The 57,671-nt window shown below is 58.4% G+C and carries 50 protein-coding genes and 1 pseudogene (1 of these 51 only partly in view); 30 read left to right on the plus strand and 21 right to left on the minus strand.

Annotated features, from left to right (window positions below):
• Positions 1 to 322: the 3' portion of a sodium/glutamate symporter gene (locus tag L6758_RS05975; RefSeq protein WP_237205126.1), read on the plus strand. Its footprint begins 1,145 nt before the window's first position; the window shows 322 of its 1,467 coding nt (coding positions 1,146–1,467); its start codon lies beyond the left edge, outside the window; the stop codon is at positions 320 to 322.
• Positions 323 to 402: 80 nt separating this feature from the next.
• On the opposite strand, the gene L6758_RS05980 is transcribed toward L6758_RS05975, so the two are convergent.
• A complete protein-coding gene (locus L6758_RS05980) occupies positions 403 to 1,374 on the minus strand; it encodes an amidohydrolase family protein (protein ID WP_237205127.1) in 972 nt (323 codons plus the stop codon).
• A gap of 215 nt (positions 1,375 to 1,589) precedes the next feature.
• Between L6758_RS05980 and L6758_RS05985 the strand changes: the two genes are divergently transcribed.
• On the plus strand, positions 1,590 to 2,576 hold the full coding sequence (locus L6758_RS05985) for a hypothetical protein (RefSeq protein ID WP_237205128.1): 987 nt from the start codon (positions 1,590 to 1,592) through the stop codon (positions 2,574 to 2,576).
• A 104-nt stretch (positions 2,577 to 2,680) separates the two neighbouring features.
• Here L6758_RS05985 and L6758_RS05990 read toward each other — a convergent pair whose 3' ends face one another.
• Together L6758_RS05990 and L6758_RS05995 are read right to left on the minus strand one after the other, a co-directional pair.
• Entirely contained in the window at positions 2,681 to 3,313 is a 633-nt protein-coding gene (locus tag L6758_RS05990; RefSeq protein WP_237197752.1) for a hypothetical protein, read from the minus strand.
• A gap of 244 nt (positions 3,314 to 3,557) precedes the next feature.
• Entirely contained in the window at positions 3,558 to 4,166 is a 609-nt protein-coding gene (locus tag L6758_RS05995; RefSeq protein ID WP_237205129.1) for a class I SAM-dependent methyltransferase, read from the minus strand.
• Between the two features lie 187 nt (positions 4,167 to 4,353).
• On the opposite strand from L6758_RS05995, the gene L6758_RS06000 reads away from it, so the two are divergent.
• The 3 genes from L6758_RS06000 (at position 4,354) to L6758_RS06010 (ending at position 7,037) form a co-directional block, all read left to right on the plus strand.
• Positions 4,354 to 5,544: an ATP-binding protein gene (locus L6758_RS06000; RefSeq protein WP_237205130.1), complete on the plus strand. Its 1,191-nt coding sequence runs from the start codon at positions 4,354 to 4,356 to the stop codon at positions 5,542 to 5,544.
• Positions 5,545 to 5,633: 89 nt separating this feature from the next.
• A complete protein-coding gene (locus L6758_RS06005) occupies positions 5,634 to 6,158 on the plus strand; it encodes a peptidylprolyl isomerase (protein ID WP_237197756.1) in 525 nt (174 codons plus the stop codon).
• A gap of 108 nt (positions 6,159 to 6,266) precedes the next feature.
• Positions 6,267 to 7,037, plus strand: a complete 771-nt coding sequence (locus L6758_RS06010; protein ID WP_237205131.1) for a rhomboid family intramembrane serine protease — start codon at positions 6,267 to 6,269, stop codon at positions 7,035 to 7,037.
• A gap of 249 nt (positions 7,038 to 7,286) precedes the next feature.
• On the opposite strand, the gene L6758_RS06015 is transcribed toward L6758_RS06010, so the two are convergent.
• Both L6758_RS06015 and L6758_RS06020 read right to left on the minus strand, forming a co-directional pair.
• On the minus strand, positions 7,287 to 7,889 hold the full coding sequence (locus L6758_RS06015; RefSeq protein WP_237218613.1) for a PepSY domain-containing protein: 603 nt from the start codon (positions 7,887 to 7,889) through the stop codon (positions 7,287 to 7,289).
• Positions 7,890 to 7,954: 65 nt separating this feature from the next.
• Positions 7,955 to 8,239 (minus strand): glutaredoxin domain-containing protein, encoded by a 285-nt coding sequence (locus tag L6758_RS06020; RefSeq protein ID WP_237187048.1) that lies wholly within the window; start codon positions 8,237 to 8,239, stop codon positions 7,955 to 7,957.
• A 48-nt stretch (positions 8,240 to 8,287) separates the two neighbouring features.
• Between L6758_RS06020 and L6758_RS06025 the strand changes: the two genes are divergently transcribed.
• Positions 8,288 to 9,052 carry an IS6-like element IS6100 family transposase gene (locus tag L6758_RS06025; RefSeq protein WP_001389365.1) on the plus strand — a complete coding sequence of 255 codons (765 nt, stop codon included), beginning with the start codon at positions 8,288 to 8,290 and terminating at the stop codon, positions 9,050 to 9,052.
• A gap of 269 nt (positions 9,053 to 9,321) precedes the next feature.
• On the opposite strand, the gene L6758_RS06030 is transcribed toward L6758_RS06025, so the two are convergent.
• The 3 genes from L6758_RS06030 to L6758_RS11005 all read right to left on the minus strand — a co-directional run bounded on the left by L6758_RS06030 (position 9,322) and on the right by L6758_RS11005 (position 11,672).
• Positions 9,322 to 9,552 (minus strand): CsbD family protein, encoded by a 231-nt coding sequence (locus tag L6758_RS06030; RefSeq protein WP_237198233.1) that lies wholly within the window; start codon positions 9,550 to 9,552, stop codon positions 9,322 to 9,324.
• Between the two features lie 162 nt (positions 9,553 to 9,714).
• Positions 9,715 to 11,088, minus strand: coding sequence for a galactokinase (locus L6758_RS06035; protein WP_237205133.1), 1,374 nt, complete (start codon positions 11,086 to 11,088; stop codon positions 9,715 to 9,717).
• Positions 11,089 to 11,129: 41 nt separating this feature from the next.
• On the minus strand, positions 11,130 to 11,672 hold the full coding sequence (locus tag L6758_RS11005; protein WP_272878593.1) for a TetR/AcrR family transcriptional regulator: 543 nt from the start codon (positions 11,670 to 11,672) through the stop codon (positions 11,130 to 11,132).
• An 81-nt stretch (positions 11,673 to 11,753) separates the two neighbouring features.
• Here L6758_RS11005 and L6758_RS06045 point away from each other — a divergent pair, with 81 nt between their 5' ends.
• From L6758_RS06045 to L6758_RS06065, 5 genes and pseudogenes are all read left to right on the plus strand, one after another.
• Positions 11,754 to 12,455 carry a hypothetical protein gene (locus L6758_RS06045; protein WP_237195992.1) on the plus strand — a complete coding sequence of 234 codons (702 nt, stop codon included), beginning with the start codon at positions 11,754 to 11,756 and terminating at the stop codon, positions 12,453 to 12,455.
• A 146-nt stretch (positions 12,456 to 12,601) separates the two neighbouring features.
• Positions 12,602 to 13,836 (plus strand): annotated as a pseudogene (bioB, locus tag L6758_RS06050) (biotin synthase BioB).
• A gap of 106 nt (positions 13,837 to 13,942) precedes the next feature.
• Positions 13,943 to 15,712 (plus strand): cation:proton antiporter, encoded by a 1,770-nt coding sequence (locus L6758_RS06055; RefSeq protein WP_237205134.1) that lies wholly within the window; start codon positions 13,943 to 13,945, stop codon positions 15,710 to 15,712.
• Between the two features lie 195 nt (positions 15,713 to 15,907).
• Positions 15,908 to 16,300, plus strand: coding sequence for a hypothetical protein (locus L6758_RS06060; RefSeq protein WP_237205135.1), 393 nt, complete (start codon positions 15,908 to 15,910; stop codon positions 16,298 to 16,300).
• Between the two features lie 19 nt (positions 16,301 to 16,319).
• Positions 16,320 to 16,556, plus strand: coding sequence for a hypothetical protein (locus tag L6758_RS06065; protein WP_237205136.1), 237 nt, complete (start codon positions 16,320 to 16,322; stop codon positions 16,554 to 16,556).
• An 86-nt stretch (positions 16,557 to 16,642) separates the two neighbouring features.
• Here the strand turns inward: L6758_RS06065 and L6758_RS06070 are convergent, their stop codons facing one another.
• From L6758_RS06070 to L6758_RS06080, 3 genes are all read right to left on the minus strand, one after another.
• Positions 16,643 to 17,152, minus strand: a complete 510-nt coding sequence (locus L6758_RS06070; protein ID WP_237205137.1) for a MarR family winged helix-turn-helix transcriptional regulator — start codon at positions 17,150 to 17,152, stop codon at positions 16,643 to 16,645.
• A gap of 267 nt (positions 17,153 to 17,419) precedes the next feature.
• Positions 17,420 to 18,196 carry a CE1759 family FMN reductase gene (locus tag L6758_RS06075; RefSeq protein ID WP_237205138.1) on the minus strand — a complete coding sequence of 259 codons (777 nt, stop codon included), beginning with the start codon at positions 18,194 to 18,196 and terminating at the stop codon, positions 17,420 to 17,422.
• A gap of 12 nt (positions 18,197 to 18,208) precedes the next feature.
• On the minus strand, positions 18,209 to 19,294 hold the full coding sequence (locus L6758_RS06080) for an LLM class flavin-dependent oxidoreductase (RefSeq protein ID WP_237196006.1): 1,086 nt from the start codon (positions 19,292 to 19,294) through the stop codon (positions 18,209 to 18,211).
• 210 nt (positions 19,295 to 19,504) lie between these two features.
• Between L6758_RS06080 and L6758_RS06085 the strand changes: the two genes are divergently transcribed.
• Entirely contained in the window at positions 19,505 to 20,830 is a 1,326-nt protein-coding gene (locus L6758_RS06085; protein WP_237205139.1) for a hypothetical protein, read from the plus strand.
• 211 nt (positions 20,831 to 21,041) lie between these two features.
• A complete protein-coding gene (locus L6758_RS06090; RefSeq protein ID WP_237205140.1) occupies positions 21,042 to 21,965 on the plus strand; it encodes a type IV toxin-antitoxin system AbiEi family antitoxin domain-containing protein in 924 nt (307 codons plus the stop codon).
• Positions 21,966 to 22,034: 69 nt separating this feature from the next.
• Here the strand turns inward: L6758_RS06090 and L6758_RS06095 are convergent, their stop codons facing one another.
• Positions 22,035 to 22,886 (minus strand): PRD domain-containing protein, encoded by an 852-nt coding sequence (locus L6758_RS06095; RefSeq protein WP_237205141.1) that lies wholly within the window; start codon positions 22,884 to 22,886, stop codon positions 22,035 to 22,037.
• A gap of 155 nt (positions 22,887 to 23,041) precedes the next feature.
• Between L6758_RS06095 and brnQ the strand changes: the two genes are divergently transcribed.
• From brnQ to L6758_RS06130, 7 genes are all read left to right on the plus strand, one after another.
• Positions 23,042 to 24,379: a branched-chain amino acid transport system II carrier protein gene (gene brnQ / locus L6758_RS06100; protein WP_237205142.1), complete on the plus strand. Its 1,338-nt coding sequence runs from the start codon at positions 23,042 to 23,044 to the stop codon at positions 24,377 to 24,379.
• A 469-nt stretch (positions 24,380 to 24,848) separates the two neighbouring features.
• Positions 24,849 to 25,595, plus strand: coding sequence for a response regulator transcription factor (locus L6758_RS06105; protein WP_237205143.1), 747 nt, complete (start codon positions 24,849 to 24,851; stop codon positions 25,593 to 25,595).
• A gap of 5 nt (positions 25,596 to 25,600) precedes the next feature.
• Positions 25,601 to 27,154, plus strand: coding sequence for a sensor histidine kinase (locus L6758_RS06110; protein ID WP_237205144.1), 1,554 nt, complete (start codon positions 25,601 to 25,603; stop codon positions 27,152 to 27,154).
• 9 nt (positions 27,155 to 27,163) lie between these two features.
• On the plus strand, positions 27,164 to 27,616 hold the full coding sequence (locus L6758_RS06115) for a CrcB family protein (protein WP_237205145.1): 453 nt from the start codon (positions 27,164 to 27,166) through the stop codon (positions 27,614 to 27,616).
• Positions 27,617 to 27,619: 3 nt separating this feature from the next.
• Positions 27,620 to 28,021 (plus strand): fluoride efflux transporter FluC, encoded by a 402-nt coding sequence (locus L6758_RS06120; protein WP_237205146.1) that lies wholly within the window; start codon positions 27,620 to 27,622, stop codon positions 28,019 to 28,021.
• Between the two features lie 79 nt (positions 28,022 to 28,100).
• Complete coding sequence (locus L6758_RS06125; protein ID WP_237205147.1) at positions 28,101 to 28,724, plus strand: VanZ family protein; 624 nt, start codon at positions 28,101 to 28,103, stop codon at positions 28,722 to 28,724.
• Positions 28,725 to 28,991: 267 nt separating this feature from the next.
• Entirely contained in the window at positions 28,992 to 29,954 is a 963-nt protein-coding gene (locus tag L6758_RS06130; RefSeq protein WP_237205148.1) for an MIP/aquaporin family protein, read from the plus strand.
• 85 nt (positions 29,955 to 30,039) lie between these two features.
• On the opposite strand, the gene L6758_RS06135 is transcribed toward L6758_RS06130, so the two are convergent.
• The 4 genes from L6758_RS06135 to L6758_RS06150 form a co-directional block, all read right to left on the minus strand.
• Complete coding sequence (locus L6758_RS06135; protein ID WP_237205149.1) at positions 30,040 to 31,365, minus strand: hypothetical protein; 1,326 nt, start codon at positions 31,363 to 31,365, stop codon at positions 30,040 to 30,042.
• A gap of 24 nt (positions 31,366 to 31,389) precedes the next feature.
• Positions 31,390 to 32,619 (minus strand): acetylornithine deacetylase, encoded by a 1,230-nt coding sequence (locus tag L6758_RS06140; protein WP_237205150.1) that lies wholly within the window; start codon positions 32,617 to 32,619, stop codon positions 31,390 to 31,392.
• Between the two features lie 39 nt (positions 32,620 to 32,658).
• Positions 32,659 to 33,180, minus strand: a complete 522-nt coding sequence (locus L6758_RS06145) for a flavin reductase family protein (protein ID WP_237205151.1) — start codon at positions 33,178 to 33,180, stop codon at positions 32,659 to 32,661.
• A gap of 279 nt (positions 33,181 to 33,459) precedes the next feature.
• The gene (locus L6758_RS06150; protein ID WP_237205152.1) at positions 33,460 to 35,127 is read right to left on the minus strand and encodes an alpha-keto acid decarboxylase family protein; all 1,668 of its coding nucleotides are present in this window, start codon (positions 35,125 to 35,127) and stop codon (positions 33,460 to 33,462) included.
• 295 nt (positions 35,128 to 35,422) lie between these two features.
• On the opposite strand from L6758_RS06150, the gene L6758_RS06155 reads away from it, so the two are divergent.
• From L6758_RS06155 to L6758_RS06175, 5 genes are all read left to right on the plus strand, one after another.
• Entirely contained in the window at positions 35,423 to 37,378 is a 1,956-nt protein-coding gene (locus L6758_RS06155) for a DUF6541 family protein (RefSeq protein ID WP_237205153.1), read from the plus strand.
• A 139-nt stretch (positions 37,379 to 37,517) separates the two neighbouring features.
• Entirely contained in the window at positions 37,518 to 38,255 is a 738-nt protein-coding gene (locus tag L6758_RS06160; protein WP_237196037.1) for a glycosyltransferase family 2 protein, read from the plus strand.
• A gap of 2 nt (positions 38,256 to 38,257) precedes the next feature.
• The gene (locus L6758_RS06165) at positions 38,258 to 38,683 is read left to right on the plus strand and encodes a DUF2304 domain-containing protein (RefSeq protein WP_237196038.1); all 426 of its coding nucleotides are present in this window, start codon (positions 38,258 to 38,260) and stop codon (positions 38,681 to 38,683) included.
• On the plus strand, positions 38,673 to 39,548 hold the full coding sequence (locus tag L6758_RS06170) for a glycosyltransferase family 2 protein (RefSeq protein WP_237196040.1): 876 nt from the start codon (positions 38,673 to 38,675) through the stop codon (positions 39,546 to 39,548). Before L6758_RS06165 ends, L6758_RS06170 begins: the two co-directional genes overlap by 11 nt.
• 108 nt (positions 39,549 to 39,656) lie before the next feature.
• Positions 39,657 to 40,979 carry a hypothetical protein gene (locus tag L6758_RS06175; RefSeq protein WP_237196042.1) on the plus strand — a complete coding sequence of 441 codons (1,323 nt, stop codon included), beginning with the start codon at positions 39,657 to 39,659 and terminating at the stop codon, positions 40,977 to 40,979.
• On the opposite strand, the gene L6758_RS06180 is transcribed toward L6758_RS06175, so the two are convergent.
• On the minus strand, positions 40,976 to 41,968 hold the full coding sequence (locus tag L6758_RS06180; protein ID WP_237196044.1) for a glycosyltransferase family 2 protein: 993 nt from the start codon (positions 41,966 to 41,968) through the stop codon (positions 40,976 to 40,978). The genes L6758_RS06175 and L6758_RS06180 overlap by 4 nt on opposite strands.
• A 295-nt stretch (positions 41,969 to 42,263) precedes the next feature.
• Here L6758_RS06180 and L6758_RS06185 point away from each other — a divergent pair, with 295 nt between their 5' ends.
• Positions 42,264 to 44,357, plus strand: a complete 2,094-nt coding sequence (locus tag L6758_RS06185; protein WP_237205154.1) for an acyltransferase family protein — start codon at positions 42,264 to 42,266, stop codon at positions 44,355 to 44,357.
• Positions 44,358 to 44,489: 132 nt separating this feature from the next.
• Positions 44,490 to 45,812: an MFS transporter gene (locus L6758_RS06190; protein ID WP_237205155.1), complete on the plus strand. Its 1,323-nt coding sequence runs from the start codon at positions 44,490 to 44,492 to the stop codon at positions 45,810 to 45,812.
• Positions 45,813 to 45,896: 84 nt separating this feature from the next.
• On the opposite strand, the gene L6758_RS06195 is transcribed toward L6758_RS06190, so the two are convergent.
• Positions 45,897 to 48,173 (minus strand): NAD-glutamate dehydrogenase domain-containing protein, encoded by a 2,277-nt coding sequence (locus L6758_RS06195; RefSeq protein ID WP_237205156.1) that lies wholly within the window; start codon positions 48,171 to 48,173, stop codon positions 45,897 to 45,899.
• 256 nt (positions 48,174 to 48,429) lie between these two features.
• On the opposite strand from L6758_RS06195, the gene L6758_RS06200 reads away from it, so the two are divergent.
• The 3 genes from L6758_RS06200 to L6758_RS06210 all read left to right on the plus strand — a co-directional run bounded on the left by L6758_RS06200 (position 48,430) and on the right by L6758_RS06210 (position 54,943).
• Positions 48,430 to 53,331 (plus strand): NAD-glutamate dehydrogenase, encoded by a 4,902-nt coding sequence (locus tag L6758_RS06200; protein ID WP_237205157.1) that lies wholly within the window; start codon positions 48,430 to 48,432, stop codon positions 53,329 to 53,331.
• Positions 53,332 to 53,549: 218 nt separating this feature from the next.
• Positions 53,550 to 53,741 (plus strand): helix-turn-helix transcriptional regulator, encoded by a 192-nt coding sequence (locus L6758_RS06205; protein WP_237196053.1) that lies wholly within the window; start codon positions 53,550 to 53,552, stop codon positions 53,739 to 53,741.
• Positions 53,738 to 54,943 carry a type II toxin-antitoxin system HipA family toxin gene (locus tag L6758_RS06210; protein ID WP_237196055.1) on the plus strand — a complete coding sequence of 402 codons (1,206 nt, stop codon included), beginning with the start codon at positions 53,738 to 53,740 and terminating at the stop codon, positions 54,941 to 54,943. Before L6758_RS06205 ends, L6758_RS06210 begins: the two co-directional genes overlap by 4 nt.
• Here the strand turns inward: L6758_RS06210 and L6758_RS06215 are convergent.
• From L6758_RS06215 to L6758_RS06225, 3 genes are all read right to left on the minus strand, one after another.
• Positions 54,940 to 55,401 carry a GyrI-like domain-containing protein gene (locus L6758_RS06215; RefSeq protein ID WP_237196057.1) on the minus strand — a complete coding sequence of 154 codons (462 nt, stop codon included), beginning with the start codon at positions 55,399 to 55,401 and terminating at the stop codon, positions 54,940 to 54,942. The two genes, L6758_RS06210 and L6758_RS06215, sit on opposite strands and share 4 nt — an antisense overlap.
• A gap of 36 nt (positions 55,402 to 55,437) precedes the next feature.
• The gene (locus L6758_RS06220) at positions 55,438 to 56,034 is read right to left on the minus strand and encodes an arsenic metallochaperone ArsD family protein (protein WP_237205158.1); all 597 of its coding nucleotides are present in this window, start codon (positions 56,032 to 56,034) and stop codon (positions 55,438 to 55,440) included.
• A gap of 129 nt (positions 56,035 to 56,163) precedes the next feature.
• Positions 56,164 to 57,633 carry a hypothetical protein gene (locus tag L6758_RS06225; protein WP_237218614.1) on the minus strand — a complete coding sequence of 490 codons (1,470 nt, stop codon included), beginning with the start codon at positions 57,631 to 57,633 and terminating at the stop codon, positions 56,164 to 56,166.
• Positions 57,634 to 57,671 lie beyond the last annotated feature (38 nt).

Consider the following 57,671-nt stretch of genomic DNA (forward strand, 5'->3'; position numbering starts at 1 on the left):
CGGCGACTTTGGCCAGTCTATGGGCGTCACCGCCACCGGCCTGATCCTGATGCGCGTGGTTGACCCCAAGGGCGAATCCCCTGCCTTCGAAGCCTTCGGCTACAAGCAGCTGGTCTTCGAACCCTTCTTCGGCGGTGGCCTGGTGACCGCCCTGGCCGTCCCCGTCATTTATCTGACCGGGATCTGGCCCCTCTTCTTCGTCATGCTCGCCATCTTCATTATCTCCATCGCGGTGGGACTCATCTTCCTGCGCCCCAAGGAGATGAAGGACCGCGAGCGCCACACCCAGCAGATGCAGCAGGTTAAGGCTAAGGACGCTTAAGCGCGGCAGGACGCGCGGGTGTGACCGGGTGCCCCCGCCGTCTGTCCCCGCTGGGGTAGGCGGCGGTGGGGCGGCGTCTTTTAGGAGAAGAACTTTTGGGCGTTGGTGGTGAGGACGGCATCAGTGTCTTCGGGGGAGAGGGCTATGGCTTGGTCTCCCAGGCGTAGGTTAGCGCCTTGCACGTATTCCACCGCGCGAGTGTACTGGGCGTCCTGAAAGTAGGGGTAGTCAGAGCCCATCATCAGCTGGCTCACTCCGTAGGCATCCGCTGCCAGTAGCAGGGATGGGCCGTGGAAGTTCGCGGTATCAAACCACATGCTGCGCAGCGTCTGTGCAGGGGAATGGTTGAAAGCATCCCAGTCGGTATAGTTATCTTCGATGCGCTGAGCCAAGAAGGGCAGGTCGCCCGCTAGGTGGGCGATGTGGAAACGAATCTTTGGGAAGCGGGCCGGGATATCTGCTTTGAGTAGGTGGAGCACCGCCACGGCGTCCTCAACCGGTGCTCCGTTGACCCAGACCAGGTCGTGCTCGGTGAGGAGCTCAGAGCCGACCCCGCCGCCGGTAGCGTGAACGTAGACCCTGGCACCCAGCTCATTGAGGCGTTCGTACAGCGGTGTTAGCGACTCGTCCGCGATTGAAAGTGACCCCTGAATGACGGTGGGAAGGCCCACTCCGATAAAGCCCTCGCGGTCAAAGTATTCATCGAGGACGATCAGTGACTCGGCTACGTGGGGGACAGGCAGCGCCAGGTAGGAACGGAACCTGCCCGGGTAGCTCTGCATGGTTTTTTCGTAGATGTCATTGACCAGGCGGGCTGCCGCCAGCGCGTCCTTAGCATCAGGGAGCATGGGCACCTGCGGGGTCACTGAGAGGATCTGTTCGGTGACCCCAGCCTCGTCCATCTGCTTCAGACGGGCAGCCATTTCTTCAGGCTCATCACTGGCCCGCATGTTCCGGGCAATCTGAGTGGTGGCGGGGTCTGCCCCGTGTGCCTCTAGAAAATCGAGGTAGCGGGCCGGGTAGAGGTGGGCGTGGGTATCAATGGTGTTCATATCATCCTTCTTGAGAGGTGTCTTACCTTTCAGTTTCTGACTCTACACCTCGTCCCGACGGCTCACTAAGGCTCTGCTAGGCTGAAACCACCATGACCCACCCGTACCCAGAACAGCCTGATAACGCCCCACCTGGGGGAAATGCGTCCGTTCAGACACCGCCTGGGCAAACCGTGCCAGCTCCGCCTGCGCCGGCTGAAGCCGCGCCCGCCAGCGTGCCTCCCCAGACGCCTGCTGCCGCCCCCGGCGTTGAGAATAAGTCCTACACCCGGCGTAATATTCTGATTCTGCTGGGTGTACTGGCCCTTCCCACGGTGCTAGTACTGGCGCTCGTGGCCTATTTCGCGGGATCCCGCAGCCACATGACGCTGGGAGGTGGGAGCATTTGGGATTCGTCGCTGCTGGCCGATGACGGCTCCTCAAACTCAGACGCCACCTGGCTCAGCGTTGCCAATACCGGCAGCATAGAGTCGGGGGCGCTCGCCGAGCACCTCGCCCAAGCGGTGCCGCAGCTCGGCGGCACCAGCGGAATCTTCCAGCGAGAATCCACCCACTCCACCTATATTCATCTGCCGAGCGGTGGCTCCATCAGCATCGACAGCCACGAGGAAATCCCCATCACCCTCTCAGCCGAGACCTGGCAGGAAATCCTCACGCGGGCGTCCGACGAGCGCATGGGGTCGGTGCGCATTTCCGCACGCGGGGCTGACGAATACGAAACCGAGGCTCCCTGGGTTGAGATCACATACTACCTCTACGGGGATAAGGGCTCAGACCAGCAGGCCCTCCTTGCAGATATGGCCAGCTGGGAGCCCCTGAACTGGCCAGACCTTGAGAGCGTCTCGTACGTGGAGGAAACCCAGATTGATACCGAGACGATACAGGTTTTCGTCTTCGGCCCGTTGAGCGAGACGCAGGTCTGGTCACACTCTGCTGCCCCAATTGCCCAGGCATTCGCGGCGTATACCGAAGGGCTAGAAGTCGTGAGCATCAACAAATACCGGGACTCCACCGACTACTTTGTGACCGCCCGCTTTGAGAGCTACACGGGAGATACGGACGCCGCCCGCCAGGCCATGGTCGAAGGCGTGCAGGGAACAGCGATTGGCAGCGCCTTTACCCTTGACCTGATGGACGCCACCACCTCGGCCTACTACTTCGAGGGCCGGTGGGACATCTACACATCAGAAACCTCAGAATAAGCCCCCTTACAGCAAAGGCCCCGGCCTCCCTGTGCGGGAGCCGGGGCCGGGCGTCCGCGCTCGCAATCAACGAGGGGCGGACGCGCGTGAGCAGCTAGTGAGGACTAGGCAGCGGGGGTCTTCCAGGGGTCCTCAACGGGGCGAGAAGCCTTGAAAGCGGCTGCACCAGCGACAGCGCCAGCAACCAGCAGACCAAAGACCAGCAGGCCCTTGTTGCCGCTCTTAGAAGCCTTCTTCTGCTCCTTGGCGTAACCCTTAGCGGCCTTAACAGCAGCCTTCTGAGCCTTCTTCAGCGCCTTCTTGTCGCCGGTGACCTTAGCAGCAACGGTCTCAACCTGGGTGGGGACCTCAGCGTCGGAGAGCTTATCTGCAACGGTGGTGGCAACGTCAGCAGCCTTAACGCGGGCGGTTGCTACAGCGTTTTCAACGGCGGGGGTGACGTCGTCGATGGTGTGCTGAATCTTATCGGCCAGGGTGGACTGAACCTTCTCCAGCTTCTTGGAGCTGTCCTTAGCGGCAGCCTGGGTTGCCTTTGAGATGCTCTTACCCTGCTTCTCAGCAGCCTTCTGTAGGGCTGAAACCTTCTTGCCGGTGAGCTTCTCGGCGCGAGCGGCCTTCTTCTCGGCCAGGGCGGTCAGCTTGTCAGCCTTCTTGCCGGTGTTCTTAGCGGCCTTTGAGAAGAACTTCTCTGCCTGCTTCTGAGCTTTCTTAGCCTTGCTCTTCTTGCACAGTGCCATGGGTGTTTCCTCCATGTGTGGGGCTGCCCCTCACCTAACTCGTGAGTTCGAGTAGAGCGCGGTGGCAAGCGACTTACATTTAGTATCAGCTTACTTTCTAAAACCTTAAAAGTGTTTTGCGGCGGCACAAAAACCCTCGTGTTTCTCTGCCCGCTAAAGTTAAGGGCTCCTGAAGGGTGGGCGGACGCCGGTGCGCACCTGCGCGAATGCGACGTGAATTCCCGAGCGGGCTTCGTCTTTAGGGCTAACGTTGTGCGATAAGAGTAAAGATATGCCAAAACTTCTCACCAGTGAAAGTTTTTCCATGGTGGGCTTTTTCATCGAAATGCAACACGGTGAAATCTTCTAATGAGTCCTCAACCCAGCTACGCTCTACCGTGGAGATAAGCGGTTGTTCGGCCCACGAATCACGCGGACCAAGAAGGTCGACTGCGAGGATACCGCCGGGAGCTACAGCATTGAGTATGCGTGACCACGCAGCAGGAAAATGCTCTGGTGGGCAAAAGGGAAGTGCGAAACCGGAGTAAATGAAATCAAAGCTGTGCTTATCAAAGACAAAATCTTGGGCAGTTGCTACAGAATGCGACCAGCGTTTTAGATAGTCGGGGTCTGCCTGCATGATGGTGCTCTGAATGAGGTTCTCACTGTGCGCGTCAGGCTCTACAGAATGAACCTCAAATCCGTGAGAGAGAAGTTTGGCAGTTTCTACTCCTGCGCCAGCACCCAGATCTAGAGCCCTACCCTTGCCTGGTGAATGGCAGTAGCTCAGCGCCTGTATAAGGAGAGGGCGGACAGGACGGCCTGCTTGCGCCTGATTGTACTTAGTCCAATGGTTTTCGTCGGAGGAAAGCATGTTTTGATAGTAGCCAGCGGAAATGTGGCATACAAGATATTACGTGAGCTGAATGTGGGATAAGTGCTGTTTTGCGGCCGATCTAGCTAGAAGGCTATGGCTGTAGGGCTACCCTGTTCTAAATCTTTCTAAGGCGTTCTAAAATATTTTTTAGAACGCCTTAGAAAGATTTAGAAAGCAGCGAACGATGAATCAAGACCTCAATCCCTTCACCCCCGGAGCAGGGCTCACACCGCCTGAGCTCACAGGTCGAGACCAAGAAATCATTGACTTCGACAGGCTCGTAGCCCGCAGCAAAATGCGCCTGACCGATAGAGGGCTTATGCTCTACGGTTTACGCGGAGTCGGTAAAACCGTCCTGCTTCGCAGACTAGAAACCCATGCAGAACGCTCCGGCTGGCTCACCCTCAGACTCGAAGGGAGCCTTACTTCCTCTGCCCAAAAACAGCTTCGTATCAAACTCGCACGAGATCTTGCCCAGCAGACCAGGGTAGTCACCCAAGGGCACACTGGAAATGCAATACAGCGAGCAATCGCCTCTATTGCCGAACTATCACTGACGCTGGGCTTTGCCCAAGCCCGCCTAGTGCTCAAACCTAAGACTGACGAACCTGCCTTCACCACCGGCGTCCTCGACATAGACTTCCCCGAAGCAATCTTGAACCTGGCAGAAGCCCTCAAAGAACTTCCCCAGCCTAAAGCTATCGGTTTTTTCATTGACGAAATCCAAGACCTCGACAGCGAACTGCTCGATATGCTCCTGACAACCCAGCATGAGGCGGGACAACGGGAACTACCTTTTTACATCATCGGGGCGGGTCTACCCTCAGTGCCCACCCGTCTAGGGGAAATCAAAACCTACGCTGAACGCCTCTTCAGCTACCGCGAAATAGGTGCTCTTACCCCGGATGCGACCCGGCGGGCTTTCATCGAACCTATCCGCAGGCCCGGCGGTCACATCGTAGCAAGCGCCCTCGAAAAAGCAACCGTAGCCTCGCAGGGCTACCCCTACTTCATTCAGCAGTACGGGCAGGCTATCTGGAACTCTGCCGCCCAACAGACCATCACCGACGACGATGTGCTTGCTGGCCTTGCCGTAGGGCGAAGCGAACTAGATAGCGGTTTTTACCTCACCCGCTGGCAGCGGACTACCGATGCAGAACAGGACTACCTGGTTTCTATGGCCCGCGTGATGAAAGGTCAGGCCGCCCGCACCGGAGAAATCGCAGAGACCCTGGGTAAGACAGCTAACGGAACCAGCGTGGTGCGTAAATCCCTCATCGAAAAAGGGCTGGTGTACTCGCCGGGTGTAGGCCAGCTGGCCTTTACAGTGCCGGGAATGCAGGACTTCGTGCTGAGACAGGCGGGGCAGGTATAGGCCGCCCGCCTGCGTCCGCCCCTTTCACTCACCGCAAAAGCTCAGGTCATATCTAGCGGCTGCCCACCTGCCCGTGCGAGAATAGGGGCATGACTGCAACTGCAAAAGCAACTATTCACACCAACCACGGTGACATCGTCGTTAACCTCTTCGGTAACCACGCACCGCTGACCGTCAAGAACTTCATCGGCCTGTCCGATGGCACTCAGGAATGGCGCCACCCCCGCACCGGCGAAGTACAGGAAGGCCCCCTCTACAAGGACGTCATCTTCCACCGCATCATCCGCGACTTCATGATCCAGGGTGGCGACCCCCTCGGTCAGGGTATCGGCGGCCCCGGCTACCAGTTCAAGGACGAAATCCACCCCGAACTGAGCTTCAACAAGCCCTACCTGCTGGCCATGGCTAACGCAGGCCCCGGCACCAACGGCTCCCAGTTCTTCATCACCACCGTTGAGACCCCCTGGCTCAACGGCCGCCACACCATCTTCGGTGAGGTTGTAGACGAGGACTCCAAGAAGGTCGTTGACGCCATTGAAGGTGTAGCAACCGGCGCTATGGACCGCCCCGTCGAGGACGTCGTCATCTCATCCATCGACATTGAGCAGCTCTAAGCTTTAGAAGCTACTGAGGTAAAGGCCCGCCCGCCCTGGGTGGGCCTTTACTCTACCCCCAGAAAAATTTTCGTGAGCGGCTGACGCCGCAGGTGAAAGGACGAGCCCGTGAGCGAGCAGGTCGGTAGGTACGGCTATTCCAGTGATGAGACTCCGGTATGCCCCCGCCACCCTGATCAGGTGACCTATGTGCGGTGCGGACGCTGCGGGCGGCTAGCCTGCGGGCAGTGCCAGGTGCCGCTTGAGGTGGGCATGATGTGCGTGGACTGCCTGGCAGAAGCGCAACGCTCGGCACCGCGTATCCGTTACGCTAAGGCCCGCCCCACTATTACATATGCTCTTATCGGTATAAATAGTGTGGTGTGGATTTTGCAGTTCTTCTTCGCTAGCATCACCACTTTCGGTATCTATAACCCCCTCTACGTGGAATACACGGGTCAGTGGTACCGTCTGCTGACCTCTGGGTTCTTGCACTCGCCCAGCAACGTCACCCACCTGCTCCTTAATATGTTCACCCTCTACCTCTTTGGGCAGGCCCTAGAGCCGCTCATGGGAAAGTGGAAGTTCCTTGCCACCTACCTGTTCTCAATTATTGGTGGCTCCGTGGCAGTGCACCTGCTGGCATCTGTTCTGGGCGGCATGGACGTGAGTACCCTGGGGGCTTCCGGCGGTGTCTTTGGTCTCTTCGGGGCTTTCTTTGCACTGTCTCGGGCGCGCCAGCAGAGCACCAGCGGCATCGTAATTCTGGTGGCCATCAACTTTGCTTTCGGCTTCCTCATGCCGGGTATCTCCTGGGAAGCCCACCTCGGCGGCCTAGTAACCGGTGCTCTGGTTGCTGCTGTTCTTGACCGGCTACCGAGCCGCCCGCGTAGGCCGTAAAAACAGAATAAAATTTGTGGGGGCCAACAATCCGGGGGGGCCCCCACTCTTTGTCCACAGGATTTATCCACAGCTGTTAATAACTACAGGGGTGTAATTCCACAGATGTTAAAAACCTGTGTACAGCACCAAAAAGCTTTAACTACCGCCTGTAATTACACCGGTGTAAGAGATTTCCCCAGTTTTATCCCCACCTGTGGATAACTTTCATCCGCAGGGTGTAGAAAACCTGTAATTTCAAAAAGGTGACTATTCAGCAGGCAATACTTCGCCCGTGAGGGCATCAATCTTGACCGAACCCACGTCGTTGCCGCCGGCGTCCTCAAAATCAACCTCCCACACCAGGGCGCCATTCTGATCGTCAAGATCAAGGTCGGTCGCAACCTGCCCGCCACGACCCTCAGCAGCGGTACGGACGGCGTCCGCAGCTAGAACCTGGGCCGCAGCCGCACGCGCTACATCATCAGCATCGTCGCTGGTCTCTTCATCGGCTATAGAACCATCGGCGAAGACGGTGAACTCATGCTTGACCCCGTCCACCACTATGTCAAGATCAAAGCTGTCTTGGGTATCGTCTTCCTCATCCGCCTGCACCACGATGCCACCGGGGCGGGCAGCCAAACCCTGCTCAAGCGCAGTAAGCAGGGCTCCCGTTTCGGCAGGGCCCTCAAGGGTAGGGGAGGGGCTGGCAGATGTAGTTGCCTGGCTGCTTGTGGCAGATGCGCTGGTAGCAGCTGCACTGGTGGTTGCTGCAGAGGTTTGAGGGGCGCTGGTCTCGGCGCTCCCTGAACCACACGCTGCAAGTACCAGCGCCGCTACTGCCGCTGAAGAAGTGAAAACAGTCTTTTTCATAGAAAACATCATGCGCTCATTCTTTCAAGCCAACATGAAACCAGGATTAAACGAGGCTTAAACCGCTACTTGCCTGAAGCTTCAATCAGCTCAGCTACGGTCTGCGGGGCGCTTGCAGCTGAGGCAACAAAAGACTGCTCAGCGGTGCGGACGGTCGGCACCACGGCATTACCGTCATTGACGCTCTTAACGTAGGCCTCGGCGTCCGCGTCCTCCCAGATATTCACCCAGAGGGCTCGCTCACCCATCTCGCCCAGGCCGGCGTCCAGGCGCTGGCAGAAAGGGCACCCCGGGCGCCAATAGATTGCGACGCCACCCTCGGCGACAAAGGTTTCGGGGCTCTGTTGCAAAAATCGTGAAGCTTGAGCATGCTTGGCGGAGATTGGACGGACGGAACGATGACGGATTTCAAGTGGCGCCATTTCCAGGGTGATGTGATCCTGTGGGCGGTGCGCTGGTATTGTCGCTATCCGATCAGCTATCGCGACCTTGAGGAAATGCTGGCGGAACGCGGCATTTCGGTCGACCATACGACGATCTATCGCTGGGTCCAGTGCTACGCCCCGGAGATGGAGAAGCGGCTGCGCTGGTTCTGGCGGCGTGGCTTTGATCCGAGCTGGCGCCTGGATGAAACCTACGTCAAGGTGCGGGGCAAGTGGACCTACCTGTACCGGGCAGTCGACAAGCGGGGCGACACGATCGATTTCTACCTGTCGCCGACCCGCAGCGCCAAGGCAGCGAAGCGGTTCCTGGGCAAGGCCCTGCGAGGCCTGAAGCACTGGGAAAAGCCTGCCACGCTCAATACCGACAAAGCGCCGAGCTATGGTGCAGCGATCACCGAATTGAAGCGCGAAGGAAAGCTGGACCGGGAGACGGCCCACCGGCAGGTGAAGTATCTCAATAACGTGATCGAGGCCGATCACGGAAAGCTCAAGATACTGATCAAGCCGGTGCGCGGTTTCAAATCGATCCCCACGGCCTATGCCACGATCAAGGGATTCGAAGTCATGCGAGCCCTGCGCAAAGGACAGGCTCGCCCCTGGTGCCTGCAGCCCGGCATCAGGGGCGAGGTGCGCCTTGTGGAGAGAGCTTTTGGCATTGGGCCCTCGGCGCTGACGGAGGCCATGGGCATGCTCAACCACCATTTCGCAGCAGCCGCCTGATCGGCGCAGAGCGACAGCCTACCTCTGACTGCCGCCAATCTTTGCAACAGAGCCGGTTTCGGCGGCAGCGTGGGTGGAAGATGTGCTCGGCATGCAATGCTCCTTTTGTGAAAAATATGGCCTAGTGCCCGATATAACGCACTACGAGGGCAGATATTCCCGCTGCGGCTACTTGGGCGGGGCACTCACACCCTGGCCTAGATACAAGTATCGCCGGGCCCCACGATTATCGTGAGAACCCGGCGATGTAGTGCCTCAATGGGGTGAGACTAGTCCTTCTTCAGGGAATCCTTGATGCCGCTGATGGCGTCCTTAGCCTTATCGACACCGTCTGAGATGGTCTGCTTGGCTTCATCGACCTTGTCCTTAGCCTGGGCCTGAACCTGGTCGGCCTTGCCCTCAGATTCGAGGCGGTCGTCGCCGGTCAGCTTGCCGCCGGCTTCCTTGGCCTTGCCAGCCAGGTTGTCGAGGCCGTTTTCAATCTTGTCTTCTGCAGCCATGGTGGCTCCTTTCATCTCTCGCTTGTGCGAGCCTGGAATACAGGGATAGTTCGTAGGCTTCCCTTATTGATAAGTTTACGCACTAGCCCTAGAAAAGGGAACCCAGTAAGCTGAGAAAATTCTGATGACGAGCCCTGAACTAGCCAGAAGGGAAAGATAAGTCTAGATATCCCGATCTGCTGGGAAGCCCGCTACCATCGGCAGGAACTCGGGATCGGCATAACCGTGCTGGGCATAGGCCAGGGCCACCTGCTCGGCCGCCGACTCCACCAGGTGCAGCGGCAGCAGGGCCATCACAGCCCCACCAAAACCGCCACCCACGATACGGGCTCCCAAAGCGCCAGCTGCCAGGCAGGTATCAACCGCCACATCAATTTCGGGGCGGGAAACACGCAGCTCATCGCGCATCGACACGAAGCTCTCGGTAAAGAGCCTGCCCAGCTCATCCCAGTCAACCTGCTCACCGGCGTCCTTACGGCCCAGAAGATAGGCAGCCCGCTCCACCAGGGTCATATCGTGCAGGGTATGGCGCACCCAGCCACGCGGAAATGTGCGAGGCTGACCGCTTTCCTCCAGGGCGCTTAAGGCGCGGTTGACGGTCTGATCCACCAAATCTAGGCGGCACTGCTTGGCCTCACGCCCGCTCATGCCAGCGCAGGTGAGATCCTCGGGCAGGGCATTGCGCAGGTAGTCCAGACCCATGGCCTCAGTAACCGCCTCGTTGGCCTCACGCCGTGCCGCAAACTCACCCCCCGCCAGCTCGTGCGGGGTATTCGTATTGATGACCAGCCAGCCCAAATCAGCGCTGGCCACATCAACGGTTAGCGGGTTGATAGAAAAATCGCGGAAGTCCACCACCAGAGCCTTGCCCGGCGACGAGCGCAGCGAAGCGGTCTGGTCAAGGCCGCCGGTGCGGGCCCCCGCCACCTCGTTCTCGGCGCGAATACAGACCTGGGCCAGGCGGGCACGCAGGGCGTCGTTAGCGGGGGAGAGGTCAGAGGGTAGAGCCTCAGTGCAGTCGCACCCCTGGCGCAGGGGGCAGGAAAGATCCAGCAGGGCCAGGGCTGTGGAGCACTCCAGGGCGGCAGAGGACGACAGGCCCCCGCCCACCGGCACCTGGGAGGTAATCAGCAGGTCAGCCCCAAAATTATGGGGTAGGGCGATATCTTTACCACCTTCCCGGTTCATGGCCCAGGCTACGCCCGCCACATAGGTGAACCAGCCCTTAAAGGTGCCCGGGGTGATCTCGCGAATCACGACCGTGCGGTCGTCCCCCGGCATCTGTAAGGACGCCGCCCGCAGTACCCCGTCGGTGCGCAACCTACCCGCCACATAGGTGCGGTAGGGCAGGGGCATAGGCATGCAGGAGCCGCCGAGGAAGTCGATGTACTCACCCAGCAGATTGAGACGACCGGGCGCTGACCACACCCCGTCGGGCTCCACCCCATACTTTTCAACAAAAGCAGCGCGGGCTGCCTCAACTTCGGCGCGGTGGTCTGGCAGGGTAGCCCAGGCGGGCTCAACACGGAGGGTCACGGTTTTTCTTCTTTTCGGTCGGTTGGATGTCGGGGGGGGGCTTAGGCGGTAAAACCCTTAATAAGGGCTGTGAGTGCGGCGGTGTAGGACGCCGGTGGTTCAGCTGGCGGGGTGCTACCTGCGAGTAGGGCTCGGGTCTGCTCCTGCTCAATGAGGCTCAGACAGGTATGCATGAAGATTTCAGCAGCTAGGGCCGGTTGCGGAGTGCCGGTGGCCAGGGCAAAGTCAGCTTCCAGGGCGTCCAGTAAGGTGAGCCGGTCGGGGGCGAGGGTGGCGGGGTGAAGAGCTAGGGCCAGGCGGATGACTTCGGAACATTCCTTAACTGGAATAAGTTGCCGGTAGGTGTTTTCCCCGGTGATGAGCAGGGTATCGGGGCTTGCTGGAGTGCTGGGCCTTTCTACCGTTGCCAGCATGCGGGAGGCCAGTGAGGCTAGAAGCTCCTGCTTATTCTTCACATGATAGTAGAGCGCACCGGGGGCCACGCCCAGCTCGGTAGCCAGCCGACGCATCGAAAGGTCGGCTAAGCCAAACTGGCGCAGCACATCAAAAGCGGTGTCAAGAATCTTCTCACGGGATAAAGCCACCCCCTCATTGTGACCTACTTTCGCTCCCGACAACAGCTGGCAGTGGGCGCTGTTCCCTCGAAGAGGAGTAGATTTGAACCCATGACCCTCAACTTTTCAGATCTTGCCGCCCGCCTGCGCGCAGGCGAAACTGCCTCACCTGCCGACCTTTACGACGTACTGACCGCCAGCCCTGCCGCCACCTTCGCTCTCATGGACCTGGCTGCAGAACTACGCGCTACCCACTTCGGCTCAACCATTACCGCCACCAACCTGCTGGGCGCACCCGCGCGGCAGGTGGCGTCCTCCCTCGTAGAGGTTGCAGCCCCGCTCGACGCCGACGCCCTGGCAGCTACCCTGGCTGACCTGGCCGCCGACCCCGCGGTGGAGCGTATCGACGTGGACTTTGTGGGCGTACCCGCCCTGGCCCCCATGGAAGCCCTGCGCGTGCTAGCTGCCGCCCGCCTGGCCGCACCCGCAAAGAGCCTGCACCTGGGGGAGAGTCGCGAAATGACTCTGCGTTCCCTGCAACCTTTGGCGGTGGGCGCCCTGGATTCGCTGGTGCTGACCGTAGACCCCGCCCAGCCCCGCCTGATTTTTGAGGACCTCAAGCTCATCGTGGGTGCCGGCCTCACCATTGCCGATGCGGGCGACCGCGACCTGGTAGCTGAGTATGTAGAGCACCTGCGTGCTGCCGGGGTGGAGGACGCGGACGCCTACGCCCAGGTTGCGCTGGAGGGCGCGGCGTCCGGTGGCGGCTGCGGTGGAAACTGTGCCTGTGGCTCTGGGGGCTGCGGCGCCTAGCGCTTTCCCCAAGGGGACCGCAAAACTTAAAAGGGACCGCAAAACGCGAGGTCCCTTTTAAGTTTTGCGGTCCCCTTGGTTGGTGGGGGCTATGTAGAGAAAAGTAATAATTTGAACACTGTTCAAAATCGGTGTTGACTGGTTCCATGATTGACTTCTCTGCCATCGCCGACCGCGCCCTGGCCGGTCAGCCCGCAAACCGCGATGAAGCGCTTGCCGCCCTGACCGCCAGCGACGCCGAAACCTTCGCCCTCGTCGACGCTGCCTCCCGCCTGCGCCGCCACTACTTCGGCAACACCGTCAAAGTAAACTACCTGGTCAACCTCAAATCCGGCCTCTGCCCCGAAGACTGCACCTACTGCTCCCAGCGCCTCGGATCCGAAGCTGAAGTGCTCAAATACTCCTGGATCAAAACCGACGAGGCCGTCAAACAAGCCGGCTACGGTATCGCGGGCGGGGCTTCCCGTGTCTGCATGGTTGCTTCTGGCAAGGGGCCTACCGACCGCGACGTCGAGCGCGTTGCCACCATGGTTGAAGACCTCAAAAAGAGCACCCCCAGGTGGAAGTCTGCGCCTGCCTGGGCATTCTCAAGGACGGCCAGGCCACCCGCCTGAAAGAAGCCGGGGTGGACGCCTACAACCATAACCTCAACACCAGCGAAGACCACTACGCCGACATCTGCACCACCCACACCTACCAGGACCGCTTGGACACCGTTGATAAGGCCCAGAGTGCCGGGCTCTCAGCCTGCTCCGGCCTGATTGTCGGTATGAAAGAAACCGACGAGCAGCTGGTTGATGCAATCTTTGCCCTACGCGACCTGGGCGGCGACTCCATCCCCGTCAACTTCCTCATGCCCTTTGAAGGCACTCCGCTAGCTGGCACCTGGGAGCTCACCCCCATGCGCTGTCTGCGTATCCTGGCAACCGTGCGCCTGGTCGCCCCCGAGAAAGAGCTCCGCATGGCGGGCGGACGCGAAATGCACCTGCGCACCCTGCAACCCCTAGCCCTGCACGTGGTTAACTCCCTCTTCCTGGGCGACTACTTGACCTCAACCGGCCAGTCAGCCCTTGAAGACCTCAAGATGATTCGGGACGGCGGGTTTGTCGTCCTTGGCGCCGAAGACCGTGACCTGGTCGCCGAACACGAAGACTACCTGCGCGCCCACGGCGTAGACCTCGCCCAAGAAGCTGCTGTTGCGCCCGCGCCCTGCGGGGCGTCCGGTGGCTGCGGTGGGTGCAGCTCCGGGGCCTGCGGGACTCACGCGCCAGCAGAAGAGATGGGCACGGCCGTCCGCCCCGCTGACCAGGGGGCTCCTGAAGTTCTTATACCCGAAATCCGCCGCCGCGGAGTAGGGACGGACGTCGCCCCCAACTTCTAGCCCCGGGAAAGGGCATCTCAAAACCACACATGAGGCACAGGGTCCCCCTAGATTGAGGTACTAGAGTTAAAAGCTGGTACATCAGGTCGGTGACGAAGGGGTGGGCGTGGAAGTCCTCATTGTGATTGTGATGCTGTTGCTGGCGACGGTGGTGCTGGTAAGTGTGGGGGATAGGCTGAATCTGCCCTGGCCCGTGCTGCTGACGCTGGTGACCGCCGTTGTCATCGTGATTCCGCAGATGCCCAGCCTGTACATTGAGCCCGAGATTATTCTGCCCATCTTCCTGCCGCCCCTGCTGTGGGCTATTGGCCAGCGCGTCTCGTGGGGCATGCTGCGCAGAAGCTGGCGCAGCGTCCTGATTTACTCCATTGCCCTGACCGCTGTCTCTGCTCTGGCGGTGGGGTGGGCTACCTGGATGATTGTGCCCGGCATCAGCATCGCCCTGGCGCTGGCTATCGGCGCGGCCGTCGCCCCGCCCGACCCCGTGGCAGTAGAAGCTGTGGCTGAGCCGGTAGGCATTCCCCGCCGCGTCATCTCGAATCTGCAGACCGAGGGTATCTTCAACGACGCCGTATCTCTGGTGCTCTTTCAAATCGCCCTCGCTGCCCTGACGGCTGGCACTGATCCCCAGCCCCTGTCTGCCCTCGGCAGTTTCGCCTATAGTGCTCTCGTTGCTGTGGCCCTGGGGCTAGCCCTGGGCTGGGGTGGTAGCCTGCTGCGCCGCAACCTTTCCGACACCGTGGCCCGCAGTGCGCTAACCCTGGTCATTCCCTTCGGCGTTTACATCATCGCCGAGGAGCTGCATGCCTCGGGTGTGGTAGCCGTGGTGATTGCGGCAATTCAGATGGCCAGCTACAGCGCCGATCTCACCGCCGAAGAGCGCCTGGCTAACACCGCCTTCTGGAACGTGCTTGAAATGCTCGTGACCGGCCTGGCCTTTGGCCTTATCGGCCTGCAGGCCGGCGAACTGCTCTACAGTGCAGACCGCAATGTGCTGACCATGGTGTGGCACGGCGTGCTGATTTCCGCGGTGGCGATTGGCACCCGCCTGGCCTGGCTCACCGTCATGTGGTTGTGGGGCCGCTGGCGGGGCTCCCGTCGCACCACTCCGCGCTCTTTTGCTGAGGTGCTGGTGATGACCTGGGCCGGTATGCGCGGCCTGGTCACCCTCGCCCTAGCGCTGAGCCTGCCCGAGATGGCTGACGGCCTGCGCACCGAGGCTGTCTTTATCGTGCTGACCGTCCTCTTCTTCACCATGGTCTTCCCCGGTCTGACCCTGCCCTGGCTGGTGCGTGCGCTGGGTGTGAGCGCCACGGCTGAAAAGGACGACCACGAGGAACAGGAGCTCTTGCAGATCGCCCAGAGGGCTATGTGGAAATCTATGTATCAAACCGTTGCTGAGAGCGGGGATCTGCAGTCCTTCGAGCAGCTCAAGCACGTGGTCACCAGCATGATGGACCGTATCGAGGAGGGTCAGAAGACCGGTGACTTCCAGGAGCGCTGGGCTGAACGCCAGCGTCAGCGCGAGTTCATGAACCTGGTGCGGCAGAAATCGGTGCTGGCCGCCCAGGCTGCGGTGCTCAGTGTACGCAACAAGTACGACTATGAAGTAGTGAGTAACGTGCTCTACCAGATTGACGTGCAGGTGCAGGCCCAGGACGCCATGGACCAGGGCTCCGGGGCACTCACCATGTCACTGCCTAAGTCCCTCATCAACGGCGAGCACAAGGTAGATCGCGAGAAGGCAGAGCAGCTCTTTAAGACTACCGAGATGCGCATTATCTCAGCCCAAAAGGAGCTAGATGATGAGGCACTGCGGGTGGCGACCCGTCAGCTGCCTGTCGTTGGTGATGCGGACGCCCGTGAGCGGGAGTGATTCCGGGCACCGGCTAGGTGATACTCAAGAAATTTGCAGAATCATCACCTACTATGGGTAAGTGCTTATTCCGCTGTAGGCCTATAGGGCCTCTGGCTTAATGCCCTGGTGATGGAGGGCAAAAAAAGAAGGGCACAACACTCGGCAGTATATTCTCAATAAAGAATATAAATTTTTTTCACAGAATCAGGATCAATGGACACCAAAGACCTCTCCCCGGCATACTTCACCTCCCTGGCAGCCCTTTTTGCAGGCGCTTTAATGGTGGGTGCGAGTTCCACCTGGGTTTCGGTGCTGGGCTGGGTCGTACTGCTGGCGGGTCTAGGCCTGAACATCTTTGCCACCCTGGTGATGGTGCAGCGCCTCAAAGGCGGGCCCCTGCCCGCTATGATTACCGGTGCGGACACAGATGCCCAGGTAGAGTATGAGGAAGAAGAGGTGCCCGGCGATACCTACCTCTATGAGCCCGAGGCCATTACCGAGTCCCAGCCCCTGGTAGCTGCCGCAACGCCCACTGCTAGTGCCGGTGATGTCGCTAGCGATGATCGTATCTTCCGCTCCCGCACCCCGCGCCCGCACGTCCGCTAGAACCACAGAAGAGGCCCCCATGGATACCCGTTTTCTTCTTTCCCCCGCTTATCTGGTGTCAGTTGCTGCCCTAATTGTTGGTGCAATCCTCAGCGGCACAGCCCTGATGGTCATTGGCTGGATCATCTTCATTATTGGCCTGGCCCTCAACGCCCTGGCTCTGGTGGTGCTGGCTAACCGCGAGCAGCTCTACAAGGCCCAGCGGGTTGGGGTTATTCCCAAGGCTAAAAAGCAGGGTTCGGCCGACCAGCAGTAAAAATCTAAAACTTTTTCTCTGCTTGCCAGCAGAGTATGCAAGAGGGGGCGGACGCTGATAAACGTCCGCCCCCTCTTGTATGCTATCTAGGCTCTCACGCGCTTGCGTTCGGGGTGGGTAACCTTGCCGAGAACCCCGCGCGAAAAGTGGGCTAGAGCCCGTGCGATGTCGGGGTCTAGGCCCTCAAAGACCGTGCGCTGGACTTCGCGGGTGTAGACCGGGGTGGCTTCTCTGAAGACCTGCCGCCCCTGCTGGGTGATGAGCACTCCCTTACCCCGTTTATCGCTGGGAATAGAGACCTTGGTGACCCAGCCGTGTTTCTCTAACACGTCAATTTGGTAGGTCAGCCGCGAGGGTGAGACATTGGTGGCGCGAGCTAAATCGCGCATGCGCACTACGCAATCTTTGTTGGTGGAATCTGTCTGTGGGGAATCTAAAATTGCTGCCAGAATCCTGTAGTCTGCCAGCTTAATCTTCACCTCTTCTTTGAGGCATCTATCGAGATGCAGGTTGAGGGTTTCTAATGTGTTGGTATAGATCTTCCACAGATTTTCCTGTTCTTTGGTGAAGCGAGCCGGGGTGGGGGCTGTTCCCATAGAACCTCCTCTCCTCTCTACCGGGTGGGTAGGTGTGGTTCAGGAGACTTTACTCAGAAAATCTCTATTCGGTGCTAGCCTAACGCGCAGTGTCACCTGTATGGAATATATGTGGGAAATATTAAGACGGGTTAACGGGTCTGTGGGCCTTCACCAGCTAGGACTCCCTTTTGATTGCGCGGCAAAGAGGGCGATGATTTAGACATCTTAAAGAACAGGCGGGAGGGCATATACCCTCCCGCCTATGCGGTGTGCTTATGACGAGGCCTAGGAACCCGGCATATTCCTTTTAAGTAATTCCTCGAAAGGGGTGACCGTCAGGGCTTCTAGCCCCGGTGCCTTGTAGGCTGGCGCAGCCGCCTTCCCGCCCCGATCTTCCTCAAGAATCCCAAAGAAGGAGCCGGCGTTGGCGTCCTGAACTGCCTGCTGCTTGGCTTCATCCGCCCCGCTTTCGCGGGTCTGCTGGGGCGCCTGCTGCGAACCCTGCCCGGCAGGTGCTGCTCCGAGCGTCCAGAGGACCAGCTGGGCGAACTCGGCTGCTGCCTTAGCAACTCGCGGAGCCAGGTTGGCATCGGAGCCAAAATCATCTGTAGCGGCAAAGACGCCTGAGGGGGCTACGGTTGCCTTGAGGTAGCTAAAGAGCGGACGCATGGCCGTCTCCAGCATGAGGGAATGGCGGGCGGTGCCGCCGGTGGCAGCAATCAGCACGGGCTTGCCTGCCAAAGAGCCGTCCTCTACCAGGTCCCAGAAGCTCTTAAAAAGCCCCGAGTAGCTGGCCTTGAAGACCGGGGTGACTGCGATAATCGCATCAGCATCGCGCACCTGATCCAGGGCGGTAGCCAGTGCCCCCAGTGGGAAGCCGGTGAGGTAGTGGTTGGTGATGTCCTTGGCTAAAGAGCGCAGGGAGATATGGGTGAAGTTTGCATCAACTCCGGCTTGGCTCAAGGCTTGCCCTGTTGCCTCGCTCAGGTTCTCACCCAGCAGGGCGGTGGTGGACGGCTCGCCCAAACCCGCTGTGACAACAACAATTGACGGGGTGCTCACGACTCTTCCTCCCTACTTGCCCTGCTCGGCCAGGTGGGCTGCGTAGCGGGGGTGGACGGGGGCCTCGGGCACACCGGCGGGGCGCAGCTTAGCGAACTCTTCGCGCAGGACGGGCACAACCTGCTCACCCAGCATGTCGATCTGGTTCAGAACTTCCTTGAGGGGTAGGCCTGCGTGGTCTACCAGGAAGAGCTGACGCTGGTAGTCACCGGCGTAGTCGCGGAATGAGAGGGTCTTCTCAATGACCTGCTGGGGGGAGCCCACAGTCAGCGGGGTCTGGTCGGCAAAATCTTCCAGGGAGGGGCCGCCTCCATAGACGGGAGCGTTGTCGAAGTAGGGGCGGAACTTGGTGACAGCGTCCTGGGAGTTCTTGCTCATGAAGACCTGCCCGCCCAGGCCCACAATGGCCTGCTCGGCGCTGCCGTGGCCGTAGTGTTCGTAGCGCTCGCGGTAGAGGTTGATCATCTGCTGGGTATGCTCTTTGTTCCAGAAGATGTTGTTGTGGAAGAAGCCGTCACCGTAGTAGGCTGCCTGCTCCGCGATTTCGGGGGTGCGGATGGAGCCGTGCCAGACGAAGGGCGCGGTGCCGTCTAGGGGCTGCGGGGTGACGGTAAAGGAGTTGAGGGGGGTTCGGAAGTTGCCGGACCAATTGACCACCTGCTCGCTCCAGAGCTTACGCAGCAGAGCGTAGTTTTCGATGGCAAGGTTGACACCCTGGCGGATGTCCTTGCCGAACCAGGGGTAGACGGGGCCTGTGTTGCCGCGGCCCAGCATGAGGTCCATGCGGCCGTCAGTCAGATGTTGCAGTGTGCCGTAGTCTTCGGCGATGCGCACGGGGTCGGTGGTGGTAATCAGGGTGGTGGAGGTGGAGAGCAGGATGTTCTTGGTCTGAGCTGCGATGTAGGCCAGGGTTGTGGTCGGTGAGGACGCAATAAAGGGCGGGTTGTGGTGCTGGCCGACGGCAAAGACATCCAGGCCAACCTCGTCAGCCTTCTTGGCGATTTCAACGATGGCCTTTTGGCGCTCGTATTCGCTGGGGGTCTTGCCGGTGGTGGGGTCCATGGTGACGTCGCCGACGGAGAAAATACCGAACTGCATGGTGGCTACCTTTCGAGGTGATGTGTTGTTTTGATGGTTTTAATCTACCCCTAAAAACTTTCCTTGTAAAGTAACTTGTGGTTGGTGTGTTGCGCCGGTGGGGGATGTAAAAATTTTCTATGTAAATTATCCTGACTTGTATTTTGTGTAAAAGAGAGTAGCGTGAGGGGTGTAAGAAGTACATTAATGAATTATATGAAGGGTTTAGTCATGGAAGCCATCTCAACCGCCCAGCAACTTACCGATGCCCTCTCAGCTGGCACAAGCGTCCTTGAAATCTCCGGCCGTATTATCGGCATGCCCTCCCTCAAACTCCCCGAAGGAGTTACCCTGCGCGGCACCACCGACGACGCCGAGCTGGCTTTCGGTGCCAAGGGGCTGCAACTCACCGCTAACAACACCGTCTCCCACCTCAAAATCTCAACCTCGGTTCAAGAACTCGCCATCTTCAACTCCGACGACGTGGAAGACTTCGGAACCCTACGCCTAGAAGATGTACGCACGGTAGGGCAGGTCTTCCTCACCGCCGCTGGCTCTAACCGGGCAGGCCGCTTTGAAGCTGACGGCGTGCACGTCATCGCTGCTGACCTGCGCGGGCGCACCCTGCGCCCCCATGCCTACGGTGTCGATGCCCTACAGGGCGGCTTCACCGCCTGGAACCTGCAGAAGGACGAGGATGTCGTTATCACCGCAGAACTGCTGAACATCTCCGCGGGAACCGAAGATACCCCCGTCCGCGGTTCTGGCGTGTTCGTGGGTGGTCAAGGCACCGAGGACGGCACCCCGGCAGGAGGCACCCTCGTTATCTCAGAGCTGACCACCGGTGATATCTATACCGATGGCGGTATCGCCCCCGGCACCCCCGACCTGATCTCTGGCGGTGTCTTCCTGATCTACGGCGGTATCGCTGAGAAGGTCGTCAATCGGGGTTCGACCACCACCTACGGGCAGAACGACATGGTGCTCGATAACTGGGGCCAAGCCACCGAATGGATCTCGGAGGGACGAGTCACCTCCCACGGGCCCTCCGGCATCGGCTTCGTCAACTTCGGTGGTATCGACACCCTCGATATCCGCCAGCCCATCCTTACCACCGGCAAGGGCGCTCGCGGCTTCAACCTCTACGACGGTTATCTCAAGCAAGCAATTTTCGACTCCATCGCTACCACCGGCGACGGGTCCATCGGCATTCAGGTCTCTAAGCCCCTACCGTCATTGACCGTCAAGCGCGACCTCACCACCGTCGGTGGCGAGGGTCTGAGCCTGGTACGGGGTGTGCAGGTCACCCTGCAGGCCATCGCCCTGTCCATCAAGGACGGCGGCGAGCTCGACTCCATCGAGGTTGGCGGCGAAATCTCAACCAGCGGCGACAATGTACCCGCCATTGAGTCTGCCGGCTCCGTCAAGGCTTTTGCTGCCACCGCCGTCCGCGCAACGGGAGCTGGGGCGGACGCCGTCCGCTACCGCGCAGGTTCCCTGCCCCTAGACGGGTTGGCTCTGTACGCCCGTGACGGGGAGCAGGCTACCGAACTCTAATCTGACCAGTACTGAGCACCCTATTCTTTCTCTCTTGACCCTAGAGATTATCTCGGGGTGAAGAGAGAAAGAATAGGGTGTTCTTTGTGACGACGTAGAGGCCGTCTCGTGTCTTCTTGTCCACAGGCATCTGACGAGCGAAAATAAGGGTTATCCACAGGCGCAAATAGGGTCACTTGAAGCGCCCGCGCCTTTTTGCCACAGTAGCGGCATGGAACTCACCCTCTCACACATCTGTTCAGCGATGCACACTCACCGCGATCTCAAAGACTCAGGCATGAGCAATAATCTCATCAGCGCAAAACACCGTAGAGGTGAGCTTATACGTCTGACCCGCGGGGTTTACCTCAAAGGCGACATCGCACGACACTGCACAGGCAGCGACCGGGCCAAAGCTGTGACGGTAGCCCTTCAGAAAACCCGCCCCACAGCCGTAGTGAGTCATCAGTCAGCCGCCCTTCTATGGGGTGCGCCGCTGATGGCCTTACCCCCTAAAGTGCACCTCTCCCTCTTGGGCATCAATAAGTCGGGGCACCCGCAGGCAATCCTGCATAGCCATAAGGTAAAAGAATGCTCCCTGGCTACTGATTTAGGCGGAGTCAGAGTCACGAACCCGCTCACAACCGTCATAGACTGCGGAAAAACTATGCCCCTGCAAGAGTCGCTAGCTATCGCAGATTTCTTTTTAAAACACGGGCATCTTGAACTCGACACTGCACAAGAAGAGCTTGAACGCTGTGCGGGGCGAGGATCTCAGAAATTACGTGTTGTGGCTGCGCTGATGAGCCCGCTGAGCGAATCTCCTCTGGAGTCTTTTGCCAGGCTTCGTCTCTATCAGGGAGGTGTCGAGCCGCCTATTCAACAGTTTGAAATTATTACCCCATCCGGGCGCCTGTACCGTGCTGATTTTGCCTGGCCTCACCTCAAGCTGCTTCTTGAGGTGGATGGTCTGCATAAGTATTACGGAGCCTACCGGGCAACCGATGAGCAGTTACGCAATGATGCGCTGAGGCAGCGGGAACTAGAACTGGCGGGGTGGACGGTTATTCGCGCCACCTGGGGTGATCTGGCGCAGCGCCCGGAACTGTTGATCTCAAGGTTGCGTCACCTTGGCGTCCGGGCAGCCAGCCAATGACCCTACTCTTTCTCTCATGACCCTAGAGATTATCTCGGGGTGAAGAGAAAAAGAATAGGGTGGACGGCGCTAGGAGGTGCCGTACTGGTCGCGGGCTAGGCGGGCAATGTGAATGGTCAGGTAGGTCAGCTCGTCGTCCGTCAGGTTCTGCTCCAGGTGCATCTCAAGCACCAGCTTCACCTTGACCGCCGCAGCAAAGGCGCGGGGGTGGGCGTCCTTCAGGCTTTCAAGGAGCATAGGGACGCTCGTGCCCGCGTCCGCAGTCTGGGCGGCACCCGCGCGCACAAAGAGATAGCGCAGATGCGTCACGAAGCGGGCAGCGCTCATGAGCGAGCGATCCACCGGGCCGCCAAAGCCAGCCCCAATCACCTCAAAAATTTGAGAGAGCACCTCAGTCATGCGGTAGGTGCCGCCCATATCCTCAGAGGCAAACTGCGAATTAACCAGGTGCATAGCTAGCGGAATTGCCTCAATCTCGGGCAGCTCAACACCCAAGCGCTCCTTGACCAGCTCCAGGGCGCGGCGCCCAAACCGAACCTCCTGCGGGTACAGCTGAGACACCTCAAGAGCCAGGGGGTAATCCACCGCCAGCCCCTCCCTGGCCCGCACCACCGCATAGCTGATATGGTCAGCCACCGGCACGATAAAGGAATGAGAAATCGTAATGCCCTCGGCCTTGACCAAGAACTCAAGCTCGGTTGCCAGGCCCAGAATCTCCGATGGAATCTTAGCCAGCACCCCCGCGAGAGTCTCATCGGGGGTACCGTGCTCCGGCACAAAAGTCTGCTCAATCAGGGTGGGATCAACCATATCGCCCTTGCGCCTACCAAAAGCCAAGCCGCGACCAATAACCACCATCTGCTCGCCCGTGTAGGCCTGGGCCAGGGCCACATTGTTGTTATAAATACGTGAAATGCGCAACGTGACCCCCTTTCAGCTCAGACATACAAACGTGCGAATATCCTTACCAGTCTACCGACCCGCGGTCCTTTACGACCCCTAGGCGCCCGCGCCGTTCCCAACAAAGGGGAGTAAACTGAACCCTTCCGTACATATAAAGAATTACCTCCATACTTATGAACTCAGCACCAGCCCCCGCACGACCTCTCACCAGCATCGTGGTCACAGCCCTCATGCTGTTCTCCATGTTCTTCGGCGCAGGCAACCTCATCTTCCCCGCTATGCTCGGGGCGGAAGCCGGCGAGAACTTCACCCCCGCCATTACCGGCTTTCTGGTCACCGGCGTCCTAATGCCTATTCTGGCAGTCGTGGCGCTCGCCGTCACCGGCCGCGACCTGCAAGATTTGGCGGCCCGTGGCGGAAAAATCTTCGCCCTCGTCTTCCCTCCCCTGGTCTACCTTTCCATCGGTGCCCTCTACGCCCTGCCACGTACTGCCACCGTCAGCTACGCCATGGCTGTGGACCCCTATATGTCGGCGGACGGCATGGTGCCCACCCTCATCTTCTCTGCCGTCTTCTTTGGTGTCTCCTACCTGCTGGCTATGAACCCCACCGGTATCGTCGACACCCTGGGCAAGTACCTGACCCCCGCCCTGGTGATCCTGCTGGGTGTGCTGGTCGTGATGAGCTTTATTACCCTGCGCACTCCCTCGGCTGCACCGACTGAAGACTACGCCACGGGTGCTTTTGCCACCGGCTTCGTCAACGGCTACATGACCATGGATTCCCTGGCAGCTCTTGCCTTCGGCATCATCGTGATTGCCTCCCTGCGTGAAAAAGGGGTGACCGGACGCAGCGAGATGCTCCGCAGCGTCGCCTTGGCCGGCGGTATTGCCGGCGTGTTGCTGGGTGCGGTCTACCTGGGGCTGGGCTATATTGGCGAGCATATCGCGGACGGCCAGGGATACAAGGACGGCGCAGCCCTGCTCACCGACGCCGCAGCCCAGACCATGGGCGGCCCCGGTGCCGTCGTATTCGGCCTCATTGTGCTGCTAGCCTGCCTGACCACCTCGGTGGGTCTCATCGGCGCAACCAGCTCCTTCTTCAACAAGCTGGTGCCCTCGGTCTCCTACCGCACCTGGGCTATCATCTTCACCCTCATCGCCTTTGTGCTGGCCTCCTTTGGCCTAGAAGGCTTGATGAGCTTTGCCATTCCCATTATCACTACCCTCTACCCGCCAGCCTTGACCCTGGTCGTCCTCACCCTGCTTGAAGCTGCCCTGCGCGCTCCCTGGATGAACCTGACCCACCGTCTTGCCCTGCTGGTCTCTGTCATCTGGGCTCTGCTCATGACCCTCAACGCCCAGGGCCTTGGTTCAAACGTGATCGAGCCCCTCATCGGCTGGGCTCCCGCCCACGCCTACGACCTGGGCTGGTTCGTACCCACTCTGGTTGCCGCCCTGATGGGTGCGGCTATCGACCTGGTGCAGCACCGCCGGGCGTCCGCCCGCTAGCTCCGTAGCGCTCCCTAGAAGGTAAAAAGAAAGGGTCTTGCTCCGCATCTGCGGAACAAGACCCTTTGCTATAGAGAGGCTCGCGCTGAGGGGAACCACAACCATCAACGCGAGCCCGTCTAACGAGTTGCGAGGTGGTTCATTCAACTCAAACTTAGAAAGCCTCTAGGCAACCCGTCATAAAGTTTCTTCAAAAATAAACAATTGACAGCCTGTTCAGAACTCTACCCGATGAAGTCCAGGAAATAAACCCGCGGTGCTCGTAAAGGCAGGTCTTTGTGAAACATTACATCTCTGTGTCATCCTCCTGACACTAAATGTTCTCTCACCTGCTCATACAAGACAGGCCCACCCCTCGGTTTGCTCCCGCTCACACTCGCATAAGAATCACCTGTGAAAACAACCCCCAAACCCCTCAAATAGCGGTCAGAGCCTCCCAGAACGCCCGCATTTGGCTACCCTTAGAAGTATGAGCAGCACAGCAACCGACATCGCCAAAAACCTCCCAACCCTCGAACACCCCGACGGGTCGCCCATCCGCGCCCTCGTGGTAGACGATGAGCGCATGCTCGAAGAGCTGGTCAGCGTGGCACTCAAAATGATTGGCTGGGAGGTCAAATCAGCGGGCGAGGGCCCCGCAGCCCTGGCTATCGCCCGCGACTGGCGCCCCGACGTCCTCGTGCTCGACATCATGATGCCCGGCTTCGACGGCGTTGAGCTGCTCTCCCGCATCCGCAAGCTCTACCCCGAGGTGCCCTGCCTCTTCCTCACCGCCAAGGACTCCGTGGACGACCGCATCGTCGGCCTAGCCGCCGGTGCTGACGACTACGTCACCAAGCCCTTCTCCATGGAAGAAGTCATGATCCGCCTGCACCGCCTGGTGCAACGCTCCGGCGTAGCAGCAGCCAATGACGCTGAACTCGTAGTCGGCGACCTGGTGCTCAACCAGGACACCCGCGAAGTTACCCGCGGCGGCGAAGAAATCCAGCTCACCGCAACCCAATTCGATCTGCTGCGCTACCTCATGGAAAACGCTAAGCGCGTGGTCTCTAAGGCCCAGATTCTCGATAATGTCTGGAACTACGACTTCGGCGGCCAGGCCAACATTGTGGAACTCTACATCTCCTACCTGCGCAAAAAGATTGACGCGGGCCGTGAGCCCATGATTCATACCGTGCGCGGCGCAGGCTACGTCATTAAACCCGCCAACCAGTAGGGCCCATGGCAGCACCTTCACAGCCTGCGGGCAGCCCTGCGCCCGCTTCAGGGCAGGAGCAGGCCCAGGACGCAGCCCCCACCGGGCTGCGCACCACCCCCCACCTGCGCACCAAGCTCATCGCCATTCTGGTGACCATGCTGGGTATCGCCTGCCTCATTATTGGCGTTTCGAGCTACATCGCCCTCTCTAGCTCTCTCATGGACCGGGCTTACGGGCAGCTCGACGAAGCTGCCCACCGAGCGGTTTCTTTCAAACCCGGCGGTCCCGCCGGGCAAAACGGTAACACTGAGGTAGACGGCTGCCAGCAGTTCAATGGCCGCACCACCCTCGACGCCCCCGGCCAGGGCCCCGGCACCCTGAGCCTGTGCACCGCCAACGGCCAGACCGTGGTGGCTGGTCTACTTGACTCGGTTGGCTCCACCCAGACCCTGAGTGACGCCGACCAGCAGACCCTGCTGGCGCTTTCCACCTCTGACGGAACCGTTGAAGTAGACCTTGAGGTGGGTGAATACCTGGTTGTCATGCAGGATAACCCGGTCAGCGAGGGCGTCATCGTCACCGGCGTACCCCTGGCAGAAACCCACCGTACCCTGGCTGTGCTGGTAGCTGTGATCGCTGCAGGCTCGGTTGCCGTGATGATTGGTGCCGGTGTGCTGGGCTCCTGGATTATCCGCCGCACCATGCAACCCCTTGAGCGGGTCTCGCAGGTCGCAGCGGGTGTCGCCCACATGGACCTGGCTCTTGAAACCCTGCCCGAGGCAACCCGTGTGCAGCCCGCGGACGCCCACCCCGGCGACGAGGTAGGAGCGGTCGGGTATGCCCTCAACCAGCTCCTAGACAACGTGCAGTCTGCCCTTGAAGCGCGCTCGCGCACCGAGGAGCAGATGCGGGTCTTCGTGGCGGACGCCTCCCACGAGCTGCGGACGCCCCTGGCGGCTATCAGGGGGTATGCCGATATGATTCGCTGGACCGAAACCCTCACCGACCAGGGTAAGACGTCGCTAGAGCGCGTGAACTCGCAGACCGAGCGCATGTCGCGCCTGGTCGAAGACCTGCTTCTGCTGGCTCGTCTCGACGAAGGCCGTGAGCCCGAGATGACCGAGGTGGACCTGACTGAACTGCTGGTAGAAAACGTCATGGACCTGCAGGTGGCAGCCCCTTCTCACATCTGGCAGCTCAACCTGCCCGAGGACGTGGTGGAGGTGCGCGGCGACCGCTCCCAGCTGCAGCAGGTGCTGTTGAACCTGCTCTCGAACGCCCGGAAGCACACGGACGAGGGCACCACGGTGACCGCCTCCCTGTCGATTTCTGCCAGCGGCCGTGAGGCCATCATGAGTGTGAGCGATAACGGCCCCGGTATTGACCCCGAGTTCAAGAGCAAGATTTTCGACCGCTTTACGCGGGCGGACGCTGCCCGCTCCGGCTCCGATGGCACCACCGGCCTGGGTCTTCCCATTGCCAAGGCCATTGTGGAAGCCCACGGGGGTTCTATCGATGTGGTCTCCCGCCCGGGTCGTACCGAGTTTACGGTGCGTCTACCCCTGCTGGCGGCGTAGGATGGGGGAATGACCCCTACATTTCGCGCAACCTGGCTCGTCTTTCTGGGTGGTGGAGCAGGTGCCCTGGTGCGGGCCCTGCTCCTGGCTGCCTTTCCCGTCTCTGGCACCCTACCCGTGACCGTGCTGGTGGTGAACTGGGTAGGGGCCTTCCTACTGGCTCTCTTGACGGGTGCCCTGCTTGCCGCTGCCCCGGGAGGGGTCTTATCGGCTCGTGCTGAAGAGCTCCGTCTTACGCTGGGCACCGGCTTTCTGGGTGGCTTCACCACCTACTCCACCTTCGCCCTCGCCCTGGCTCAGCTGACCCTGGACGGGCACTGGGGAGTGGCTGCCACCTACGCCCTGCTCTCGCTGGTTGGCGGCTACCTGCTGGCCTGGGCTGGTTGGCAGCTCGGGGGCAGATGGGGGAGGCACGGACGCCCGCCCCACGCCGGCAGGTCAGCTCGTGGAGCGGGGGAGTAGGGCATGGTCTACCTTTTGGTCTTTATCGCCGGTGGCGCAGGCGCTGCCCTGCGCCTGTGGGTTGATGCCTGGGTTAAGGCCCTTTTGTTAAGGCTCTGGCAAGTATCTATGCCGTTTGGAACATTCTTTATTAATGTCACGGGGTCTTTTCTTTTGGGCTGCCTTACCGGACTTCTTGCTGCCCATACTGAGCCTATTCCCGGTGCGGAAACTTTTGTAATTGCAGAAAATCTCACCCTCATTCTGGGAGTGGGCTTTTTAGGCGGCTACACCACCTTCTCCACCGCTCTGCTCGAAACCCTACGAGCCCCCGGTAAGCTGGCCACCGGCGTCCTTGCCCTCGGCCAATTACTTGCCGCAACCGCTGCCGCTGCGGCCGGGCTGACTCTGGGATTGTCTGCCTAGGCTCGTCCTGTTTTCTCTGTAAAGACCCAGCTAAGGCCGGTACACTCAATCACTCAGATTCTTGTTGATATATAAGGCTATGCGGTACTACTTCTACTTCTCGATTCCCGTGCTCCAGCAGGCGCTTTCCCTCTGGGCCCTGCTCATGGTGTTTATCGTGCCCGCCCTCTGGTGGTTTGGCCGCCACCTGCCTGCCCGCAGGCTCCTGCGCCGCATAGCTGCCACGGGCGTCCTGGTGCTTTACGCTACCGGGGTCATCGCCTACACCTTCCTACCCCTGCCCGATAACGACGTCTTTGTCTGCCCCGATGGCTGGGGCAGCACCTATCCCCGCTTTTCTTTGGGCTGGAGCATGGAGTTCGCCGTCGCCGCCAACGACAGCCTGCTCGGCGCCCTTTTCTCCACCTACGTGCTGCAGATGCTGCTGAACGTGCTGCTCTTTGTGCCCTTTGGCCTGCTGGCCCGCTGGCGCTGGGGGGCTAGTTTTCGCACCGTGCTCTTTGCTGCCTTTGGCACTTCGCTCGCGATCGAGCTGACCCAGCTGACCGGTATCTGGGGTTACTACGACTGCGCTATCCGAACCTTTGACGCCGAAGACATCTTCAACAACACCCTGGGTGCCGTACTGGGCTGGGGTGCCCTTGCCGCCTGGCAGTATCGTCATACCCTGCCCGGGCAGCTCCGCCGCCTTTTCGGGCGCTAGTGGGGCACAGGCGTCCGCCCCTAGAATCCCCGCGGACGCCCGCCCAACAGCCTCCCTGTCTTAGTGGGTGAACGCGCCGGTGGGGGCTTGGTCACAGCTCTTGGAAAAGAGGGCGATAAACCGCTTAAGTGTTAGAGCACTTTTACTCCTAAGCCTTGCCGCCAAAAACCCAATCATTCACACTTAAACCCAAGTGAAGCAAACTATGGGCTGAAGGGTCCGGCACCTGCCGGGGCATACTGGCCCCCGACACTTGCGGAGAAACACGTGAACACTATCAGCCCCTACCTGGCCGAATTCCTGGGCACCATGATTATGGTAACCATCGGCTGCGGCGTCATTGCCACCGTCGAACTACGCCGCTCCAAGGGCCACGGCGACAACTTCTTTACCATCGCCTTCGGCTGGGGCTTTGCCGTCACCTTCGGTGTCTACGCCTCCCACGCCTACTCCGGCGGCCACCTCAACCCCGCCGTCTCTATCGGCCTGGCCGCCTACGGGGAGTTCGACTGGGCCATGGTGCCCGGCTACATCATCGCCCAGGTCGCCGGTGCTATGGTGGGTGCGGGTTTCGTCTTCCTCAACTACCTGCCCCACTGGAAAGCCACCGCAGACCGTAAAATCAAGCTCGGCGTCTTTGCCACCGTGCCCGCCATTCACAACTACTTCACCAACGCCCTCTCCGAAATTATCGGCACCTTCCTGCTGGTCTTCTCAGCCCTCTATGTGGGCGTGAACTTCACCCCCATCCTTGAGGGTTCAGAGCTGGCGCTCAACCTGAATCACGTGCTCAAGCCCCTGGCCTTTGGTTTCTTGGTCACCGTGCTCGTGATTGGCCTGGGTGGCCAGACCGGCTTTGCCCTTAACCCTGCCCGCGACTTTGGCCCCCGCCTCATGCACGCCCTGCTGCCTATTCACGGTAAGGGAAGCTCCCGCTGGTACTACGCCTGGGTGCCGGTCTGCGCCCCTATCTCAGGTGGCCTGATGGGTGGATCCTTCTTCAAGCTCTACTACGACGGCCAGTTCTCACTCTTCCAGGTAGTGGGTGTTGTACTGGCTGTGGCTGTACTCGGGTTCGGTCTGTGGGCTAACAAGCACATGTACCGCTCCAAGTCAGCTGAGGTCCTGCCCCAGAGCGAGGACACCGAGGCGACCGCTGCGTCCGCTGCCGCCACCTATGTGCCCACCGGCCAGCTACCGGTCGTGCAGAAGCGGGCCTTCTGGGAGTAGTCTCCCACTCGGCGCTGTGCAGATTTCTTGGGCTGTGTGCAGGGTTTTCTCTGCACACAGCCCAAAAAGTCTGCACCGACCCTATCTAGGCGCGGTCTTGCAGCTCACTCCAGGGCTGGGTGCGGCTCACCAGATAGAGTTTGACGGTGTAGCCCGCACCCAGTTCGCTGGTGAGGGTCTCGCGCAGTCTCTCCCCCAGCTGCCGCCAGGCCCGGGTTGTGGGGTTGGTGGGGTCTTCCGGGTCCATTTCCAGGTCTTCCCAGAGGCTGGCCCAATTGCCCAGCAACTGCCGGGTGGACGGGGCCAGCTCAAGACCCTCGGCCAGACCTTTTCCGTCGGCGTACCAGAGGGGGAAGAACTCTCCCCAGTCATTGGCAAGGGCCAGGTGCACGGTCTCTGAATGCGGCCCGATACGCCACTGGGTCACCGGGGGTAGGCCGGGCTCTTCGTAGAGATCCCTGTGAATCGCCCGCACCAGAGGTTCTAGGGAAGAGGCGGCGCGGACGTCCGCTACCTCGTACTTGCCCCCGGTAAAGGGGAGGTTTTCCTGGGCCCCTACCAGCGGGGAGCCGTAGACAATATCCCAGTTGCCGCTGCGCTGAACATAAAGGGTCATGCTGTTGAGCCAACTCAGCTTCAGCACCCAGCAATCGGTATCGGTGCTGGCCGCACGACGCAGGGTGGCGGGCCTGTAGCCCTGTTGTGCCTGGGAGTAGTCCCTGTAGAACCCTTCGGGCCACAGGCTCTCAGGCCGTGCCCTGCTGGCGGTTGCTGCCAGGTCCCGCACATTGTCACAGGAGGGGCGGACGGGTACGAACCCCCACCAGCGCAGCGGAGATGCGGGCAGGGCTAGGGTTAGATCGACCTCTGATACCGTCTGGGTGGCAGAGGTGAGATAGGGCAGGTTGCTACAGCGGGTCACCACCCCGGGTGTGAGCCGGGGCCAGGTTGCCGGGTAGGGCTGGTTGCCCAGTTCCCGGTCAATGAGGGCGCGGACGCCCCGACAAAAGCCAGTAAGGAGCTCCAGCTCCTCGGTGAGTTCATCACCCGTAACGGCAGGCTGAAAGGTGCCCGGGCTGGTTTCGGTGAGGACGGGAAGCCCCTCCCCACCGAGTAGGGGAGCCGACGAGGCGGTAATCTGCCAGGTACCGGCGTCCGCGTACTCTCCGTGCCCAGCGCGATAGAGGGCGCTGACCTGCACCCCCGCCACGGTGTCGGGGCGGTAGGTGACGGTAATCTTCCCCCGGCCGGGCGGCTGGGGCAGGTGCTGTTCCACCTCTCCCTGGAGATAGACCAGGAGGGAGGGTTCACCCGCCCGCTCAAGGCTGACGGGAACCGTCAGAATACCGGCCAGGGCCGGGTGCAGGCCTGGCGCCGACGGGTAGGGAATAAAGTGATATGAGGCACTCATAGAGCCCAGTTTAGATACCCGGCCCTATTCCTGGCTAGCCCACTCCAGTACCTTGAGCATGAAGCGGTCGCAGGCCTTAATCTGGGCCAGTTCAATCCACTCATTGGGGGTGTGGGCCTGGGCGATATCGCCGGGACCGCACACCACAGCCTGCACCCCGCCATAGAGGGCGAACTGGCCAGCCTCAGTACCGTAGGTAACCTTCTGGGCCTCCACAGAACCGGGGCGCCCCGCCCACTCATTGGCCAGGGCAATAATCTCAGCACCGTCAGCGGTACCCAGGGCAGGGACGGCAGCCAGAAGCTCATGGGTAATACCCACAGCGTCAACAAACTCGCCGGGTGCAGCGCCAGCCAGGGCCTCAGCGTCCGCCGCCCGTGCCTTCAAGGCAGGAAGAAGATCATCGGCAATCTTGGCCTCAATCTGGGTAACGACCTCGTCGGTCGTCATCTGGGGAACCGTGCGGAAGTCATACTCCAGCACCACGTGCTCACCCACAATGTTGTACTGAATACCACCGCGGGCAAAGTTCACCCCGCCGGTGGAATAGGGCACCACAAACCCCTCATCAAAGGGACCTTCAGCCCGCCAGGTACCGGCCAGCTGCTCAAAGAAAGTAATAAACTCCGCCGCCTGCGCCAGGGCGTTAACCCCGTGAGGGCCCAGGGAGGCATGCTTGGCAATACCCTTGAAAGTCACCCGGCCGCGGTGGGCACCCTTATGGGCAGAAATAACCTGCATCATGGACGGCTCACCAATCACCGCAAAATCAGGGTTAATACCGCGGGCCTTAAAATCTTTGACCATAGCAGGCGCACCCACACAGCCAATTTCCTCGTCATAAGAAAAAGCGAAATGAACAGGCCTAGCCAGCTCGGCCTCAAGCAACTGGGGCAGCAGCCACATCGCCGACCCGATAAAAGACTTCATATCCGACGCCCCGCGCCCGTAAAGCTTGCCGTCCTTCACCAGGGGCGTGAAAGGGTCGGTGACCGTCCAGGCCTGGCCCTTAACCGGCACCACGTCCGTATGCCCCGACAGCACCACGCCGCCGTCCGTACCACCGTCAGCGGCGGGCACGGTCACAAACAGGTTGGCGCGCTCGCCATCCTCGCTGTAGGTGTAGTGCGGGGTCAGGCCGTGAGCCTCAAACTCAGCCGCCAACAGGTCGAGCACGGGGCGGTTGCTGGTCTGGCTGATGGACTGCGCGGCAATAAGCTTTTCAATCCAGGGAAGAGATGCAGGGAGTGTCATAGCACCAGTCTAAAACCCCGGGTCTGCCGGGGCGCTAGATTACAGGGCCGAGTGGTCACCCAGACCGTGGAAACGGCGGGCGTGGTAAACGGTGGGGGCTGCGTTGGCGTCGTGGCGGATGAAGTCGGTGACCTCAGCGGTAAAGACCACGGCAGGGCCCGCGTCGAGGGTACCCAGGGGGCGGACGCGCAGCACCCGGCTTACCCCGTGCAGCAGGGGTTCGCCGGTGGGTAGGCGGTCCCAGGTGGAGGTATCGCCAAACTTATCGGCTTTGCTGACCGAGAAGAGCTTGGCAATCTCGATGTTATCGGCACCAATCAGGTGAATCAGGAAGGAATCCGCGTCGATGATGCGGGCAGCCGAACCGGTGCGGTCCTTGAAAGAAAAAGACACGATGGGAGGCTCAGCAGAAACCGACGACAGGGACGAGATGGTCAGGCCACCCGGCAGCCCGTCGGAGCCCTCAGCGGTGATGATGGCAACGCCGGCTGCCTGGGCGCCGAAAGCCTCGCAGAAAAGTTCGGTGGCGGTCTTCTCGCTGATATTTACCTGGGTGGTCATGGTCGGTTTTCCTTTGTGCGGCTGCTTGGGGACTACAGCGCCGGGAGCGCTTGGTCTTCAGCCTAGGACTTCAGGTGCACCAAACCCTAGCCTTTCTCACATATTGCCCCTATGAGTAGAACTGTGACACTGTTACGTGCGCGGGCTGTAACAAAGAGTAGAAGCCGTAGCAGGTTGAGGAGGGCAGGCGTTCGTTGCCTAGCCCAGGTATAAGCCGGACGCACCCGCCCCGCCTTCGTATCTGAAGGTGGGGCGGGCGCGTCCTTGCGGGATCTTGCTCTACTTCTTCTTGTTGAGCTGGGCTGCCTGGGCGCCGAACTTCTCAAGCAGCTCGGGCATATCCATGGGTGCGGTGACCACCTCAATGAAAACCAGCTTGTCACGGTTCTCCTTAGCCACTCGGCAGGCCTCGTCGAACTCGCGAACCGTAGTAGCGCGTAGCGTGACGGTGTTAGAGTCGGTGCCACCGAAGGCCGCAGGAATCTTCGACCAGTCGTAGGCGGTGATGTCGTTGTACTCAGCCTCCACGCCGTGAATCGACCGCTCGATGGTGTAGCCATCGTTGTTAATCAAGAAGACCACCGGGTTCACGCCCTCGCGGATAATGGTGCCAATCTCCTGAATCGTCAGCTGGGCTGAGCCGTCACCCACCATCAGCACGCCACGGGAATCGGTATCGGCCATAGCCGCACCCAGCAGGGCCGGAATGGAGTAGCCGATAGAACCCCACAGGGGCATGCCGATAAAGCGGGAGTTGCGCGGGAACTTGCGGGTTGCCATGCCGAAGAAAGAGGTGCCCATATCGACCACAACGGTGTTCTTCTCGTCCAGGTTTGATGAGAGAACCCGCCACAGGACGTCCTGGGTCAGGGCTTCGTCGGTGATCTCAGGTAGGGGCTCGTCGGTGGTGGGCGCCTCAAAGGGGGTGCCCTTCAGGCCGAGCTCTAGGGACACCTCTTTAACGATGTTCAGGGCGCTGGCCATGGTGAGCGGGGCATAGTGGCGACCGGCGATGCTGGTGCTCTCAGCACCGATGTTAATAACCCGCCCAAAGTCTATCTGATGTGAGTATATGCCGGTTGTGGTATCTGTAAATTCCACGCCGGCGCAGACCAACACCTCTGCATCTTCTACTACCGCACGGGTATGTTCAGCCGACAGGCCACCCACGTAGATACCCGCAAAGTTGGGCTTGGTTTCGTTCAGCACAGCCTTGCCCCACATGAGGGACGCGAAGGGGAACTTGGTCTCGGTCACCAGGGCGCGGACGTCCTGCACCGCCCCCAGACGCTCAGCCATGATATCTGCCAGCACCGTCACGCTCTTGCCGCGCATGAAGTCGGTGACGGCGTCCTTGAAAAGGGCCTCAATATCGGGCGAGGAAACGTGGCTATCCACATCGAGCGGACGCGACGGGGGAGTGGCCGGCATGGTCGATACATCAACCGGCAGCATCAGGTAGCCGGGCTTACGGTGGATGACGGCGGTGCGGATGACGCGGTCGATATCGGTCGCAGCGGTCGCCGGGTGTAGAGCCGCAACGGCGGCAGATACCTCGGATGCCATACGCATAAAATGCTTGAAATCCCCATCGCCCAGGGTGTGGTGCATGCGCAGGTGGGAATTCTGGGCCGACAGGCTGGGTGCACCCACAATGTGAATCACGGGCACATTCTCAGCGTAGGATCCGGCTGTCGCGTTAATGGCTGATAGCTCACCCACGCCGTAGGTGGTCACCAGGGCACCCAGGCCTTTGACGCGGGCGTAGCCGTCCGCCGCGTACCCGGCGTTGAGCTCATTCGCGTTGCCCACCCAATCCAGCTTCTCGTGCGCCAGCACATCGTCGAGGAAGAAGAGATTAAAGTCCCCGGGCACACCGAAAACCTTGTCTACGCCCAGCTCAGCCAGACGGTCGAGAATATAGTTACCCACGGTATAGGTCATCATTGACTCCTTGGTATTAAACACAGCAGGTTATGTGACCTGCAACATTCATAACTAGTGTAGTGGGCTTCGCCCGCCCCACCATTGGGCGCCGAGCGCCTGAGTCTTAGCCTGGCGTGCAGAATCACATGTGAAAACCTTACGCAGGTCGATAACTCAGGTGGGATAGGTGCACATTACTAGACTAGACTCATGGTGGTAGAGATATCTTTTATGGGAAAGCCTAATGAACGTGGTGAGATTGGCGTATCTCGTATGTAGTTTTAGGTAATAACAGCAATTTGGAGGGCGGGGAGTCATGCAGTGGGTCGAAGTTGTACCTTGGGTGGTCTTCGGGTTGGGGGTAACTTTGGTGCCCGGTTACTGTGTGGCATGGATACTTCGCTTTGGTCCAGCGCTGCGAGTTGCTTTGGCCCCCGTATTTTCATTCGGGCTTCTAGGAATAGCTGCTGCTATTTTGGGTGCTCTTTCTGCTCGATGGAGTGTGACAAGCTATCTACTCGTATCTGTGGCAGTTATCGTAGCTTTATGTATTTTCCGATTAGTTTTAGGGGTAAGCCACAGTGGAAAGGAAATTGGCCATAAGGGGTCATTGCTGAATACCTTTGTGTATCCACTTGTAGGTTTTCTTATTTCATCTTTTCTCTTAATTACCCAGCTAATAAAAATTATTGGATACCCAGAAGCATTCTCACAGAGCTATGACAATATTTTTCACCTGAATGCAATTAGATGGATATTCGACTCAGGAGATGCTTCATCTTTTCATCTAGGTGGGATGATAACTCCCGACGGATCACCGTCATTTTATCCCGCATCGTGGCATGGGCTTGCAGCATTAATATTTAGTTTCTTTGGGGGGAGTCCTACTGTTTCAGCTAATGTTGTCACTATTGTTATTGTAGGATTTTTGTGGCCGTTATCTATGTGGGCACTTGCGGCTGTATTGATACCTGAGCGACCCCTGTTTATTGCGGCAACAGTTATGACTTCAGGTGTAGTTATCTCTTACCCAGGGCTGATGCTGAAGTGGGGAATATTGTATCCGAACATGCTTGGATACGCGATTCTTCCGGGATTTTTAGCAGTTCTTATTTTATGTGTGCAGTCTGTGGAGAATCTCCAATATGGAAACCTTGTCTTCCTGATTCCGTCAGTTATTTTGTCTGGAGTTGCTCTTGGATTTGCACATCCTAATGCAGTTACCGCGGCTGCGGTATTTATGATTCCCGTTATCTGTGCGATATTTGTGAGGGGATTTTCTCTTAATGAAATGAGCGGTCGGATAAATATTGCTTTTTCTGCTGTATCCTTCATTGCCTGTCTGGTAATCTGGTGGAAGGTTCGACCGGATAGTGCAAATAGTACCTGGGGTCCGACCTTGACGGACGGTCATGCGGTTGGTGAATTTTTAACAAACTCATATAATCAAAACTCTTCTCAGTGGTTGCTGTTTGTATTGACTGTTATAGGTATTGTCAATATATTTCGAAGCAAGAAAATGAGAACTATTGCTGTCTCTTGGGTCTTGATTGGTTTTCTGTACGTAGTTGTATCTTCTTGGGATGCAGATAACTCTTTGCGCATGTTGCTTACAGGGCCCTGGTATAACGATAAATACCGTATTGCTGCGCTAAGCTCTATTCCTGTCTCAATTATAGGCGGCTACGGTTTTTATGTTGTCATCGATAGTTTTGCTCGAAAAATTACAAGAATATTTAAATCTAAGTCGCGGCGAGGCGTAGTGAGTGTATCGTTTGTTCTGCTTGTTATAGGTGGGTGGGCGCTTGGTAGTTCAGAGAGCTTGAATAACGCCAATATTAGTGCTCATCGAGAGTTTACTGTTCTGCCTGACTCGTTGCTTCTAACGTCTGATGAGCTGAAAGTTCTGGATGTATTGCCAGATTATGTTCAGCCCGGTGAAGAAGTCTTAGTCGATCCCTGGGAGGGGGCTGCTTTGGCTTATGCGTTTGATGATATTCCTGTGACTTTGCGTCACTCCTTAAGCTCCTATGCAGAACCGTATGATGCCCTGTACTTGCATCTGAATGATTTATCAAACAACCCGGAGGTATGCCAGGAGGTCCATGAATCAGGGGTCTACTGGTACTTAGATTTTGAAGATACTCTAGCAATTGGCGAGCATTGGCAAGAGGCATACGTGGGGCTTGTAGATGTTATAGAGACCGATTATGTGCAAGCTGTGTATACCTCGGGAAATGTCGGTCTTTACCGGATTGTGGGTTGTGACTAGATAACTCTAAACTGCTTACCGGTAGCGGTGGATTTTATATCTAACTCCATCGAACTAGACCTTCGATACCTAGCTGTTAGACTGAGAAGACTCTTCAGATAACGGTACTTGAGCATTGTGACAGGAGCACGGGCTTTTCATGAGCGATAACACTTCATCGGTGTCACGTCCTAGCGTGCTGGTGATTATGCCTGCCTGGAACGAGGAAGAAGCCATTGGAGCTACGATTGCTGATCTTCGGGCTAAAGCCCCCTGGGTTGATTTGGTAGTTATCAATGATGGTTCAAAAGACAGTACTGCCCGAGTAGCCCGCCAAGCTGGTGCCTTCGTTATTGATTTGCCCTACAATATGGGCGTTGGTGCTGCTATGCGAACGGGGTATCGATACGCTCGCCGTATGGACTACGATATCGCAATGCAGATGGATTCAGATGGTCAGCACCCACCCGAGTTTATCGATACCCTCATTGAAGGTCTGAGCCGGGCCGATATTGTCATTGGTTCCCGCTTTGCCGCCTCTGACTCCTACAAAGTGCGGGGTCCTCGTAAATGGGCTATGAGCCTGCTATCTTTCCTCTTTACCCGTATCTCAGGTGAGAAATTTACTGATGTTACCAGTGGGTTCCGTGCAGTAAACCGCAGGGGTATTCAGCAGTACTGTGAATTTTTCCCTGCCGAGTATCTAGGCGACACTATTGACTCGACTGTTATGGCTATTCGTTCTGGCTGCAAGGTCATTCAGGTGCCGGTAGAAATGAGAGAGCGACAAGGTGGTACGCCCTCGTCAGGGCCTCTGAAGTCAGCTATTTACTTGGTACGTTCATTCTTCGCTTTCGGTATTTCCATGACGCGTAAGAAAACAGCCGGGGAGGGGTAAGTATGTCGTCAAATGTCTTTTTCCTAATTCTGGCGGTTCTCATCTTTATTATGGTTTTTGCCCAGGTGCGTAACCAGAAAATGAAAGAGAAATACGCTGCTCTGTGGTTGATTATTTCAGCTATTATTATTGTGGTTGCGCTTTTCCCCAAACTTCTATTCTTTCTTTCTGAGATTACAGGCGTAGTGGTTCCAGTAAATCTCCTTTTCCTTTTGGCTATTACTATGCTTATAGGCGTATGTTTACACCTCACTCTAGAGGTATCAAAATTAGCCGATGAGACTCGTGCTTTGGCTGAAGAGGTGGCTATTTTGGGCGCTACCATAGACCAAGGAAATGCTCATATAGTCGCTGAAGAGCAGAGAAAATTATCCAAATCCCCTGACAATACTTTTGTTTCAAACTCTGGAGAACATAATGACCGTTGATATTCTCTTCCCTTACTACGGCGACGTAGATTTTATGAAGCAGGCTGTGCGTTCTGTGTTGGGGCAGACCAACCCTGATTGGCGCCTGATCGTGGTAGACGATGGCTACCCTGATGACTCAATTCCTGGCTGGTTCGAGTCCTTGAATGATAAACGCATCACCTATATGCGTAACGAAAAGAATTTGGGCGCAAACGGTAATTACACCAAAGCCCTCTCTTTCGTCGAAAATGAGTTGGTAACGGTTATGGGCGCTGATGACGTCATGCTTCCCAACTATATTGACTGGTTCGTGCAGGCCGCAGAAGCACACCCCGCCGCCCAGATTTTCCAGCCGGGCTGCGTCGTCATTGATGAAAATAATGCCCTGTCAAACACTCTGGTTGAGAAGACCAAGGCCTACTACCGTCCTAACACCACCACTGAGCTGTCGGGTGAAGAACTTGCCGTGTCGATTCTACGCGGTGACTGGCTTTACTTCCCCTCTTTGGGCTGGCGCGCTGAGACTATCGTGGGTCTTGGTTTCCGTAAGGGACTAAACGTTGTTCAAGATATGGCTTTAGTGCTCGATGTAGCAATGAACGGTGGTTCGCTCTACTACGATGAGGCTGTTGCTTTCATGTACCGTCGTCACAAGGCTTCTGACTCATCTTGGCGTGCTTTAGAAGGTACTCGCTTCGACGAAGAACGCACCTACTTCAACACTATTGCTGATGAGATGGCAGCTAAGGGATGGAACAAAGCCGCTAAGGTAGCCCGAGTTCATTTCTCATCGCGTATGCACGCGGTAACTCTGCTGCCCAAGGCGGCTCTGGCAAAGAAGTGGACCGGGGTAAAGAATTTAGCTGTCCACGCTATTAAATAGTAAGGACATGGCATTTAGCGGCTGAGGAACATCTCGAACATGGGATACTTCTCAGCCGCTTTTTAGAGCCATAGACAGTGGCAGCGGAGGCAAGGAAGCAGTACAGATATGAGTGAAGTTAAAACAGACGAATCGGAACAGAAAGCGGGAATTACTCGTTGGGAGTCGCTGGCAATTTTGCTAGCCTCATTGACGGCAGCACTCTCTGCATTTGCAGCTACAGTAATTGCTCAGCGCAGTCTCTCTGCCGAACAGAATACAGAGTTTCTGCTGTTCTGGTCTCTACTATTTGGCATATTTGGTGTCATCGCCGGTATCCAGCAGGAAACTACCAGGGCTGTAGGAGCTGCTCGCCTTCGATCCTTGCAAGGAGCTGGCTCTCAGGGGGCGCGCGTCCTGCCAATAAGCCTGGGGGTGGGAGCGGTAATAGCCGCTCTTGTTGCCCTTTCTTCGGGGGAGTGGGCAGAAGACCAGATTCCTTCTACCGGTGGTGCCGGTGTGGCTCTCATTGTGCTGGGAGCAACCCTATATGCTGCTCACTCCGCTATGAGTGGTGCGGCTGCTGGCCATGAAAAGTGGTTCCTTTTCGCAGGCTTTGGCGGTGGTGAGGCAACTTGGCGTTTGGTAGCTCTGCTCTTGGTTGCTTTCACTGTGGGGGGATTGCTGGGGCTTGAAGCTGCGGTGGTATCAGCGAGCCTGCTGTGGCTGGTTCTGGTGCTTGTACTCCCGCAGGCACGGGAAGTTGCTGGATCCCGCGCAGATGTAGGGGGAAAGAAATACCTGCAGAATGTACTTTTTGCGATGGGATCTTCTGCTGCTTCAGCGGTGCTGACCGTAGCATTCCCAACTTTATTGAGTTGGAGTCAGGGGGAGAACCCCGAGCCGGTTGAAACTGCTACTCTTGGTTTTCTGATTTTGGCGGTTTCTATCACCCGCTCACCTATTATGATTCCGCTTCAGGCTTTCCAGGGAGTAGCGATTTCAGCGTTTTTGAAGCAGCGTCACCGCCCTGTTGCTGCCATGTCTAAACCGGCAGGTGCCCTGCTGGTTGTGGGCGCGGTAGGTGCTGGCGCTGCTTGGCTGGTAGGGCCGTGGTTATTCTCGCTGATCTACGAACGCAAGGACGATGCAGCTGCCGCTTACGATGCAGTTAACCAGGGATGGGTGCTTGGCGGTCTTACTTTCGCTTCGGCCCTTATGGCTTTGCTGGTACTTTCTGGTACTGCTGTCATTGCTTTGAATGCACATCGTTTGTACATTGCAGGCTGGGTTGTGGGAGCAGTAGTGACAACTACCCTACTATTCGTGCTTCCCCTCGACTTGATTGAACGGGCTATGGTGGCTCTCTATATCGGGCCTCTACTCGGATTCCTGACTCATCTCGCGGGAATGGTCGCAGTAGCTCGAACTGAGAGAGCTGTCGGTCGTTAGATACCGTAGGTGCGTCTAACGTAGGCGCCGTACAGAGTTCGGTAGAGCGCGGGAGATATCTTGAGCAGGGTTGCAGCAGCAGCATAGATGGGGCGCAAGCGAGCTGTAGCAACTACCTGCCCCCAGGTGATGTTCTGCCGGCAGGCTCGAATAACTGAGTCTGATTCAGGGCCACCAACCACCAGTGCTTGTTGGGCATTGTTGATGAACGTTAAAAGCCAAGAGACAGAGAAAGCGCGCTGGCCTTCCTGGGTAAGGAGCTCAGAACTCGCAGCGTCTTGAAGGTAAGTCATGAGCTGCTTACTCTCAGCAACAGGTGTAATTTTGCCCCAGGTCAGACCGCCTGCATCGACAGTGTACTCGTAGAGAGAAGTAGGGATAACGGCGACTTTAGTAGCTGCCGCGTAGGCATGTAGACAGTAGACGGCATCTTCTGCCCGATGAATATCTTCTGGAAAGCGTACCTCCGTTACAATCTCTGCACGGATTAGCTTGTCCCATACGTAGGGTGTGAGCTGATCTGACAGTAGCTCCAAGGCCGCTTGCTGGCCGGTGCGTACACCTGGAGTTCCGCGGAACCGGTCACGGGAGGTCCCGTCTGTTTCAACAAGGGTATGCCCAGCGACCACAACATCTGCAGCATGATTCTCTGCATAAGCATGTAAAGTCGAGAGAAAGTTAGGGCGGTAACGGTCATCTGAATCGAGAAAAGCCAGCCATTGGCCTCGGGCTTCGGCGAGTCCCTGGTTCCGGACGGCTGAGACCCCTCGATTGACGGGGTTATCAAAGACGCGGACGCGGGAGTCCGGGTTTTTTTCTAAAAAGGTAGCGATACGTTCGGCAGCATCATCGGGTGAGGCATCGATCATGATGAGTAGCTCAAAGTCCGGGTCGGTCTGAGCAAGCACGGACTCAACTGCTGCCACCACGCGATTACCGGTCTTGTAAACAGGCATGATGATTGAGGTACGGGGGTGCTCGCTGTTCATTATTTCCTTGCCTATAGAGCTACTGCTGGAAGGACCCATCACAAGGTCTAATAGTTTCATGTGATAGAATTCCCGGGATATTGCATAGGTGCATGTTCTCAGCATCAAGATCTAATCAGAATGCCGAGGCAGCCCCTCTCTGGAAATCCTACCGTTGCTTCCTCGGCAACGTAGGATTTTTCGCTTTTACCGCACCTGCTTGTGGCTTCTGCCATAATTGCAGGCTGAATCACACAGAAGTTATGGCTAGATAATGAATCGAAGAGCGCACAGGTACACCCCCCGAGGTCGTTTTTTGGAGCAACCCAAATTCAGGCCAGAAGTGCAAGGCCTCCGCTCCCTGGCGGTCCTTCTCGTGGTTATGTACCACGTCTGGTTCGGGCGGGTTTCAGGCGGCGTTGACGTCTTTCTCTTCATTTCAGCCTTCCTGCTTTCGCTATCGTCTCTGCGTAAAATACAAGAGGGCAAACCCCTTAAAATTTTCAGCTATTGGCTGCATGTTTTTCAAAGACTGTTACCCGCTGCCGCAACTGTTATTGCGTTAACAGCAATTGCTTCGTACCTGATTTTGACGCCATCGCGGTGGGCAGGGGTTTTGGCAGATGCTAAAGCAGCACTCTTCTATTTCCTTAACTGGCGTTTAGCTTTTAACTCGGTGGACTACTACGCACAAGATGCCACCACTAAAACCCCTTTCCAGCACTTTTGGTCTCTCTCAATGCAGGGCCAAATCTTTATCCTCTGGCCCTTATTGTTTGCCCTTGTCGCTTTCCTGGTGGGTTACCTGCGGGTCAAAGTATTGCCGACCGCGTTGTTAGTCTTTGGAACTGTATTTGTTTCGTCGTTAACTTTCTCTGTCATCGAGACATACTCCAACCAGTCCTTTGCCTACTTCGACACCCGTACGCGCCTCTGGGAATTTGCAGCGGGGACCCTGCTTGCCATGCTTCTACTTGCCTGGCGAGTACCTAAGTCTCTACGCCTGGTGATGGGATGGCTTGGTGTCATCGGTCTAGTTACCTGTGGCTGGCTCCTACCTGTCCAACAGGCATTTCCCGGCTACCTAGCTCTTTGGCCTCTTCTGTCAGGTGCTTTCGTCATCGCTGCTGGGCAGACCGGGTCTAAGTTTGGCGTTGACCGCTTACTCTCATCTGCTCCCCTTCAAAAAATGGGTGCCATATCCTACTGTCTCTATCTGGTGCACTGGCCCGTATTGATTCTCTACACCACTAGCGCTGGAAAGGAACATGCCGGTTGGGTGGATGGGTCTATCATTATCCTTGCCTCTATCGGTCTTGCATGGCTACTACACAATATTGTCGAAAAGCCTTTGCGTGCCTGGGAAAAAAAGCCCCGTCATCGTAGTAAGCGTGCAATGTCCCAGAATACCCCCTGGGCTGTTGCTAAAACACAGGCTACAAATAAGTTCTGGGTGCGTCCTCTTGCCGTTATCGCTGTGTGTCTAGCTCTATTGGGGGGAGCTCTTACTGCTGGACAAAGTTGGGTCCAGTACCAGTACAATCAACAGCTTGCGTTGGCTGAGACCGCTGGTAGTGATAATTTTCCTGGTGCACGAGCCTTGAAAGAGAGTTATGCACCGTATCGTTATCAGCCGATTCCCTCTGTCGACTTGATGACTCAATACGATGGGGGTGCGAATACCTGTAGTGGTGCCTTTGCTCCCATCAATCCTGGTCTCGAATCATTTTGTACCTATGAACAGTACGGTGATGTAGATGCGCCGTTAACCATGATTGTGGGTGCTTCTCACTCAGGGCAAGCCGTTGCGATGTGGCGAGAAGTTGCTAAAGAAACCCAAACAAACTTTATTGATATGCACCTGGGTGGTTGCTACTTCCCCATTGATACCGATAACGACCCCCAATGTGATTTCTTGAATTCTGCTCTGACAGAAGAAATCCTAGATATTGCTCCGGATACTGTCTTAGTAGTAGCAACCTATACGAATGGGTTCGATAACCAAGAAATTGTTCAACTTGGCTTAGAAGATCAGGTTAAAACCCTCACGGATGCTGGTATCAATGTGGTTGCTTTACGCGATAATCCGCGGTACAACTACGACGTATATGAATGTGCTCAGCTTAACAGGTCAGACGCTCAAAGCTGTGGGGCTCCAGTCATAGAAAAGGTTGCTGAGGTTAATCCAGCGCTTAGCCTTAGTGTCGGGAACCCACACGTTTACCAGGCAGATTTAACCGAATATTACTGCCCTAACGGTTACTGTGAAGCGATTATCGGCAATATATACGTTTACATGGATAACAATCACATTAGCCGTGCATATGGAAAAACAGTTGGCCCTTATCTCTTGGAGCAGCTTCGATCCCAGGGCTGGGACCCCTCTGCTCCTAACCCGACGGACGAATAACCACCATACGAAATACGGGCGCCCCAGCTTTGACCAGCCGGGGCGCCCGCGCATACGCTCAGGGTACTACCGTACGCACATACGCCGGGCAGGGCTAGCCGAGCCGGGCGTCCGCACCCCTGCAGGAAAACTATGACCGCACCCGCAACCCCGCAAAAACGCCCGCGGAAGGCCGCCCTGGCCTCCTGGATCGGTTCCGCCCTTGAGTACTACGATTTCGCGGTTTTTGGCACAGCCGCAGCCCTGGTGCTTAACCGTATTTTCTTCCCCGAAGACTCCGACGCCGCTGGCATCCTCAAATCCATGATGGTACTGGGCGTCGCCTATGTGGTTCGCCCCTTCGGCGCTATGCTGATGGGTCCCCTGGGGGATAGGTTCGGACGCCGCTTCGTGCTCATGCTGACCCTCTTCATGATGGGCGGGGCGACCTTTGCCATCGGCTGCCTGCCCACCTACGACCAGGTGGGGCTGCTTGCCCCCGCCCTGCTGGTACTGTGCCGGGTCTTCCAGGGGTTATCGGCGTCGGGTGAGCAGGCGTCCGCTATCTCAATGTCGCTGGAACATGCCCACGACCACCAGCGGGCCTTCACCACCTCCTGGACCCTGCACGGCACCCAGTTCGGTTCCCTGCTAGCAACGGCAGTCTTCCTGCCCTTTGCGGCCCTGCCCGAAGAAGACCTGCTCAGCTGGGGTTGGCGCGTACCCTTCTGGCTTTCGGCTTTCGTGCTGGTAGCTGCCTGGCTGATTCGCCGCCGTCTCGAAGAGGCCCCCTCCTTCGTTGAAACCCAGGCCCAGCAGGTGATTGACCCGGCCCGCCGTAAGGCGCCGCTGGCTCTTGTCTTCACCCGCCACAAGCGGGCGGTGGCGGTGGTGGCCCTGTGCGCCATGGTCAATACCGTGAACATGGTCTTCACAACCTTCTCAATCTCTTTTGCCACCAAGGGTCACGGAATTGATTCGGGCATTATGCTCTGGGTTCCTATTGCCTCTAACGGCCTGAGCCTGCTCGCTATCCCGCTCTGGGCTACGGTCGCCGACCGGGTCGGCCGCAAACCCATCTTTGCTACCGGCGCCCTGGTCGCTGGTGGGCTCATGTTCCCCTACCTGCACGCCATCACAAGCGGCAACATTGTTCTCGTATTCGTGTTTGGTGTGCTCATGCACGGGGCTTTCTACTCCATGGCCAACGGTATCTGGCCGTCCTTCTACGCTGAAATGTTCCCCACTCGGGTGCGGGTGACCGGCCTGGCCCTGGGCACCCAGATTGGTTTTGCCCTGTCGGGTGGTATCGCTCCTGCAGCCGCAACGGCTCTTGCCGGGGACGATTTTGGCAACTGGGTAGGCCCCGCCGCCTTTACCCTGGGCATGGCTGCCCTGGCAGCTACGGCCGCTTTAACTACTCGAGAGACCGGGAAGCTCTCCCTAGCCGAGGTTGATCGGGTGCAGGAGCGCTAGTTTTTCTGAGGGTAAGGACGTGCCCGCCCCGGCTTCTGTGAGCCGGGGCGGGCACGTCCTTGTTCAAGGGAGCTTGAGGTAACCCTACTTGCTTGCGAGCTTGGCTTCGATGGCCTTGCGGAGGGCCTGTGCTCCTTCGACCCAGGCGTCGAAGTCGCCGTTACCCTCAATGTCGGGTAAGGCGCCAGCTTCGAGACGGGCTGCGCGGAAGGCGCGGGCGATATCGTTGACCGAAGCCCCGTGCTTCTTCTTCATCTCGTACACGAAGGTGATACCCGCGTGGTTGATCATACGGTTAGCTGCGCGGGTTGCGATGATTTCGCTGCGCAGGGGGTGCTCGTCGAAGTAGGAGCCAAACTTCTCGGTAGCGGGAGCCGGGAAGTAGTCAGCCAGGACGTCGCTGAGGTCGAGGTCGGGCTCATCGGCGTAGCCGCTGTTAACAAGGGCTGCGGTGAGGTCGATCTTTGCGTAGGCGGTGAGTACCGAGAGTTCGGGGCTGGTGAGGGGGACGTGCGCTTCTGCCCGGTCTGCCAGGTCGGCATCTGAGGGGAGCAGTTCAACTTCGCGGTCAAGGTGCACGGTCTCGGTGAGGTAGTCCATGAACTCGCCCGCAATGTCGTTGGTGTTGAAAGCTTCGGTGCGTTCTGCCTGCAGGAGTACGTTCTGCTCCAGGTTGGACCGCAGCACGCGGCGACCTACTTCTTCGACCTGCTCAGCGATGAAGTTGGCGCGTTCGCCCTCGTTGAACTGGCCCGCTTCAATGGCGCGGCCCATGAGGATCTTGAGGTTGACTTCGCGGTCTGAAGTTTCAACGCCGGCAGAGTTGTCGATGGCGTCGGTGTTGACGAGAATGCCGCCCGCTGCTGCCTCGATGCGGGCTCGCTGGGTGAGGCCCAGGTTGCCGCCTTCGGAGATGACGCGGACGCGCAGCTCGGGGGCGGTAATGCGGAGCTTATCGTTGGTGGAGTCGCCGACCTGGGCGTCGGTTTCTTCAGTGGAGCGGACGTAGGTGCCGGTTCCGCCGGTGTAGAGCAGGTCTACAGGGGCTTTGAGTAGGGCGGTAATGAGCTGGTCACCGCTCATAGTTTCGGCAGCGTCGTCAAGGCCCAGGGCCTCGCGCATCTGAGGAGTGACCTCGATGGCCTTGTCTTTGCGGGAGTAAACGCCGCCGCCGGCTGAGATGAGGTCGCGGTTGTAGTCGGTCCAGTAGGCGCGGGGCAGGTTGAAGAGGCGCTGACGTTCGGCAAAAGAAGCAGCTGCATCGGGGTTGGGGTCGACGAAGATGTGGCGGGAGTCGAAGGCGCCAATCAGGCGGATGTGCTCTGAGAGCAGGGCGCCGTTGCCGAACACATCGCCGGCCATGCCGCCGATACCCACCATAGTGAAGTCTTCAGCCTGAGAATCGTGCCCCAGGGCAGCGAAGTGGCGCTTGACAGATTCCCAGGCGCCGCGGGCAGTAATACCCATTTCCTTGTGGTCGAAGCCGACTGAGCCACCGGAGGCAAAAGCATCGCCCAGCCAGAAGCCGCGGTCTAGAGAGATGCTATTAGCGATGTCTGAGAAGGTGGCAGTGCCCTTATCAGCGGCAACGACCAGGTAGTGGTCGTCCTCATCAAGAGCCACCACCGCGTCGGGGCGCACGATGGTCTGTTGGCCGTTGTTGGTTACCAGGTTATCGGTGACATCGAGCAGGGAAGAGATGAAGAGCTTGTAGGCAGCTACACCCATCTCGTTGTACTTATCCTGCTCAGCGTCGCGGTCGGGCAGGTTCTTGGGCACAAAACCGCCCTTGGATCCGGTGGGGATAATGACGGCGTTCTTGGTGACCTGAGCCTTAACCAGGCCGAGCACCTCGGTGCGGAAGTCTTCGGGGCGGTCGCTCCAGCGCAGACCACCGCGAGCAACCTTGCCAAAGCGCAGGTGCACACCTTCGAGGGCGTCACCTTCGACAAAAATTTCAAAGAGCGGCTTGGGAAGGGGGGCAAAAGAAACGTCGCGGGTTGAAATTTTTAGGGCGATGGTTTCTTTACCCTGATAGGCGTTGGTGCGAACAGTCGCGAGGACGACCTCAAGCAGCTTGGTGAAGAAATCCTGGGTTTCGTCGTCCAGCTTTTCGATATCGGCGCGCACGTCTTCAGCCGCTGCGCGCTGGGAGGCGCGGCGGGCGTCCGCGTCCTTGTCGAGGGCGGGGTCGAAGCCGGTGCTGAAAATGCTGGCGATGCCTTCGGTGATGGTGGGGTTGTCAGCAAGAGCTTTGCTCATGAAATCCGCAGTGAAGGGGGCTCCGAGCTGCAGGAGATAGCGGGAGTAGGCGTGCAGAACCTTTGAGGAGAGAGCTGAACTGGTAGAGGCTGACATCATCTGCCCTTCTAATCGGGGAGGGCACCTTAGTACCCTGGTGGAAATTCCAGCATAAGATGTGGGGAAGAAACCTGGCGATAGTGTTTTTGCAATGTGAGACTGTGTGTCTCGTATATGAAGAGAGCTGCTGAAGGCAGCTCTCCCTGGGTGTTGAGGTTCACTCCCACGGGCTTCCCGACTACTATGTAAGTGGAACACACACTTGCGTTCCCAGATATCACAACGGAGTGACATCCGCCCAGCGAAAGGCAAACCCTTGCTCACGAACGATCGTTCAGCCCACTGGTCCGGTAGCGAAGACTGGATCAACGAATACTACCGTCACAGCTCAGCTGACGAACTCGAAGGTCTGAGTGACCAGCAGCTAACCAACCTTGCCCAGGCCCACCGTACCCTGGCGGATCAGCGGGTAGCCGGTGAAGCCCTGATTTCAGTGAGCAACGATGACGCTGGCAGCACTCTCTTTATCGTTGTAGACGACACCAGCTTCTTAGTCTCATCTATCACCGCTCAGATTGCCGCAAACTGGGGCGGTATTTCAGGGCTCATCCACCCCACCTTTGTCGTAGAACGAGACTCAAACGGCCACCTGACCAGCGTGACCGGCACCGGCTTTAAGCAGCCCGTAGCAAGCGGTGACACCGTTTCTATGCCCATTCTGCGTGATGCTGCCACCGGCAACATCGGTGCTGGGGCCACCATCGAGTCGTGGATTGCCGTCCGCCTCACCTCCCGCGTTGAAGGTGAAGACGTTACCCGCCTTGAGCAGGAAATCCGCTCCATTCTGATCGACGTGCGCCGAGCTGCCCGTGACAACGACGCCATGGCAGCCCGCACCCTCGACATCGCAGAAAAATTGGGCGAACTCACCGACGTTACCCTGGGCGGCGCTGCCCACTACACCGGTTCCATCAACTCCGATGCCGACCCCATGACCCGCATCGAATCGGTCCAGGAATTCCTGCGCTGGCTTACCCGCGGCAACTTCCTCTTCATGGGCATTAAGGAACGCGACCTTTCAGGTCGCTCAGGCGACCTGCTGCTGACCGACCGTGACGGCTCTGGCCTGGGTATTCTTGCCGATACCGGAGAAGGTGACCCCATCGTCCTCACCGGTCTGGGCCTTGAAAATGCCCGCGACCCCAAGCCCCTCTACATCACCAAGGCCAACTCTCGCTCCACCGTGCACCGCCACGAGTACCTGGACTACATCGGTGTGCGCGACTTTGACCGCTCCGGCAAGATTGTGGGTGAATACGTCATTCTGGGTCTCTTCTCCCGCCAGGCGTACTCTCTGCCCGCCGTCGAAACCCCTCTGGTGCGTGAGCGCGTTGCCATTATGCGCCGCCACCTGGGCTACCAGCCGGGCTCCCACTCCGATAAGACCCTGGCCGGCATCATTGAGGACTACCCCCGCCTCGAGCTTCTCCACGCTGACCTACAGGAACTTACCGATACCTTCCGTGGCATCATGGGGCTGGAAGAACGCCGTACCACCCGCCTCTTCCTGCGTCCGGACGCCTTTGGCCGCTTCGTCTCCGCCACGGTCTTCCTGCCCCGCGACCGCTACAACACCCACGTGCGTCAGCGCCTGGAAGCTGTCTTCCACGAGTTCATCGACATCGAAAGCCTGGACTTCGAGGTCTACCTTTCTACCTCATCCCTGGCCCGTATCTTCTTCCGCCTGCGCCTCACCACCCCCAACACCATTCCGGCTCTGGACGCCAAGGCGATTGAGCGCCGCCTGCAAGAAGCTACCCGCTCCTGGGGTGAAGCTACCGCCGCTGCCGTTGAGACAGCAGCTGCCGGCGAAGGTTTGAGCGCCGAGGACGGCCGTGCAGCCGCCTCAGCTTGGTCTGAGGCTGTGCCCATGACCTACCGCGCAGACTACGAGGTTGAGAACGCTGTTGAAGATATCAGCATTTTCGAATCCCTGAGTGAGGCTCAGCCGGCTGCTATCCGCATGGGGGAGCGCCAGGATCGCACCCGCGTAAAGACCTACCTGGCCAGCGCCCACACCCTCACCGAGCTGCTACCCGTGATGCAGAACATGGGCCTGGTCGTTATCGATCAGAAGCCCTACGACATCACCCCGGCAGACGGCCGCAGCTTCTCCCTCTATGACTTCGGTGTTGAACTGCCCGAGGGCGTGGAGGCAGATAAGGTCGCCACCCTCTACGAGGACGCCCTGAACGCCTACCTGTTGGGCAAGCGCGAGTCCGACAGCCTGGACCGCCTGATTCTGGCAGAGGGGCTGACCTGGGAGCAGGTCCGCGTGCTGCGCGCCTACACCCACTACCTGGTGCAGCTGGGGCAGGTCTACACCGCAGAGTTCATGTCTGATACCCTGCTGGCTTACCCCGCCGCTACCCGCCTACTCGCCGACTACTTCGCAGCTAGCTTCGACCCCGATGCCGAGTTCGCAAGCGACGAGCAGCGCGAGGACGCCCGTGAGCAGGTCTGGCGTGAACTGGGCGGCGTCCTGGATGCCATCCCCACCCTCGACGTGGACCGCTTCATGCGCTCCCTGGCCGCCGTCATGAAGGCGACCCTGCGCACCAACGCCTACCTCGACCGTCCTGCCCTCGCCCTCAAGGTGGCACCCGGCCAGATCGACTTTGCGCCCCTGCCCCGCCCCACCTTCGAAATCTTTGTCTACTCACCCCGCGTTGAGGGTGTGCACCTGCGCTTCGGCTCCGTTGCCCGCGGTGGCCTGCGCTGGTCTGACCGCCGCGAAGACTTCCGCACCGAGGTGCTCGGCCTGGTCAAGGCCCAGATGGTCAAGAACGCCGTCATTATCCCCACCGGTGCCAAGGGCGGCTTCTACCCCAAGCAGCTCCCCAATCCGGCCCTCGACCGCGACGCCTGGATCACCGAGGGTCGGGAGTCCTACAAGGTCTTCATCGCCTCCCTGCTCGATGTCACCGACAACCTGGCTATCGAGGCTGACGGCAGCGAAACCGTCGTGCACAACCCCCGCGTTATCGCCCGCGACGGCGACGACTACTACCTGGTGGTCGCTGCCGATAAGGGCACCGCGTCCTTCTCAGACACCGCTAACGCTATTAGCGCTGACTACGGCTTCTGGCTGGGCGATGCCTTCGCCTCCGGCGGCTCTGTCGGCTATGACCACAAGGCCATGGGTATTACCGCCCGCGGCGCCTGGGAGTCGGTCAAGCGCCACTTCGCTGAGCTGGGTATCGACTGCCAGAGCGAAGAATTCACCGCCGTCGGCATCGGCGATATGAGCGGTGACGTCTTCGGTAACGGCCTCATGCGATCCCGCGCGACCCGCCTGGTCGCTGCCTTCGACCACCGAGACATCTTCCTCGACCCCAACCCCAACGCCGAGGTCGCCTTCGACGAGCGCGTACGCCTCTACAACCTGCCCCGCTCGTCCTGGCAGGACTACAACCCCGAGCTCATCTCAGCCGGTGGTGGCGTCTACTCGCGCGGCGCTAAGTCAATCCCGATCTCTGACCAGGTACGCGAAGTGCTGGGCCTAGACGAAGACGTAACTGAGATGGCTCCGCCCGAACTGCTCTCCGCCATCCTCAAGGCCCCCGTTGACCTGCTCTACAACGGCGGTATCGGCACCTACGTCAAGGGTTTTGCCGAGACCCACGCTGCCGTAGGCGATAAGGCTAACGATGCTATCCGTGTGAACGGTCGCGACCTGCGCGCTCGCATCGTGGGTGAGGGCGGCAACCTGGGCTTTACCCAGCTGGGTCGTATCGAAGCTGCCCGTGCCGGCATCCTCATTAACACCGACGCGATTGACAACTCTGCCGGTGTAGAGACCTCAGACCGCGAGGTCAACATCAAGATTCTGGTTGACCGCCTAGTCACCGCCGGTGAGCTATCTGCCGAAGAACGCGCAGGCTTCATCGAAGCCCAGCGTGAGGACGTTGGTGCCCAGGTTCTGCGCACCAACGTGGAACAGAACGTGCTGTTGCAGGCTGAGCGTCACGGCGTGGTGCCCGGTGTAGAGGCCTACATCCGCCTGATCCACGACCTGGAAGAAAACGCGGGCCTCAACCGCGAGGTGGAATTCCTGCCCACCGACGAGGAAATTCGTGAACGCTACGAGGCCACCGGTGAAACCCTTAACGGGCCTGAGCTGGCTGTTCTTGCTGCCTACGTGAAGATTCACCTCACCGCAGAGCTTGAGAAGACCGACCTGGCAGATGACCCCTACCTGGCCCGTGTGCTTACCGAGTACTTCCCGCCCGCCCTGGTCGAACGCTTCGGTGAGCACCTAGAATCTCACCCCCTGCGCAAGCAGATTATCTGCACCCGCGTAGCCAACGAGATGGTTAATCTGGGTGGCATCACCCATGTCTTCCGCGCGGTGGAAGAAACCGGCGTGGGGGTAGACGCCCTGGCACGCGCCTTCTACGTTTCACGTGAAACATTTGGCATTGGCAACTCAGCGCGGTTGCATCGCGAGCTTCCTGCCTCTGTTCCTCTGGAAGGCTGGCAGGCCGTTATCAAGGACTGGCAGCGTGTGCTCGACCGCCTGGCCCGCTGGTTTGCGGCCGAACGTTCGGTGGTTGTGGGCACGCCCATCGCCGAGATGGTTGAGCGCTTCAAGCCCGTTGCAGAGCTCATTCCTTCACTCAAGGACTACTTCTCAGAGAACACCCGCGCTCGCGTTCGCGCTATGCGTGACCAGGCTGAAGGGTGGGGTCTGCCTGAAGAACTCATCGTCAACTGGATTCGCGAGTTCGAAGCTTTCGCCCTCATGGACGTGGTTCGCATTGCCGAAGCTCACGGCCTCTCCACCGAACAGGTTGCCCGTGTCTACTACTCGGTTTACGACCGCTTCCAGGTAGACCTGCTGCTGACCACTATCTCCAAGCTGCCGCGTAATGACCGCTGGGAGACTCTGGCTCGTTCCTCCCTGCGCGATGACCTCTACGAGATCGCAGCCTCCCTGGCGCTCAATGTCGTCCAGGAGGTCGGCGAAGGCGTTGCTGCTGGGGCCGAGAGCGGTGACGCTGCCCTGGCTCGCTGGGTAGAGAACCACCCCGTCCGTATGGGCCGTGTGGACTCCATGCTGGCTGAGATTCAGGACGCCGCCCCCGGCGCCGACGGCCGCCCCCGCCTGGCCGTCCTGCAGGTAGCCCTGCGCACCCTGCGCGGCGCGGTCAGCTAGGCCTCGGTTTATACACAGTAGCCCATGCCTTCTCTCTTGATTTCCAGTGGTTGAGTAGCAGGAAATTATAGAGGGAAGGAGTGGGCTTCTTCGCCTCAGCAGTGGCTCCTATAGCCACCTCCCTTAAGTAGGCAATATTCTGCCGTTTTGTGGGATGGTGGCCTAGAATTATAGATAAATCGAGTATATCGGCGAGATTTTGCCGGTTAGGAGATGCTGTGGAGCTAGGAAAAGTTGTGCGTGCCTATCGTAAAAAACTCAAAATGTCACAGGAAGAGTTAGCTGCACTCAGTGGTATTTCTGAACGCACTCTACGTGATTTGGAGAAAGGGCGTTTGAGTGTCTCTTTAGAGAAAGCTGTAGCTGTTGCCGATGTGCTGGGTCTGAAAATTCAGGTGATTGAGGCATGAACGCACTCAAAGCTGATGTGTACAAACAAGATACTCTTGCCGGGCACTTTTTCAGAACACCTCATACTACTGAGTTTCGTTATTCTGCTGATTATCTTGACTCTCATCATGCACCTGTAGCAACCACCTTGCCGCTTACTGATGAACCCTTTGTGTATCAAGCTGGCGCATTACCTCCATTTTTCACAGGTCTTTTACCTGAGGGTCGCCGCCTGACGAGTTTGAGAAATGTGTTGAAGGTGTCGAAGGATGATGAGCTTTCTCTTCTACTAGCGGTGGGTGCTGATACCGTGGGGGATGTGAGGGTACTGCCGCCCGGAGTTGTACCCGATAACGAGTATGCCGAACCTATAACGGAGTTCGACCCGACTCAGCTAGCATCGATTTCATTTGCTGATTTTTTCTCTGCCCAGGGATTACTGGACTACGCTGCCCTTCCGGGAGTTCAGGATAAAGTGTCGGGCAAGATGCTGACCATCCCCCTTCGTCACAACCACAATTTCTATCTGTTGAAGCTCACGCCTCCCGAATACCCATTACTCGTAGAAAATGAACATTTTTTCCTAGAGTACGCACGTCGGATATCTTTTCGTAACGGTGTTGTTAGCTCTCACCTAGTGCGTGATATTACTGGTCGCTCGGGCCTTTTGATACAACGATTTGATCGAGGGATAGATGGAAATGGCCATCTGGCTCGCTATGCGGTAGAAGACGCTTGTCAGCTTCTTAATCTCTATCCTGCTGATAAATATGAAGTCACAGCCTTGCGGTTAGCACAGGCGGTGGTAGAGAAAACAAGCCAGCCTATTCTAGTGGCCCAAGAATTAGTGAGACAGTTTGCTTTTGCATGGCTTACTGGCAACGGCGATCTTCATGCAAAAAATATTTCCATTATCGAGTCTTCTGGAAAATATCGACTAGCGCCGGTATATGACATTCCCTCAACTGCACCCTACGGCGACCAATCGATGGCACTTAAGCTACTTGGAAAAGAGCGAGGGCTTTCTGCAAAGACTTTTCTCGATTTTGGACAGGAACTTGGGGTGCGTCCTGCCGCAACCGCCCTCTTGCTACGTAAGATGCTTCATGAAACAGAGGAGCTTGTTGAAGGGGCGACGGGCCTTCCTTTTGACTCTGCTCGCCGTAAGCAGCTAGTCAAAATTCTGAAGAACCGTCGCCTATCTCTATCGGCAGGGCTCTAAGCAGCCTTCACCGGCACCCAGACCTGCATCTGAAAGTCATCAGCGGACGGGTCGCCCGGCCCATAGGCCTCAAAGACCGGGCCATTGGGCTTAAAACCTGACGCGGGCAGGAAGGTGCCCATCAGGTGGTCCACTCCGGCCATGGTACTCATGGGCACCGGGCCCTCAACGGTCGTCACCGCGAACTCGCCACCGTCCACCTTAAGGGCATTGAGACCCAGAGCCTGCGCGGTTTCCAGGTTCTCCACCAGAATCCCCGCCATGTAGTCGAACTCGCCGGAAGCGTTCATCCCCACAATCACGCCCATCGAGTGCACCTCGGGCATGGTCACCCCCCGCGCCTCGGCGTGGGCGGTGAGCTTCTTCCAGAGCTCGCCAATGCCAGCGCCCTGCTTCACGGTCTCGCGGAAGCCCGCAATAAAGAACTCATCCTTGTGCTCTACACGCGCACCAATCATCGACTACTCCTTAGAAAAATGTGTGTCGGCTCTATTTTAGTCGCCACACCCGCAGCCACAGCCACACGAGGCCTGCTTCGCAGGCTGCCCTGATTCGGTAGCGGCCCCCTGTGAAACCGGTGCAGAATCGTGACCCCCCATCAGGTTGACCCGGTTGCCAATGTCGGGCCCCCCGGCAGGCTTAGGGGTCACTCCTGCCAGCACCGCAGCAAATCCAGCCGGGTCAGCGGCAGGAACCGTGGTGGGGGCATCCGCACCGCCTGTGCCGCAGGCAGCCGCAGCGGCTTTGACCTTGGGCTGCTTTACCTCACCAAAACGGGAAAAACGGCGCAGCTGCTCAGCAGTGGGGTACATGTAGGACACCTTGACCAGGCCCTCTACCAGCAAAATGGGTAGAACCTCAGCGCCGGCCATAGCAAGCTGATCGGCAACCGGCTCACAGTCGGTAAAGGCAGAGGGGTAGGAGTCGGTGGAGTAGACGGCAATATCAAGACCCTCATCAAGCAGCTCCTGGGCTTCAGTAAGGAAGGCGTCGCGCTGGGTGTCGCCGGGGTCGTCCGGGTTTTCGCCGGCAGCCGGAATGAAAACTTCAAGGGGGGTGCTCCCCAGGGCGTCGCGAGATGAGCGTGCCACTACTACTCCGTTCGTTGATTCGTGTGCTCTACCAAGCCTACGCCCGCTGGGGCTCGCAGAAAAGGTCAGGCGGCACACCCCAGTCGGGGTGCACCTCCTGTTATTCCTTGTCAGTTCGATGTAGGTGGGCTAGTCGCCGATAAAGAACTTGCGCAGGGCTGAACGCAGGCTGCGGTCGTCCTGCTTCTGCTCGCCCTCTTCTGCCGGGGGCTGAGGCTCTACCTGCGTAGATGCCAGCGAAACTTTCTTAGCCCGGGCCGCGATGCTGGGAACAGCATCGGTATCAGTGCTTCGATACTCCTTGCGCTCCTCGGGGGTGCCAAAAGCCAGGGTGCCGATGGTATTAGCGATATTTTTCTGCTCGGGGGAGGCCGGGACGCGGGCTACACCCGGGTCTATATCGCGGATATCCTGAGCCTTCTCACCGGTGGTGACGGGCAGGTCATTGGGGAAAGCCGCTGCTGCGTAGGCGCTTGCCGCCCGGCTGAGGGGGCTGGGCGTATCGTCGTCAGCGGGTTTCTCACTGGGGTGGACGTCGTCGCCCGACTCTTCCTGAAGACTCGGCACCTCGGCGGGGGAGGCGGGCAGAGGTTCATCTGCGGGGTCAGGAATCTGGGTGGGCTCAGAGTCAGCCGCGCTACCCTCAGTAGTGAAGAGGCTGGAGGCATTGTCTGAGGTCGTGGTGGACTTGATGACCACCGGGGCTGCTGGTGCAATAACCGGTTCGGAAACGCTGGTCTGATCGGAATCAGACTCGGGAGTGAGTGCAGCCTCTACAGTGTTCTCCGTAGACTCTTCGAGTGCACCCGATGCAGGCTCAGCTGCTGACTTAGGGTCAACCTCAGCCAGAACCGCACGGTAGCGAGCCTCAGTGGGAGCTAAAGTCCAGCCCAGGAAACCGGGGAGCGCGATAGGCTCAACGGTGCCTACCCAGGCGATGGTTTGCGCAAGAGTGGATGTTCCTGTGCTTGCCTGGGGTGCTGGTGTAGCTGCCGGAACGGGGGAGTTGCTCCCGGCGTCCTGCCCTACCAGGTTTCCGGTTACAAAATCTGCCAATGACAGGGCAACCTGCACTGGCACTGACGCCTCACCCCGCTTGCGCGCAATAACCTGCCCCACGGTGCCCTGGGCGCCGGGCGCCAAATCAATGGCGTAGAGGTGGCTGGGGGAGTTGGCAATTTCAAGCCAGAGGCTGTGGTTCAGGACGGCTTGGACGGTGCCGTCCGTCTTTTCCGGTGCCTTCCAGGGGGCAGAATCCAGGGTGGACGCCCCAAAATCGGCCTGAGGGGTAGAGGCAATGACCTTCTGCCCGGCCACTTCGGCAACCACACCGTTGCGTACTAGGGCCCGATAGAACTTGAGCTCGGGGGTGAAGGTGAACCCGCGCTGCTTCTCTTCGGCGGCAATCTCGGCTGGGGTGTATCCCGCACTGTGCCGGCGCTTAAGCAGGGCGGAGCGTAGACGTAGCCCGTTATTTGAGACAGTGGCCCCTGAGTCTTCGACGGGTGTGTCGATGTGTTCAGTTTCATGTTCAGATGTAGGGGAGAGAGGCATCTGCTTGACGATGACCTGGCCACCTGGCGATGAGTTGATACGCACGTTATAGGAACCTTCGAAGGTTCCACTGCGAGCCAGTT

The organism is Rothia nasimurium, assembly GCF_928382285.1.
GTDB classification, from domain to species: Bacteria; Actinomycetota; Actinomycetes; order Actinomycetales; family Micrococcaceae; genus Rothia; species Rothia nasimurium_E.

What these genes read in the sequence shown, in the direction of transcription:
- L6758_RS05980 (WP_237205127.1), bottom strand. Translation starts at nt 1,374, where the DNA reads ATGAACACCATTGATACCCACGCCCACCTCTACCCGGCCCGCTACCTC.
- L6758_RS05990 (WP_237197752.1), bottom strand. Translation starts at nt 3,313, where the DNA reads ATGGCACTGTGCAAGAAGAGCAAGGCTAAGAAAGCTCAGAAGCAGGCA.
- L6758_RS05995 (WP_237205129.1), bottom strand. Translation starts at nt 4,166, where the DNA reads ATGCTTTCCTCCGACGAAAACCATTGGACTAAGTACAATCAGGCGCAA.
- L6758_RS06000 (WP_237205130.1), top strand. Translation starts at nt 4,354, where the DNA reads ATGAATCAAGACCTCAATCCCTTCACCCCCGGAGCAGGGCTCACACCG.
- L6758_RS06005 (WP_237197756.1), top strand. Translation starts at nt 5,634, where the DNA reads ATGACTGCAACTGCAAAAGCAACTATTCACACCAACCACGGTGACATC.
- L6758_RS06015 (WP_237218613.1), bottom strand. Translation starts at nt 7,889, where the DNA reads ATGAAAAAGACTGTTTTCACTTCTTCAGCGGCAGTAGCGGCGCTGGTA.
- L6758_RS06025 (WP_001389365.1), top strand. Translation starts at nt 8,288, where the DNA reads ATGACGGATTTCAAGTGGCGCCATTTCCAGGGTGATGTGATCCTGTGG.
- L6758_RS06030 (WP_237198233.1), bottom strand. Translation starts at nt 9,552, where the DNA reads ATGGCTGCAGAAGACAAGATTGAAAACGGCCTCGACAACCTGGCTGGC.
- L6758_RS06045 (WP_237195992.1), top strand. Translation starts at nt 11,754, where the DNA reads ATGACCCTCAACTTTTCAGATCTTGCCGCCCGCCTGCGCGCAGGCGAA.
- L6758_RS06060 (WP_237205135.1), top strand. Translation starts at nt 15,908, where the DNA reads ATGGACACCAAAGACCTCTCCCCGGCATACTTCACCTCCCTGGCAGCC.
- L6758_RS06065 (WP_237205136.1), top strand. Translation starts at nt 16,320, where the DNA reads ATGGATACCCGTTTTCTTCTTTCCCCCGCTTATCTGGTGTCAGTTGCT.
- L6758_RS06070 (WP_237205137.1), bottom strand. Translation starts at nt 17,152, where the DNA reads ATGGGAACAGCCCCCACCCCGGCTCGCTTCACCAAAGAACAGGAAAAT.
- L6758_RS06080 (WP_237196006.1), bottom strand. Translation starts at nt 19,294, where the DNA reads ATGCAGTTCGGTATTTTCTCCGTCGGCGACGTCACCATGGACCCCACC.
- L6758_RS06085 (WP_237205139.1), top strand. Translation starts at nt 19,505, where the DNA reads ATGGAAGCCATCTCAACCGCCCAGCAACTTACCGATGCCCTCTCAGCT.
- L6758_RS06090 (WP_237205140.1), top strand. Translation starts at nt 21,042, where the DNA reads ATGGAACTCACCCTCTCACACATCTGTTCAGCGATGCACACTCACCGC.
- brnQ (WP_237205142.1), top strand. Translation starts at nt 23,042, where the DNA reads ATGAACTCAGCACCAGCCCCCGCACGACCTCTCACCAGCATCGTGGTC.
- L6758_RS06105 (WP_237205143.1), top strand. Translation starts at nt 24,849, where the DNA reads ATGAGCAGCACAGCAACCGACATCGCCAAAAACCTCCCAACCCTCGAA.
- L6758_RS06110 (WP_237205144.1), top strand. Translation starts at nt 25,601, where the DNA reads ATGGCAGCACCTTCACAGCCTGCGGGCAGCCCTGCGCCCGCTTCAGGG.
- L6758_RS06115 (WP_237205145.1), top strand. Translation starts at nt 27,164, where the DNA reads ATGACCCCTACATTTCGCGCAACCTGGCTCGTCTTTCTGGGTGGTGGA.
- L6758_RS06120 (WP_237205146.1), top strand. Translation starts at nt 27,620, where the DNA reads ATGGTCTACCTTTTGGTCTTTATCGCCGGTGGCGCAGGCGCTGCCCTG.
- L6758_RS06125 (WP_237205147.1), top strand. Translation starts at nt 28,101, where the DNA reads ATGCGGTACTACTTCTACTTCTCGATTCCCGTGCTCCAGCAGGCGCTT.
- L6758_RS06135 (WP_237205149.1), bottom strand. Translation starts at nt 31,365, where the DNA reads ATGAGTGCCTCATATCACTTTATTCCCTACCCGTCGGCGCCAGGCCTG.
- L6758_RS06140 (WP_237205150.1), bottom strand. Translation starts at nt 32,619, where the DNA reads ATGACACTCCCTGCATCTCTTCCCTGGATTGAAAAGCTTATTGCCGCG.
- L6758_RS06145 (WP_237205151.1), bottom strand. Translation starts at nt 33,180, where the DNA reads ATGACCACCCAGGTAAATATCAGCGAGAAGACCGCCACCGAACTTTTC.
- L6758_RS06150 (WP_237205152.1), bottom strand. Translation starts at nt 35,127, where the DNA reads ATGATGACCTATACCGTGGGTAACTATATTCTCGACCGTCTGGCTGAG.
- L6758_RS06155 (WP_237205153.1), top strand. Translation starts at nt 35,423, where the DNA reads ATGCAGTGGGTCGAAGTTGTACCTTGGGTGGTCTTCGGGTTGGGGGTA.
- L6758_RS06160 (WP_237196037.1), top strand. Translation starts at nt 37,518, where the DNA reads ATGAGCGATAACACTTCATCGGTGTCACGTCCTAGCGTGCTGGTGATT.
- L6758_RS06165 (WP_237196038.1), top strand. Translation starts at nt 38,258, where the DNA reads ATGTCGTCAAATGTCTTTTTCCTAATTCTGGCGGTTCTCATCTTTATT.
- L6758_RS06170 (WP_237196040.1), top strand. Translation starts at nt 38,673, where the DNA reads ATGACCGTTGATATTCTCTTCCCTTACTACGGCGACGTAGATTTTATG.
- L6758_RS06175 (WP_237196042.1), top strand. Translation starts at nt 39,657, where the DNA reads ATGAGTGAAGTTAAAACAGACGAATCGGAACAGAAAGCGGGAATTACT.
- L6758_RS06180 (WP_237196044.1), bottom strand. Translation starts at nt 41,968, where the DNA reads ATGAACAGCGAGCACCCCCGTACCTCAATCATCATGCCTGTTTACAAG.
- L6758_RS06190 (WP_237205155.1), top strand. Translation starts at nt 44,490, where the DNA reads ATGACCGCACCCGCAACCCCGCAAAAACGCCCGCGGAAGGCCGCCCTG.
- L6758_RS06195 (WP_237205156.1), bottom strand. Translation starts at nt 48,173, where the DNA reads ATGATGTCAGCCTCTACCAGTTCAGCTCTCTCCTCAAAGGTTCTGCAC.
- L6758_RS06210 (WP_237196055.1), top strand. Translation starts at nt 53,738, where the DNA reads ATGAACGCACTCAAAGCTGATGTGTACAAACAAGATACTCTTGCCGGG.
- L6758_RS06215 (WP_237196057.1), bottom strand. Translation starts at nt 55,401, where the DNA reads ATGATTGGTGCGCGTGTAGAGCACAAGGATGAGTTCTTTATTGCGGGC.